We start from the raw sequence: 47992 nt of genomic DNA, 5'->3' as shown, positions 1-47992 counted from the left end.
GCGGCTGATCCGGTCCGACCGGGCCGCGCGGCAAGGAGATATATTGCCAGACCGGAGGGGCGCCGGGGGCGGGAATCTGGGCGTACACATTTCCTACACAATTTTGGATCCGACTAACGTTTGCCAGCCGTTAACTACCGCTCGCCGAGCATCTCTTTATATGAGGCAGTCTCATGGTTAAAGCGGATACGTCCCCCTAGCTAAAGCACAGCCAGCATCGAGCAACTCATCACGTTCTTCCACCGAGAACCCCTCGGCGTAGACGCGCACCACTGGTTCGGTCCCGCTAGGACGGACCAGCAGCCACGTATCATCCTCGAATGACAGACGCAAGCCGTCCATATGACTAACGTTTTGCGGCACCTTGCCACAAATCGACTTGGGGTTTACGCCCGGCAGCAGGGTTCGTAACGTTTCGGCATCTTCGGCCTCAAGGCGCAAATCGCGTCGACCGTAACTCGTCTTACCAAAACTGTCCTCGAGTTGGTCGACCAGAACGCCCAAAGGCGCGTCCGTCTTTGCCATAAGCTCACACAGAATCAGACAGGCGAGGATTCCATCGCGCTCGGGCATATGCGCGGCGATGCCGATACCACCGGCTTCTTCGCCGCCCATGAGGACGCCGCCCTTCTTCATCTCCGCCGCTATATATTTGAAACCGACTGGTTTGACGGTCACGCGGCAGCCAAGCGCCTCGGCAATGCGACGCACGAGCGTCGAGCATGAAAGATTGACGACGACGCGCCCCTCCAAATTACGAAATTGAACCAAGTCGCCTAAAACGAGCGCCATGATCTGATGCGGATGTATATATCTGCCGCGCTCGTCAACCGCGCCGATACGGTCGGCGTCGCCGTCGGTCACCAGGCCAGCGCAAGCTCCGTCCTCGATAACCATGCGCTCGCAAGTGTCCACCCAAGGCTCAACGGGGTCGGGGCAGATATCTTCTTGATCAGACGCCTGCCCGGCGTGAATCTCGTGCACCTCAACGCCAAGCTCGCGCAGCAAGTCGGCTAGATAGCCCTGGGCTGCGCCGCCCATGGGGTCGACAACCACGCGCAAGTGCGCGGCGCGGATGGCTTCGGCATCGACAAACGATGCCACCGCTTGCATATAGTCAGGAATGATATCCGCGGTGCGATATTGCCCCTCGATCCCCATTGGCTCGGGAGCCATGGTCTCTTCGAGCTCTTCGATGACATCCTGGTTGGCGGTCGAGCCGTCACCCATGCGAATCTTGAGGCACAGATAACCCTGCGGATGATGGGACCCCGTCACCATGAGCGCGCCGCACGCCTCACCGTCATAAGCCGCCGCCCACGTAAGGGCAGGGGTCGGAACAGGTCGCGAAGCGAGCACGGCGTCTAGCCCGTGCGCTGCTAGCACGCCCGCCGCAAGCTCAGCGAACTCGCGCGCCAGGGGCCGGGTGTCGAACCCTATATATACCGTTTTGCCCGGATTGGTCTTTTGCCACAACTCGCCGACGGCATCGGCGATACGGGCAACGTTATCGGCAGTGAAGTCCTCATCGACGCGAGCGCGCCAACCGTCAGTTCCAAAATGAATTATCGCGCACACGCGCAGACACCTCACAGTGTTTGGATCATGTTACGCATGGGGTATACCCGCAACATGCACTCGGCAACCTGCCGGCACCAGCATTCACCATTTGGGCAAATGCTGCCAAGGACATGCAGGCAATAAAAAACCGCCCCGTATGGAGCGGTTTTGCCCTTTATATATCGAGCGCCTCGGCCATTGCTGCCGTAGTGATTGCCGTGGTTCCACAGCAACTGCCCACCATTGCGGCACCGGCATGTCTCCATTCGATGCATGCGCGCGCGAAAGCTTCAGGGTTCTCGTGCCATACGGGGCCATCCTGAGTCTGGACCGGATCGCCTACGTTGGGACGCACCGTGACGGGAGTCGTCGCCGATGCAACCATCCTGGGCACCGCCGCATTCGCGGCCGCAAGCGAACAGCAATTAACACCAACCGAGTTTGCGCCGTGTTTTTCGGCGTACAAAACGGCTGCCTCGATGTTGAGGCCATCGCCCAGCAGGTCGCCTTTATCGTCAACGACAAAACTCACCAGAACAGGCATGCCGTCGGCGGCATCTCGGGCGCCGGCAAGCATGGGCTGCAGATTACGGATAGACGTCACCGTCTCGATCAGCAGACCGTCAACGCCGGCATTGAGCAAGGCGTGCGCCTGTTCGCGCGCAATGCCGCGGATTTCACGATACTCGGCAGAGTCCTCGGCAAACCACTCAATACCGATCGGGCCCATCGAGCCCAGCAGCAGCTGAGGGTGCGCCTGGCGAGCATCGTCGACGGCCCCGCGATTGACCTCCGCCACGGACGGCGCAATCTGGTCGTGCTTGAGGGCATAGCTTGATGCCTGAAAGGTGTTGGTAATGAGCACCTGCGCACCGGCGGCGACATACAAGCGATGGATACGAGAAACGGCCTGCGGCTCTGCCAGATTCCAAAACGCCGGTGGAATGTCTGCGGCGTCGTACTCACTCAACAGAACACTGCCCATGGGGCCCTGCGCCAACAAGGTCTCGCTCGACAAGCGGCGCGTAAGTTCCTCGGCACCAAAGCGATTGTAATAACTCGTATCCATATATATCCCGCTATTCCTCGACGCTGATTCCTTGCTTTTCGAGATAGGCGAGCCAGCGGTTCATCGTGTCCTCGGATAGCGCATGCTCCATCATGCAGGCCTCGGAATCGGCTCGCTCAAATTCGACACCGAGCTCCTGAACCAAAAACGTGCGGATGAGGCGATGACGGTACCAGATAGCCGTGCCAACCTCGCGGCCGCGATCGGTCAGGATTACCTTGCCATAGTGCGATTGCTCGACAAGCTCGGATGCCTTGAGCGCCGAAACCGCTTTATTGACCGATGCCTTGGAGACGCCAAGGCGCTGCGCGATGTCGACCGATCGCACGCCGTTGGTTTCCCCCTCTTCGCTTTCAATGCGAACCATGCACTCCAAGTAGTCTTCGTTCGCCACCGTCAGATGTAGTTCGCGCGAGCTATTTGTCGTATCCATGATCTTCCGTCCCTTCTGCATTCAATGGCTGATTCTACCCCATCCAAGCGTCGCGGTATGCCGTGGCATACCGTGCTAGAGTTCTTGTTGCACACGACGACCAAGATTGGAGCGGTCTTTATGGAAAACACCACCACAAACCCCGATGTCCTCGAGCGCTTTTTGCGCTACGTCCAGATCAACACGCAGTCCGAGGATGCAAACTGCGACCAGGTACCCTCGAGCGCCGTTCAGTTTGACCTTGCCAACGTGCTGGCTGAAGAGCTGCGCGAGCTTGGTGCGGAAGATGCCCACGTGACCGAGCACGCCTATGTCTGCGCGCATATCCCCGCAAGTGCGGGCGCTGAGGACAAGCCCGCCCTGGGCCTGATCGCCCATCTCGACACCACCGAAGTTGCACCGGGCGCCGGCGTGAAGCCGCACATCGTACACTACGAAGGCGGCGACCTGGTCTGCGGCACGGTTGACGGTAAGCCCGTTGCCATGAGTACCGCCAAGCTTCCCGCCCTGAATGACCTCGCGGGTGAGGACCTGGTCTGCAGCGATGGCACCACGCTGCTGGGCGCGGACGACAAGGCAGGCGTCGCCGAGATCATGTCACTTGTCGCGCGTATCGCTCAGGACCCTTCTCTGCCCCATCCCGCACTCGGCATTTGCTTCTGCCCTGACGAGGAGATCGGTCACGGAGCCGAGCTGTTGGATATCGATACCTTTGGCTGCAAGTACGCCTACACGGTCGACGGCGGCCCCATCGGCGAGCTGGAGTGGGAGTGCTTTAACGCCGCCGAGGCGACCATCCGCTTTGAGGGCCAGTCCATCCACCCGGGCGACGCCAAGGGCCGTATGGTCAACGCAGGCAATCTGTTCTGCGACTTCAACGCGTTGCTCCCCTACGTGCAGCGCCCGGAGTATACGGAAGGCTACGAGGGCTTTTATCACCTTGAGGGTGTATCTGCGACCGTCGATCACGCCACGGCGCGCTATATCGTCCGCGACCATGACGCCGCCAAGTTCCAGCAGAAACTCGACCTTATTGATGCCGCCGCCTCGATGCTCAACCAGCGTCTGGGTGAGGAGCGCGTAACGGTCGAGATTAAGCAGCAGTATCGAAATATGGCCGAAATCGTTCGTGACTATCCCGAGCTTATTGATGTTGCCAAGGAAGCCTACCTTGCCTGCGGCGTTGAGCCCCAAGTGCTGCCGATTCGCGGCGGCACCGACGGCGCGCAGCTGTCGTTCCGCGGTCTGCCCTGCCCCAACCTTTCCACCGGCGGCTATTGCTATCACGGCGTCAACGAATTCGTCCCGGTCAGTTCGCTCGTCAAGATGACCGACGTGCTCCAGGAGCTCGTCGCCCGTTTCGCATAAGCCTGGCTGCATAAGCCCAAAAGACGAATCGCCCCGTCCTCTACAGAGAACGGGGCGGTTTTTTTGCTGCAATGAGAACAGGTTGACGCGCGCCAGCCTCTTGAAGCAAGGAGTGTCCCAAACTGCCGGCACATAAGGAACGTCCCCAAGTGCCAAGTGACTACCCATGTGCCAAGTGTTACGCCGATGCTCTGGCGGGTTTGTTGACCTTCTGGTCATGCCCTGCCTTTTGAATGACAAATTGTCGCCTTGGGCGGCGCGCAGCGTCGAGCCGTTACGGCGTTTGGTAAAACGCCGTAACTTAGTAGTTGGCTTCGTAGCCGTTACCGTCGCCGGTGGGCTCTTCGTAGTAGTCCGAATCGCTCGAATCGCTTGAGTCATCGGAATTGTCAGAGCTGACCGATGAGGTTGCGGTACCGTTTGCGTAGTCGTCAGACGTATTGTTGTTCAGGTCGCCAATCGTAGAGCTGGAACCGTCGGAAAGACCCATGGTGTTGGGACCCTTGGGATCCTTGCCGGCATCGACACGCTCCATCATTTCCTTGAGCTCGTCCTCGTAGACAAAGACGTAGCTCACACCGTCGATCATGGTGCTGTCGTCGGCGTACGAGGGCAGGTTGGCCGAGTAGATACCGTCGACATCCATACCGCGCATGGCGTTGACCGTAGACACGATATCCTGAACGCTCATATCGGTTACGAGCATATCGGACAGCGAATTAACCAGGCCAAAGATCTTCGTGGCATCGAAGTTATTGAGAATCTGGTTGGCAAGGGCGCCAAGCACCTGACGCTGGTGGCGCATGCGCGTGTAATCGCCGTCGGCATAGATGTAGCGGCAGCGGGCATAGGTAAGGGCGGTAGCTCCGTCCATATGCTGCTGACCAGCGGTAATCTTAATATCCAGGTGCTCGGGGTCGTCAACATCATCGGTTGCGTTAATGTCGATACCGCCAACCGAATCAATCAGCGCCTGCATACCGTCGAAGCTGACCTCGGCATAGTGGGAAATCTGAACACCGCACAGCTCGTTGACCGCCTCGACCATGGCTTCGGCGCCGCCAACGGTATGGCAGGCGTTGATCTTCATGGTCTCGCCCTTGTACACGACCCTGGTATCGCGCGGAACGGAAATGAGCGTCGCCTGCTTTTGCGTGGGGTCGATGCGTGCCAAGATAATCGAGTCGGCACGATACGTATCCTCGCCCGGACGGCCGTCGGTGCCAAGAAGCAGCACGTAGAACGGATCCTTTGCCTCATCGGTGTCAACCAGAACCCGACGCAGATTGTCGGTAATGACATTAGAATCGCCGAGCTTGCCCATAATGGTGGCAAACCACAGGCCGGCAGCGGTAGTGGCGCTCAGCAGCACGCCAAACACGACAATGAGCGCGACGTGACGAATCGTGTGGCTACGACGGCGCTGGCGGGCGCGCTCGGAATAGCGAGCGACGTTGTCGCGGCTGTAGATCTTGGCCTGCGCACCAGTCGAGGGTCTTCGGGTGTTATCCGCCAGGGGCTTCTTGTTAAACATAGGCAACCTGCATTAGTAGATGACGGGATCGGGGACGGTGGCATGTTCGACATGCGCGCCAAGCGCCTGCAGCTTTTCGACAAACTGCTCGTAGCCACGTTTGATGTGATGGATGGCAGAGACCTCGGTAACGCCGTCGGCGATAAGACCGGCAACCACAAGCGCCGCGCCGCCACGAAGGTCGGGCGAGGTGACCTGTGCACCCGAGAAGCCCTTGACGCCATGAATCATGGCATGATGGCTCTCGATACGAATGTCGGCACCCATGCGCACCAGCTCAGAGGCAAACATAAAGCGATTCTCGAAGATGTTCTCGGTAATAACGGAACTGCCATCGGCGAGGGCGGAGAGCACCATAATTTGTGCCTGCATGTCGGTCGGGAAGCCGGGGAACGGAAGCGTCTGGATGTCGACCGGCTTGATGCGCTCGGCGCGATTCACGTGAACGCCGTCGTCGGTACGCTCGCAATCGATGCCCATGAGCTCCATCTTCTTGAGCACCATGCCCAGATGGATGGGGCAAAAACCCGTGACGTCGACACCGCGATCGTCAGCCATCAGCGCACCGGCGACGATAAAGGTGCCGGCCTCGATGCGGTCGCCCACCACGCGATGGGTAACGGGATGGAGCTCTTCCACGCCCTCGATGGTCACGACAGGCGTACCGGCGCCGACAATCTTGGCGCCCATTTCGTTGAGCATGTTGGCGAGATCGACGATCTCGGGCTCGCGGGCGGCATTGTCGATAACCGTGGTGCCCTGTGCGCGCACAGAGGCCATGATGAGGTTCTCGGTCGCACCGACACTGGCAAACTCGAGCGTGACGGTGGTGCCGCGCAGGCCCTGAGGCGCGCTGGCGTTGATGTAGCCGTGGGCGGTATCAAACTCTACGCCCAGGGCCTCAAGACCCAGAATGTGCATATCGATCTTGCGAGCACCCAGGTTGCAGCCGCCCGGCATGGCGATCTTGGCGCGATGGAAGCGACCCAGCAGGGGTCCCATGACGGCGGTGGAAGCACGCATCTTGGCAACGAGCTCGTAGGGGGCCTCCCAAGAATCGGCCTGAGAGGTATCGATCTCGAGCGTGTGCTCGTCGAGAACATCGATCGTAGCGCCCATGCCCTTGAGCACCTTGCCCATCACGTGGACATCGGAAATATCGGGCACGTTCTGCAGCGTCGTCTTGCCCGGCGCCAGAAGCGTTGCCGCCATGAGTTTGAGCGCGGAGTTCTTGGCACCCGAAACGGGCACGGAGCCTCCGATGGCATGGCCACCCTCAACGCGGATAATATCCAAGGTCTACCCTTTCAAAAAGCATGCCCGGGGTGGCTGGGCCATCCCGGGCATGATGTGTTCGCAAATGGTCGAACGTTAAATCGTTTGACTATTGGGCAAGCTTGAGCTTACACCATGCGATTTCATTATAGAGGTAGGCGCGGCGTGCATCATCCTCCGACAAATTACCCAGCTTCTCTTCAAAACCTTGAATATCAGCTTTAAGCTTGTCGGCATCGACGGTCGCCAGATCGCAAGCGCGCTCGGCGAGAACGGTCACGACATCGTCCGCAACCTGGGCATAGCCGCCGGCCACGGCAAACGTGTGGTCGACAGTGCCCATGGCCTTATCGGAAACGCGAACGTAACCGCGGTCGATCGTGCAGATCTCGCTGGAGTGAGCAGGCAGAACGCCAAACTCGCCATCCGTGGACGGAATCGACACAAACGCAGCGTCGCCCTCATAGGCGCAGCTCACGGGGCACACGATGCGGATACGCATAACCTACTTCTCCCCCATCTTGCGGGCGCGCTCGCGCACGTCCTCAATCGTGGAAGCATAGCGGAAAGCCTGCTCGGGCAGGTCATCGGCCTTGCCGTCGACAATCTCGGCGAAGGAGCGGACGGTATCCTCGACGCGGACGTAGACACCGGGGTTGCCGGTGAACTTCTCAGCGACGTGGAAGGACTGCGAGAGGAACTGCTGAATCTTACGAGCGCGGTTGACCGTAAGGCGCTGCTCCTCGGACAGCTCGTCCATACCCAGAATGGCGATGATGTCCTGAAGGTCGGAGTACTCCTGCAGGAGCTCCTGGACCTTGACGGCGACACGGTAGTGCTCCTCGCCGACGATCGAGGGATCGAGAGCGTCGGAGGAAGATGCGAGCGGGTCGATAGCCGGGAACAGGCCGAGCGACGAAATGCTACGCGAAAGAACCGTGGTTGCATCGAGGTGCGTAAACGTCGTGGCAGGCGCCGGGTCGGTCAGGTCGTCTGCGGGGACGTAGACAGCCTGGACGGAGGTAATGGAGCCCGTCTTGGTCGAGGTAATGCGCTCCTGGAGGTCGCCCATCTCGGTTGCCAGCGTGGGCTGGTAACCAACGGCGGACGGCATACGGCCCAGCAGTGCGGAAACCTCGGAACCTGCCTGGGAAAAGCGGAAGATGTTGTCGATGAACAGCAGAACGTCCTGGCCACGATCACGGAAATACTCAGCGGTGGTAAGGCCGGCCAGACCGATGCGCAGACGCGCTCCGGGCGGCTCGTTCATCTGACCATAGACCAAGCAGGTCTTGTCGATAACGCCAGACTCGCTCATCTCGAGGAACAGGTCGGTGCCCTCGCGGGTACGCTCGCCGACGCCGGTGAACACCGAGGTGCCGCCGTGCTCCTGGGCGAGGTTGTTGATGAGCTCCTGAATCAGAACGGTCTTGCCAACGCCGGCGCCGCCGAACAGGCCCGTCTTGCCGCCACGGATGTAGGGCTCAAGCAGGTCGACGGCCTTGATGCCGGTCTCGAAGATCTCGGTCTTGGTGGTGAGCTCGTCAAAGCGGGGCGCTGCATGGTGGATGGGGTAGAACTCCTCCACCTCGGGCATGGGCTTGCCGTCGACGGGCTTGCCCATGACGTTCCAAATGCGGCCGAGCGTCTTGGGACCAACGGGCATCTTCATGGGCTCACCGGTATCGGTGGCGATGAGGCCGCGCTGCAGGCCGTCGGTCGAGGACATGGCGACCGTGCGGACGACGCCGCCCGGAAGCTGGCTCTCGACCTCGAGGATCGTGCTCAGATGACCGATCGGGGTCTCGGCCTCGACCGTGAGCGCGTTGTAGATCGGGGGCACCGCACCGTCAAACTTGACGTCGACGACAGGGCCGATGATTCGCACGATGCGACCATCACCGGCAGTCGTCTTCTTGGTGGCTTCCTCGACCGCAAGCTTTACGGTGTTATTAGCCATTACTGTTCCTCCAATGCTGAGGCTCCGCCGACGATCTCGTTAATCTCGGTCGTGATCGAAGCCTGGCGCACGCGACTATACGTGCGGGTAAGGGTCGAGATGATCGCGGTGGCGTTTTCCGTCGCGGAGTGCATGGCCTTGCGGCGTGCACCCTGCTCGGCAGCCGCCGAATCGATCAGGGCCTGGTAGATGACCGTCAGGATATACGACGGTACAAGCTTGCCGAGAACATGCTCGGGAGAGGGCACGAACTCGAACGTGGACGAGATGCGCTTAGGGGCGTCGGTCTCGTTCTTACGCGGACCGTGGGCCATAGCGATCATCTCGGGGTCGAGCGGCAACAGATGCTCGACGCGAAGCTCCTGATCCACGCGGTTCTTTGCGTGGTGGTAGACAAGCTCGACACGGTCAAGCTCACCGGCACGATACGCATCGCAGATATGAGAGGAGATCATGCGGGCCTGATTGAAATCGGGCTCAGAGGAGTTGCCCTCAAAGTGCATGATGACGTTTGCGCGGTCGCGAAAATACGTGGCCGGCTTGCGCCCGCACGCGATGATCTCGCACTCGATGCCGTCGTTCGCCCAAGAAGCGGCGAGCTTTTCGGCCGTACGCTCCACTGTCGTATTGAAACCGCCGGCAAGGCCGCGGTCCGAGGCAATGACGACAATCAGGCCATGCTTGACGCTCTCATGCTTCTGCAGCATGGGATCGGTGCCCGAACAGGAGGCGTCGCCGGCGACCGTCAACATGACGTCGGTCAGCGCCTCCTTATAGGGCTCGGCCTGCTTGGAGCGATCGAGGGCACGACGGATCTTGGCCGTAGAGACCATCTCCATCGTGCGCGTGATCTGCTTGGTCGTGGTAACCGAGGAGATTCGCTTCTTAATGTCGCGAAGGTTGGCCATAGGGCTTAGTTCTCCTCTGATCCAGAAACATCCGAATGGTGCTTGGCCATGAACTGCTGCTTAAAGTCGCCGATGACGCGCAAGAGCTCAGCCTTGGTGTCATCATCGATCTTCTTGGCGCGAACCTTGTCGAGCAGTAAGCCAAAGCCATTGTCCATGTACTCGATGAGCTCGGCACGGAAAGGCAGCACGTCGGCGATCTCCAGGTCGTCCAGGAAGCCCTCGTTGCCAGCGAACAGCGCAACGATCTGCTCGCCAACCTCAAATGGTTTATAACGCGGCTGCTTCAGGAGCTCGGTCATGCGGGCACCATGGGTCAGCTGCTTCTGAGTAGCCTCGTCAAGGTCGGAGCCGAACTGCGTAAAGCCGGCGAGCTCCTGATACGAAGCGAGGTCCAGACGGAGGTTGCCGGCGACCTGCTTCATGGCCTTGGTCTGCGCGTCGCCACCAACGCGGGACACGGAAATGCCCACGTCGACTGCCGGGCGCTGACCCTGGAAGAAGAGCTCGGACTGCAGGTAGATCTGACCATCGGTAATGGAAATGACGTTGGTCGGAATGTAGGCCGAGACATCGCCGTCCTGGGTCTCGATGATCGGCAGGGCCGTCATGGAGCCGTAACCGTTCTTCTTGGACATCTTGACGGCGCGCTCGAGCAGACGAGAGTGCAGGTAGAAGATATCGCCAGGATAGGCCTCGCGTCCGGGCGGACGATGCAGCGTCAGCGACATCTGACGGTAGGCCACAGCCTGCTTGGACAGGTCGTCGTAGATGACGAGCACGTGACCGCCGGGGTTGGTCTCGCTGGCGGGCTTACCATCCTCGCCGTTGTACATAAAGAATTCGCCGATAGCGGCACCGGCCATAGGCGCGATGTACTGCATAGGGGCGGAATCGGCAGCGGTGGCCGAAACGATGATGGTGTAGTCGAGCGCACCGTGCTGAGCGAGGGTCTCGCGGATGTTGGCAACCGTGGAGGCCTTCTGGCCGATGGCGACATAGATGCAGACCATGCCCTTGCCGCGCTGATTGAGGATAGCGTCGATTGCGATGGCGGTCTTACCGGTCTTACGGTCGCCGATGATGAGCTCACGCTGACCGCGGCCAATAGGCACCATAGAGTCGATAGCGAGCAGACCGGTCTGAACCGGCTCGCACACCGGGGTACGGTCGATGACGCCGGGGGCCTTGAACTCGATGGGGCGACGGTGCGTGGCGACGATGTCGCCCAGGCCATCGATGGGCTGGCCGAGCGGATTGACGACGCGGCCAAGCATAGCACGGCTCACAGGGATATCCATAATGCGGCCAGTGGTGCGGCACTCGTCGCCTTCCTTGATGGAGTCGACGGCACCAAACAGAACGGCGCCGACCTCGTCACGGTCAAGGTTCTGGGCAAGGCCGAAGACGGTCTCACCGGTATCGGAGCTCTTGAACTCCAGAAGCTCGCCTGCCATGGCGCTCTTGAGGCCGGAGACGCGCGCGATGCCGTCGCCTACCTCGTCGACCGTTGAAACCTCATGCGTATCGACCGTCGCGGAGAGACTCGTGAGCTGCTCCTGCAGTTTCTTGGCGATATCCTGGGCATTGAGGGTTTCGGACATTAGGCTTCACCTCCGTACGAATTAGCAGAGTTTGCGAGGGTCTCCTGCGCGATGCGCAGCTGCGTCTTGACGGAAATGTCACGACGCTCGCCGCGGGCCTCGAGCACCAGGCCGCCCACGATAGACGGGTCGACCTGCTCGATAAGGAATACCTTGCGGCCGAAGTCCTGCTCGCATTTCTTAGTGATGGTTTGACGCAGCTCGTCGTCGAGCGGGATCGCCGTGGTGACGGTCACGCCCACTACATCCTCGTCTTCCTCGGCAACATACTTAAAGGCAGCTGCCACCTTGGGAAGAAGGTCGAGCTGGTCGCGCTTGGACATGGTATCGAGCACGGCGATGATCTCGGGGCTGGCAGAAGCCAAGCGCTCGATCATCTCGAGGTCCTCGAACACATGGTTCTCGGCCTTGGCGGCTTCCAGAAGGGAGCGCGCATAGGTCTCGAGCACCTTGTCCTGATAGCGGCTAGTCGGCATTCAGGCTACCTGCTTCCTGGATGTAGCGCTCGATGAGCTTCTTCTGCTCGGCCTCGTCCTCGAGTGCCTCGCCCACGATCTTGGTGGCGACGGCAACGGACAGGTCGGCGATGGAACTCGCGGCACCGGCGTAGATGGACTTGCGCTCGTCCTCGACAGTCGTATGGGCCTTGGCGATGATCTCCTCGGCCTCCTTGTGAGCAGCCTCGATGATACGGGCGCGCTCGGACTCGGCGTCCTTACGGGCCTCGAGAACGATGTCGGCAGCCTGACGACGGGCGTCGGTGACGATCGAGTCGGACTCAGCGCGCTTGGCGATAGCCTCCTGCTTGGTCTTCTCGGCCTCGTCGAGGCTCTCCTCGATCTTCTTGCCGCGCTCCTCCATGGTTTTCATGATGCTCGGCAGGGCGACCTTGGCCAGCACGATCCAGATAATCAGGAAGGCGATAAGCGCCGGGATGAACTCCGCCATCTTAGGGATGAGGATGTCCGCACCGGCAGCGCCGTCCTCGGCGAACGCGGAAACCGGCATGAGCAGCGCGGCCGCGGACGCGGAGAGTGCGATCGCGCTCTTCTGGGATGAAAGATTCATACTTGACGCTCCGTGCTATTTAACGATCAGCGCGACAACGAAGCCGATCAGAGCCAGAGCCTCGCCGAAGGCGGAGCCCATGATGAAGACGGTGAACACGCGGCCCTGGACCTCAGGCTGACGGGCCATAGCACCCGTAGCACCCAGAGCAGACAGGCCGATAGCAAGACCAGCGCCGATAACACCGAGACCGTAACCGATAACTCCCACGATTCCTCCTTTGTCGTGCGTGTCTTATTTCACGCAGGATAACCTTTTTATAACTGCCGGACTCCATGGGTACGGGCACCGGCGGTTTAACGAATTGCCTTACCTTTAAGACGCGAACGGAAGACTACTCCTCCTCCGCGACCTCCTCTGCCTCAGAGACATACACGGCGGTAAGGACCGTGAAGACGTAAGCCTGGATGGCGCCGACCACAAGCTCGATCGCATAGATCAGGATGAGGATAGCAAGCCAGGCCAGCGAAGGCAGGGCACCGACGGCGTGGGCCGCGGAAACCTGCTGGAGCAGCGGCTGCATGAACATGCTCGCCATGATGGCGAACGAGCCCATGACCACGTGTCCTGCGAACATGTTGCAGAACAGACGGACGGCGAGTGTGATGAGGCGCAGGAAGGTCGAGAAAAGCTCGACGACCCACACAAGCACGTTCATCGGGAAGCTCACGCCCTGCGGGGCGAGGCTCTTGATGTAGCCGATCACGCCGTGAGCCTTGCATCCGTAGTAGATGAAGTACACGAAGGCGAAGATGGCGAGCGCGGCGGTGGAACCGATTGCGCCGGTGCCGGGCTTCATTCCCGGGATCAGGCCGATCATGTTATTGATCAGGATGAACAGGAAAAGCGAGCACAGGAACGGGAAGTGCTTCTTCCAGTTCTCACCCACGACGCCCTTGCCGATATCGTTCTCGACGTACTCGATGATGTACTCGAAACCGTTGACGAAGAAGCCCTTGGGAACCAGGGTCTGCTTCTTCTTGAACACGGCCAGGACGATCAGGAGCACGATCGTGGAGACGATCAGCCAAAACGAGTACTGCGTGATGCCGCAGCTCAGATCGCCCACGACAGGGGTGGAGCTGAACTCGCTAACCAGATGATTAATCTCATCAGGCAGCTTTTCAAAAATTTCCACGACTTACCTTTCGACCTCATGAGGATCTCGCAGCGCCTTGGCGACGCGAACCGTGCAGGCGGCCATAAAGGCCACGAAGCCGATCGCCTCGCCCAGGAGGAACATGCGAAATGCCTCTCCGAACAACACAAACACAACCAAGGTAAAGACGAGCAGGGCGATTGCCGAGACCGCCAGACTCACCATGCCCTTGAGCATGTCCGCATTCTGCTTATCGTCAAGAACCGGCTTGAGCGTAAAAACAAAGGGAAGAAAGGCGACCGCGCCCGCGATGACGCCTGCAACGATAGCGAGCAGATCGGCTATCTGAAACACTGGCGTCCTCACTTTCCTTCTTTAACGCTTCCCAGAACAGTTCCCGCCAAACATTGGTGACTATTTTACGAGCCAATCGCTAAAGTACAACCGAAAAAGCATCGGTTAATACTCACCTGTTCGTTTTCTTAAGACCTTCTTTATGTCGCAGGTAGGTAATACGTTTTTCTCGAACCCCTCTGGGCTAAACGTCCGTTAACAGGAGTGCGCGTGGACGTCTTTTGCTCGCCCGCGCGCACCATTTCTTCGTATTTGTGACCGTAGCCGACAAGGCCCGACGACTAGAGCGTGCCGTAGATGCGGTCGCCGGCGTCGCCCAGGCCGGGAACGATGTAGGCTGCCTCGTTGAGATGATCGTCGATGGCGCACGTATAAATATGTACGCCGGAGTCCATTTCGGTCAGCGACTTGAGACCCTCGGGCGCGGCGACGATGCACAGCATGCGGATGTCCTTGACACCGCGCTCGCGCAGGTAGCTGATGGCCATCTCGGCCGAACCGCCCGTGGCGAGCATGGGGTCGACGACCAGGCAGGTGCGCTGGTCGATATCCTTGGGCATCTTGCAGTAATACTCGTGCGGCTCGTGGGTAACCTCGTCGCGCTCCATGCCGATGTGGCCCACGCGAGCGGAGGGCACCAGGTCGAGGATGCCGTCGACCATGCCAAGGCCCGCACGCAGGATGGGCACGATGGCGAGTTTCTTGCCGGCGAGCTGTTTGAACGTGGCGGTAGTGATGGGGGTCTCGACCTCGACGTCTTCCATAGGCAGGTCGCGCATGGCCTCGTAGCCGTCAAAAAGCGCGAGTTCGCGCACGAGCTGGCGGAACTGGTTGGTGCCGGTGTTTTTGTCGCGCAGGATCGACAACTTGTGCTGGACGAGCGGGTGATCGACAAGCGTCACACGGGACGCGTCGTAGGTGACGGTCATGGGTTGATTGCCCCTTTCGTTGCGGCCGCAAAACGGCCTTGCTGACAAGGCGCGCAGCAATGTTGCCGCCGAACGCCATGCATTAGTTTAGCGGTTTATTGTATCGAGCAGCCCATCGCAGCCCTACTGTGCGGTACTGAGCGAGCGCTTGACTGCATCACGCCAGCCCGCAAGGTTTTGCTCGCGGCGCTCGGCAGACATGTGGGGAAGGAAGGTCCTAACGATCTGGGCATTTTGCTCCAGCTCTTCTAGGTCTTCCCAATAGCCGACGGCAAGACCCGCCAAGTACGCGGCACCGATTGCCGTGGTCTCCACCGTCTCGCATTGCAGCACGGGGATATCCAGCAGGTCGGCCTGGAATTGCATGATGAACTCGTTGCGCGAGGCACCGCCATCGACAGACAGGCGCTCGATCGAAAGCCCCACGTCCTGCTCCATGGCGCGCAGCACGTCGTAGCTCTGATATGCCATGGATTCGCAGGCGGCACGTACGATGGTCGCACGGCTCGAGGCGCCGGTCAGACCGCACACGATACCGCGGGCATGCGGGTCCCACCAGGGAGCACCCAAACCCGCAAAGGCGGGAACGAAGTAGCATCCCTCGTTGTCGTTAATCGAAGCGGCGAGTTGTGCCGCCTCGCTCACGCTCGAGATGATGCCCATGTTGTTGCGAAGCCAGTTCATGGTGGAGCCGGCAGCGAAGATGGAGCCCTCGAGTGCATAGCTGATCTTCCCGTTCGCAGCGATACCGATGGTGGAGACCAGGCCGTTCTTGGATTCGACGATCTCGTCGCCGGTGTTCATGAGCATAAAGCAACCCGTGCCATAGGTGTTTTTGGTCTGGCCGGGACGGAAACAGCAGTGACCGAACAGCGACGCCTGCTGGTCGCCCGCCACGCCCATGATGGGCGGCGTGTTGGTCATGATGTCGCTCGCGACGCGGCCGTAGTCGCCCGAGCTCCAGCGAACCTCGGGCATCATGGAACGTGGAACGTCAAAGAGCGCCAGCAGGTCGTCGTCCCAATCGAGCGTATGGATATTAAAGAGCGCCGTGCGGCTGGCATTGGTGTAGTCGGTGGCAAAGACCTGGCCGCCGGTGAGGTTGTAGATGAGCCAGGTGTCGATGGTGCCAAACATGAGGTCGCCCGCCGCCGCGCTCTCGCGTGCGCCGTCGACGTTGTCGAGAATCCACTGCACCTTGGAGGCCGAGAAATACGGGTCGAGCGTGAGTCCCGTGCGGGAGCGCACCAACTCCTCGCAACCCTGTTCAACCAACGCGTCGATTGCCGGCGCGGTACGGCGGCACTGCCATACGATGGCGTTATAGATCGGCTGACCGCTCACGCGGTCCCAGACCACCGTGGTCTCGCGCTGGTTGGAGATGCCGATGGCGGCAATGCGGTCGGAGTGGATACCGCTCTTAAACTGGACTTCCATCATGACGGCGATTTGACTGGCGAGGACCGCCATGGGGTCTTGCTCTACCCAACCGGGACGCGGAAAACTGGTTTTGACGCTGCGACGCGCCTGCGCGACGATGCATCCGTACTCGTCGACGATGGTCGCAAGTACCGAGGTGGTGCCGCAGTCGAGCGCCATGATGTAGGAACCGCCAAAGTTAAACGAAGCATCTTCCATGCCCAGGCTGCCCAGATTCAACGACATCGCTTACACCTTTCTATTGCATCGGGTCGGACAGGACCCGTTCGATCTCTGATGCGGGAAGTGCGCCTTGGCGCAGGATCTGGAGCCCGCCGTGCTGGAACGACACGATGGTCGAGGCGTCGCGACACGGGGTCTCACCGGCGTCGACGGCAACATCGACCCCCTCCAGGATGCGACCCTCGACGGCGGCAAAGCTTGCCGGCGAGGGCGCGCCGTGCGTATTGGCGCTCGTGCAGGCAAGGGGACTGCCGCAGGCGCGGATGAGCGCCTGGACCACGGGAGAGGCCGAAGCGCGCAGGGCCACGGTGTCGTCGGCAGCGCGCATAAAGGTCGGCACGCAGGGGGCTGCCTTAATCACGATAGTCAGGGCTCCCGGCCAGCATCGTCGCGCGAGTACGCGGGCATCTTCCGGGATATCCACGCCATAGCGGTCGAGCGCTTCGACGCCATCGACCAGCCAAGCGACGGTTTGCGTGAGTTCACGTTGCTTGAGAGTGAAGATGCGGCGGTAGCCGGTACCGAGCGCAGGGACCGCGGCGCCATTGACGGTGGCTTGCGGGTCGCATGACCACGACGGGAACTCGTTTGTATCTTGGGGGACGGCATCGGAGAAGGCTTTAACTGCCACGGCGACACCGTAGACAGTCTCGGTCGGGATCAAGGCCAGGCCGCCGCGGCCGAGCACCTCGGCAGTGCGCTCGACGGCAAGCCGATGCGGCTCGCGCGCTCCCTCGTATACCCGATAGACCGTCTGCATGTGTATGCCAGCCCCTTACGCTCTGGTGCAAGTTTGTTTACTGTGGGGCATTCTCGCACGAAACGTTCAACCTATTTGTCCAGAGCGCATGTTGGTTTGGTGAGCGGCTCTAGTAGTCGGTGAAAGTGAGGGGATTATTGGACTGCGACGAACTTCTTTGGCCTGCCGGCATGGCGTTCTTGGGCGGCGTAGCGCTCGATGCTGTCTATCGTTATCATCCGACGGCCGTCGACGAGTTCAACATCGAGCTTTCCGGCTTTGACCAGCGCGGTGATCCGCGGAGCGGAGACTTTGAGGTCCAGCGCTGCGTCTTTAAATGTTCGGCACGCCGCTTCCCGAGCGTCCTCGTGGTCGATTTCGACTGAAAGGGCCACGACCTCGGCCGAGCGTTCGTACCCTGCCGGAGTCAAACCGTTGTTGAGGTCGTCGGCTAAAAACGCCATCAGCGCCTCGGTGGCATGGGCAATCGCTTCTTCGCGCGTATCGCCATCGGCAAAGGCGCCGGGAATCTGCGGGAAGCTGGCACAGTAACCGTCGTCTTCTTTTATGAGAACGCAATCATAGGTAAATCGATGCCTCATTTTGCCTCCAACTACCATCCAGCTTGGCGACGAATACTTGCCCACGTGCCCTTCTTTGGTCGATCACCACCAGAGCCGTTCACGGCGACAACACGGCCACCAGAAACATACTTAGCATGACTACCGACTTGCGCGACCTTCACGAATCCATCGTGCTTGAGTAGGGCAATGATTTCCCGAAAGGTAGGAGGTTGCATGGGCCGACCTCTGTCAGCCGTCCTAATTATAAACTACTTTATAATTTTTGCTAACCAGTTAATAAATATTACTGGCGCTGTTTGGGCTCGGTGACGATGGCCCGAACGATGCGGGGGCGATCGGTGAGATCGCGGACGACGCGCACATCCGAAAGGCCCGCCTGGCGGCAAAGTTCGGCCGCAGCGTCGAGCGCGCCCTCGTAGAGCTCGCAGGCAAAGAGGCCGCCGGCGCGCAACATGTAGGGCGCCGCGTTGAGCAGGCGGCGGAAGATATCGAGGCCGTCGGCGCCACCCTCGAGCGCCAGATCGGGCTCAAAGTCCTTGACCTCGTGCGGCAGCGAGCGCATGACATCGGTGGGGATGTAGGGCGGGTTGGAGACGAGTACGTCAAAGGTGCCCCACTCTTCACGGGGAATGGAGCTCACCAGGTTTGTGAGGCTGAAGGCGACCTCATCTGCCGTGAGCCCGAGCGCATCGCGGTTTTTGGTGGCCAGATCGATGGCGCGCAGCTCGATATCGGTAGCGGTGCAGGTAACGTGGCCGCGTCGCTCCCAGGCAAGCGAGAGCGAGATGCAGCCCGTGCCGCAGCCGACCTCGAGAACGCGGGCGATGCGGGGCTCGGTTGGAGCAGGCGCAGCGGCATCCTGAGCTGAAGCCATCTTCTGATCGGCACCCTCGATGGCGATGCCGTATTCGTCGAGCTCGGGCTCAGCAGCTTCCGCAGTCTCGGCTTCCGCTGCCTGCGCGGCGGCTTCCTCGGCCTCGCGGTCGGCCAGTTCCTCGGCATAGGCACGGCTACCCAGCACGTCGCTGCCTAGCGCCGCCTCATCGGCAGCCGTCAGGTTAGCGGCACGGCGCTCGGCGGTCGCGCGTTCGTCTGCCAGCGCGGCCTCGGCTTTGCGGGCCTGCTCGACCTCATCGTTCCAAGGCAGCTCAACACGCTGACGGGCAGCAGCCTCGGGGCTCAGCACCTCGGCATCCAGATAATTGAGGACTTCCTCGACGAGCATCTCGGTCTCGGGGCGCGGAATGAGCACACCGGGGGCGCACGCGACGTCGATCATGCGAAACTGCGTGCTGCCCGTGATGTATTGCAGCGGCTCGCCCTTAGCGCGGCGGACAACGGCCGCGTGCATGGTCTCGAGCTGGGCCGCGTTAAGCATCTCGTCCATGCGCATATATAAGTCGATGCGTGCCAAACCCGTGGCAGCGCACAGCAGCCACTCAGCAGAAAGACGGGGGTGCTCCTCGCCACGCTCGGCTAGGTACTCCTTGGTCCACTCAAGACAACGCTTGATGGTCCAGATCTCGTTTGCCATGGGGCCCTCCCCTCTTAAGCGCCGGGCGGCGCGCGAATGTCGGAGCAGATTGTACGCGAGGCCAGCGTTTGGCAAGGGACGATTGAAGGCGATTATCGACAATCAGCCCAGATTTTTACTTGGAACCTGTCCGAAGTGTTCATTCGTCGACGTCTAAATCTGCATCCGTCAAGTTTTTGGCAAGGTTGCCCCAAAACTGACCAATATCTAACCAAGAACTTGCCAAATCACTTGACGCGCGACGCATCAAAAAATGCACTGCAGCTTCTTGGACGATTTTTTGAGCAATATTTTCGGCAGAAGATGCACGCCGCAATTTCTTTGAGCAGGTAGCTGGCTTAATGGCCATCAAAGCCGATTGAATAACATCTCAAAGCAATGTGCCCAACCCAGTCATTGGGGACGTTCTTATACGACTAGCTATCGGGGACAGTCTTCGCAGCCAGCCGCGAAGGACCGTCCCCATCTGCCGGCCTTTAGGGACAGTCCCCAACTGCCGGCACAAAAGGAGCGTCCCCAACTGCCAGGTGCCGCAAGAATGTCCCTTTTGACTAGTCATTTAAGAACGTCCCCAATGACTACCTTGGAAACCCCGCAGGTTGAGCATACCGCATCCGGAGCAAGGCAACGCTGCAGGTAGAGGACGGACAGCGAGCGATGTCCAGGGCGAACAAGTTGGCATGAAAAAGGCAAGGCATAGACCTTCTGGTCATGCCTTGCCTTTTGAATGACAAATTGTCGCCCTGGGCGGCGCGCAGCGTCGGCTGGTCCGCCGTTCGGTAGAACGGCGGAACCTACACAGCTTGTGCCAGCTTCTCGGCTCGCTCGGCGGCGGCGAGCGCCTCGATGACGGTGCCGAGCTGATCGCCCAGAAGGACGCCGTTGTAGGTGGAGTTGAAACCGATGCGGTGATCGGTCACGCGGTCCTGGGGCTGGTTGTAGGTACGGATCTTCTCGGAACGGTTGCCGTGGCCGATCTGGCTCTGGCGCTCGGCACCGAGCTCTGCCTGCTGTTTCTCGAGCTCCATCTCGTACAGACGGGCACGTAGCATCTGCATGCAGACCTCGCGGTTCTGGATCTGGGAACGCTGCTCCTGCGACTGCACCACGGTGTTGGTGGGCAGGTGGGTGATGCGCACGGCGGAGTAGGTAGTGTTAACGCACTGACCGCCAGGGCCGGAGGCGCAGTAGGTGTCGATGCGCAGGTCGGACTGGTTGATCTGAACGTCGATCTCCTCGGCCTCGGGAAGCACGGCGACGGTCGCCGTGGAGGTCTGGATACGGCCCTGGGACTCGGTCTTGGGAACGCGCTGGACGCGGTGCACGCCGGACTCGAACTTCATGACGGAGTAGACGCGGTCGCCCTCGACCTTGAACTCGATGGACTTAAAGCCGCCGGCCTCGCTAGGGCTGGAGTCGAGCACGGTGGTCTTCCAGCCGCGCGACTCGCAGAAGCGCTGGTACATCTTGTACAGGTCGCCGGCGAAGATGGCGGCCTCGTCGCCACCGGCGGCGGAGCGGATCTCGACGATGGTGTTCTTGTCGTCGTTGGGGTCACTCGGGATGAGCATGTACTTGATGTCTTCCTCGAGCTGGGGAAGCTTCTCCTCGTTCTCGGAGATGTCCATCTGGAGCATCTCCTTCTCGTCCGCGTCGGTCGTGTCGCGGAGCATTTCCTTGGCAGCCTCGATGTCATCGAGCGCACCGATGTACTCGCGCGAGGCGGCGATGAGGTCGGACTGGTGCGCATACTCCTTGTTGAGACGCGTGAACTCCTTGATGTCGGAGGCGACGGCCGGGTCGGAAAGCTTCTTCTCGAGCTCCTCGTAGGCCTTAATGATCTTTTCGAGCTTGTCGCGCATGGCGGGACTCCTTTATGTGCGTGAAGGCGAAAATCGGCAGAGTTGATGGGGCGCGCGGCGCCACTGCGGGGGTAAGCCCAGCTAGAACATGTCGATCTTCAGATACATGCGCATCCCTTCGCGTATGAGGTACATAGTTGCGGTCTAACCCATACATGATAGCGTGCGCAGGCATACCTGCATATAACCCGCACGGAATGCGACAAAGGGTCAGTCTCTTTCCTTGAATACAACTTCATCCGAATGCCTCCCGCATTCATCCGCACATATACGGATAAATTTGGGAATCCGATACCCTGAGGGCCGGATCGGCCGGCCCCGGGAGATCGGAGGACGCCATGTCCGGAAAGGGCGGGAAGGGCGCCGCGAGGGCGGTCCCGAGGACCCACGGCAGGCTCAACCGGGTACGAGCGGGACACGGTCCAGAGGATGCTGAAGCGCAGGGTTCGCTCGGCCACTTCCTCGAGAGGTTCAAGGGCGTATCGACCCGCAGGCTCCACAGCTGCCTGATGTGGTTCAGATGGCTGCGCGAGGCCGCACGCGTCGGGGACAGGACGTCGCTCATGCGCGAGCAGCTCGACGACGGGCGCTACGAAAAGATCCGGAAGAAGATGATGGAGCCGGAGTACGAGTTCCATCTGGAGCCGGACGTGCAAACGGCGGGTTAACATAGCCTTTCACCAAAAAGGGCGAGCGGCCGCGCCCTGCGACCACCCGCCCTCAATCAAAGCCCTTCTCGGCCGCCGTAGCTACCGGTTCCGGCGCCGCAGGATAACGCCTGCGGCGATCAGCACCACCGCGCCGCCCGCGATGCCACCCAGGGCCATCGGCGACAAGCTGGTATCGCCCGTATACGGCAGACCCGGCTTCTCCTCCTTCGGCACCGGTGACTTGCTCGGCGGATTGGCGGGCGGCTCCGTCGGCGGGGTGGTCGGCGGCGTGTACGTGTTCTTGAACACCGGCGCCACGGCGCCGTCATAGGTTACCGTCGCCACCAGATGGCCCGCACCGTCGTCCGTCACCGTCACCGTTACCCGGTGCTCGGCCGCGTCGTACGTCACGTTCTTCTGACCGTCGTCCACCTCGGAGATGCTGTAGGCGTACGTTCCGGGCTTGTCGTACGAGATCGCCTCGAAGCCCACCGTGCCGTCCGCCGCGTTCTTTGCGGTCTGCAGCACCTTGCCGTCGGCATCCTTCAGCTGGAAGGAGAACTGCCCTTCCTTCAGGTCCTCGCCGCTCAGCACCTTGGAGGCCCCCAGCTTCACCTCAGTCGCGGCCGGCGCGTAGCTGTTGCTGAATGCCACCGCATCCGCAGCCTTGCCGCCCTTGCTGTAGGCAACCTGCGTCTCCAGCGCGTGCGTCTCCGCATTCTCCGTCACCGTCACCGTCGCGGTAAAGACCGTCGTGTCGTAGGTGACGCCGTTCGCCGTCGCCCCTGCCCGCTCGGACACGGTGTAGACGTACGTCCCCACCTTATCCAGCTGCAGCGGCGCGAAGCCGAACGTGCCGTCGGCGCCGTTCTGCACCGTCTGCACCACGTTACCGTCGGCGTCCTTCAGGTCGAAGGAGAACTCACCCTCGGCCAGGTCGCGGCCGGTCAGGGCCTTCGTTCCGGTAATCGTCGCCGTCGTTGCCGTCGGCGTGTAGGTGTTGGTGAAGGTCAGATCCGCGGCCGTCTTGTTCGCCGTCGCGGTCAGCTGGCCGCTGCCGTCGTCGGTCGCACTCACCGTCACATCCAACACCGCATCGCTGTAAGTGATGGTGCCATCTTGGCCCGCAACCTCCTTCACCTGGTACGCATGCGAACCAGTCGCGGTGTACGAGATGGCCTTGAAGGTAAACGCGTTACCCACGTTCGTGGTCCGGTCGATCTCCTGCCCGGTGGCCACGTCAATCAGCGCGAACGTGAACTCGCCATCGGCGGGCGTCCGCATGGTGGCCGGGTCGGCATTCTCAAGCACCTTGTTGCCAGAGATCTGGTAGGAGATCGCGCCCGGCTGGTAGCTGTTCGTAAACGCCATGGTGTTGGGGGTGACGCCGTTCTCGTTGGGGTCGCTCGACTTCACCGTGGAGCTCTCTACCACCAGCTTGCCGTCGTTGTTGTCCTTCACCACGTAGGTCAGGGTGTACGTCTTGCCGGTGTAGGTCACGCCCGGCACGCCCGGCGCGTCGTCCGTCGGCTGCACCTCGCGGACCGTGTAGATAAAGGTGCCCGCTTGGTCGAAGGTCAGCTCGTCGAAGGCAACCTTGCCGTCGGCGTCGTTCTTCTGGGTCTGAAGCACCTTGCCGTCGGGCCCCACCAGCTCGAACGCGAAGTCTCCCGCCTTCATCTGGTAGCTGCCGCCGTGCACGTCAACGCTCTTGGTGAGGGCGATCGCGCCGGAGACCGTCGCCTGCGCCTGGTAGGTGTTGGTGAAGGTGGGCTTCGTGGCGTCCTTGCCGTCGTAGGCAACGCTCGCCTGCAGCGTGCCGGCGTTATCCGCAACCGTCACTACGGCATGGTGCACCGCGTCGTCGTAGGTCACGTAGGCCAGGTCGCCCTTCCGCTCCACGATGGTGTACTCGTGCGTGCCCGGCTTCGCGTAGGAGAAGGCGCCGAAGTTAACGCTTCCGTTCGCGCCGTTGGTCGCGGTCTGAATGGGCTGCTTGCCCTTCAGCTGCTCAGCCGTCAGGTTGCCCTCGTACACATCGAAGGTGAATTCGCCGCGCTTGAGCGCGATCGGCGTGCCGTCATCCTTCTTCACGTAGCTCTTCTGCGCGCCCAGGGCCAGGACGGTCCCGGCCGGCTGGTAGGTGTTGGTGAAGGTCTCCAAGCCGGATGTGCTCGTCACGACCGCCTTCGCGTTCAGCGTGCCCGTCCCGTCGTCCTTGACCGTTACTTTATAGATGAGTGGATGGGCGTCGTAGACCATGCCCGGCTCCGTGCCCGGCTTCTCCGCGATGGTGTAGGTGAAGTCCTTGCTCGCAGCGCCGCCCAGGTTGGAGAGCGTGAACTTGCGCGTGAACTTCACCGTGCCATCGGCCTTGTTCGTCGTGGTGCCGAGCACCTTGCCGTCGGCGTCCTTCAGCTCGAACGTGTATTCGCCGCCCTTCAGCTTGGTGTCGTGCGTGAAGCCCGGCGCGACCGCAACGATCTTGGTCGCCGTCAGCTCCACGGATCCCTTTGCGGTGTAGGTGTTCGTGAAGGTGGGGGCGACCGTCTTGCCGTCATCGTAGGTGACGCTCGCCTCCAACTGGCCGGCGTTGTCCACGACCTTCACCACGGCGTGGTGAACCGCATCGTCGTAGACCACGTGGGACAGGTCGCCCTTCTGCTCCACGATAGTGTATTTGTACTCGCCGGCCTTGGTGTAGTTGATGGCCGGGAAGGTAACGGTGCCGTCCTCGCCGTTCTTAGCGGTCTGGATGGGCTGCTTGCCCTTCAGCTGCTCAGCCGTCAGATCACCCTCGTACAAGTCGAAGGTGAACTCGCCGCCCTTGAGCGTGGCCTGCGTGTTGTCGGACTTCACGTACGATTTCTTCGCCGTGAGTGTAGCCAAGGTCTCGGCAGGCTGATACTTGTTAGTGAAGGTCGGGGCATCATTCTTGTCGTCATAGGTGACAGTCGCCTTTGCCTTGTCACCGTCCGCCTTCACCGAGACGTGGACCTTCACCGCCGTGGAATCGTAGGTGATGGTCGAATCGCTGTCAGCGACCTCCTTGAGCGTGTAGTCGTACTCGCCTATGGTCAGACCGGTGAGGATGAGCTTAATCTTGCCGTCCTTGTCGTTCTGGACAGTCTGGATGGGATCAACCGTAGTCGTGTCGCCTTGATATAGGCCGAAAGTGAACGCACCAGCCGTCAGGTCCTTGCCCTTGAGGATCTTCGTCGCCTCGATAGTGGCGTCGGCCGTCGGCTTCGAGTTGGTGAAGGTCGGCACGGCCTTCTCGCCGTCGTAGGTGGCGGCCGCGCTCAGCGTGCCGTTCTTGTTATCGGTGACGCTAACGTGCACTTTCACCGTCTTGCCATCGTAAACGATAGTCGGGTCGGCGCCTTCGACCTCCTTGATGGTGTAGTCGTGCTCACCGGCCTCGGTGTAATAAATGGCCGGGAAGGTGATGTTGCCATTGGCATCGTTCTTTTCTTCGGCGACAACCTTATTGCCCTCCTTCACCTGGAATGAGAACTGCTGGTTCTCAAGGGTGCCGCCTGTAAAGTGCTTCTTCGCCGCCAGGGTTACGGAACCCTTTGCGTCGTAGGTGTTGTTGAAGGTGGCGAGGTTCACCTTGCCGTTCTTGACCTCAAGCGTCTCGCTCTTGTCATCGCCGCCCTTCTCTACCGTCACGCCTGTGACAGTCAGCTTGGCATTCTTGTCCTCAACCTTCACCGTGACGGTGTAGGTGGAATCGTCCATCGTCCAGCCGGCGTTCTGCACGCCGTCCGCCGCGGGATCATCATCAGCGTTGTGCACCTCGGTGAGCGTGAACGTGTACTCGCCCGCCTTGTTGAACGCCATATTCGAGAAGTCGACCGTCTGGCCCTTGTCCTTGATGATCTTGCCACTCGTGACCTTTGACTCAGCATGCTCATTGCTCGCCAGAGCATCCGAGACTGTGAGGGCACCGTCATCGATCTGCTTCTGCGTCTCCGGCGTGGCGGTCAGCGTGAACGAGAACGCCTTCTCCGTGCTCTCAACACCGGAGATCTTCTTCGTCACCTGCGGGGCCAGCTTATCGCTGGCAGTCGTCTTGTAGCTGTTCTCGAACGGAATGGTTAGCGTGGAGTCTTCCGGTGTTGAGGCCGCATTGATCGCCTTAGAAGCGACGACTTTCTCCTCGCCCGGTTTACTCGGATCAGGTGCGTACAGCGTCGACACCACACCGATCGTGCCATTATGATTGTCGAGCACCTCGATCTTCACTGTGTACTCGGTCTTGTCATAGGTGTAGCCAGCGGGAATGGCCGACGGCACGTCCTCAACAACCTTGTACCGATAGACATTGCCGCCGTGCGCGTTGTTGACATCATCTTGCGTGAACTTCAGGGCATCCGTGGGCAGCAGGCTCACGGTCTTGGTATCCCCGGGCTTCATCTCGGGAGTTTCGAAAGTCTTCGAGTTGCCGTCAATACCGAGCTTCGCGGCGGCCTGCGCGGCCGTCGTCATCGTGAACTCCGTACCGTCCTGCGCGAACGCCGTTGCGTCAAGCGGAGCCACCGTAAAGCTGAATCTACTGCTGGCGCCAGCCGTGCCGTTGAATGTCTTCTTGATCTGCAAGCCGGCTTTCGCGCTGTAATTAACCGGATCAACCTTGTACTCGTTCTTAAACGGAACCGTGGGCTTGCCGTCATCGGACTTCAGGCTCGAGACCGTCTGCACATAGTTGGTCTTGGTGTCAAGCTTCGAAACAGCATCAGCCGTCAGCGCATCAACGTTGTCGCCCTCGCCAACGAGCGCCGTCACGCCCGGGCCCTTCACGATGGTCGTCTCGGTGTAGAGCTGGCCTTTGTTGTCCGGATTCGGCTTCACCGCAATGAGCACGTAGGCATCGCCGGGGTACGCGGTGTCGAACGTGCAGCCATTACCGTCGGCCCCATGACGCTCGGTCACCTTGTACACGTACGTCTTGTTGTAGCTCAGTTGCGTGAACTTCAGCGAGGAGAGCTTGCCAGACATCGTGGCGGTCTGTGAGCCGTCTTTATTGGCCTTGCCTTTTGTGTTCGTAAACGCCCCGTCGCCATCGGCCGGAACCGGCGCCGTCACGCCGCCGTACGTCATCGCCTCGATCGCGAACGGGAACGCGCCGTTCTCCAGCGGCTGGCCAACCATGGTTTTCGTCACGTTGATGCCCGCGTAAGCGCCCGATGCCGCATAGATGTTGGTGAACGCGGCGGCGTCCGTCACCTGCCAGTCGGCATCCGTCGTCGCCTGCTTGTTGTCGTACGCAACCGACGCGGTCAGCTTACCGGTGTGCTTGCCGTTCTCGATATCGGTCACTGTGTACGTCACCGTGGACGTATGGCCGCCATACGCAATACCAGTCTTATCCGCGTCGGTCGGCTTCGTCTCGTTCACATTGAACGTATACGTGCCCGACTTGGTGAACACCAGGTCGCCCGCACCGAAGGTTGCAGAACGCGTCGCGTCACCGGCGCCTGCGATCTCAACCTTAGTCGTCAGATCGCCGGTCTCATCGGAGTCGGTAGCCTTCCTCTGGGTAACGACCTTGTTTTTAACCGCGTCCCTCGTCGCATCATCCGCCGGCGTCAGGGTGAAGTCGAACGCATCGCTCGTCTCCCACGCGCGCCCGGTGAACGTCTTTTGCACGTTAACCGGCGCCGACGTCGCCTGGGTCACCGTGTAGGTGTTCTTGAACGGGATGTATCCGTTGGCGTCCGTCAGCTGCGTGCCGTCGGCCTTCCAATACGTGACCGTGGAGGACAGGCACTCACCCGTCCCAGACTCGTTATCAACCTGCTGGTTCTTCACCAGCACGTAGTACACCGTATCGTCGTAGCCCATGCCACTGGACGTCGATGTATCGGAATCCTTGACCTCGGTCACCTTGTACACGTAGGTGAGGTTCTCGCTCTCCATCGTATAGGTGATCTGCGGGAACGCAGCGATACCGCCGTCATCGTTCTTCGCCGTGGTCGTGGTGGACGTGCACCCCTTAGGCATGGGGACCTTGCTGGCACCGACGCTGTAGGAGGTGGCGAGCTTGCCGAAATCGATGGCTCCACTCGGCACGGCATCATTCTTCATCCCGCCGAGTGCCTCGAGCTGGAACGTGAACTTATCCTTCACAAGCGGATTTGCACCGGACTGGTCGGCATACGTCTTCTGCACGTTGAAGGAGATGGTCTTCTCATCGGTGTTATAGGTGTTCGTGATCTTGGCGATTTTGTCAGCGACCTCGATCGGGTTGTCCTTTTGGCTCATACCGTCGTCGGTGTAGGTCTGCTCCATCTTGACTGCCGGCTGCGACAGCGTGCCGTCGCCGTTATCCCTCACCGTCACCGTGACACGGTAGGTAGCGCTCGAATACCCGAACCCGGGCAACCAGTCAGCGTCGTTTTGAGACGGCGTGGCCTCGGCAATGAGATAGGTGTAGGTGCCGGGCTTGGCGTACTCAATATTGCCGAAGTCGAACGTGTCCCCGTTCTTGACGGTCTTCACAACCTGCTTCATACCACTCACGGGCGCATCCTTGGCACCGGCGGGCATCGGCGTGCCCCTGTCCGCGCGCAGGTAAATCTTGAAGCTATCGCCATCCTTCCAGTCACGGCCCCGGAGCACCTTCTGCGCCCAGAACGCATTGGTGAGCGTCACCGGCGGCTTTACGCTGTAGGTGTTCGTGAATACCAGCTTGTTGGCGGCGGCCACCGTGCCGTCGGCGTTCTGCTTTGCGATCGTGCCGAAGATGCTGTCGCCCTCGCCGCTCAGGGCGTTGCCGCCCTGCTCGCGCTTGGTCAGCGTGAAGCCGGCCGGCATCTTGTCCGTACCGGTCAGCTCCTGCACCGTGTAGGCGTCGTGCTCGTCGAGACCGTACACGCGGATCGTCTGGCCGGCCGTGATGGTCTGCTCGCGGCCGTTCTCGAGGTCGAACATATCGCCGACCTGCTTCTCGCTTGCGGCCCCCGCGTTCTCAAACACTGCGGCCTTGTACGTCTTCCCCGCCGTCGTGGGCACGGTGAACTTGAAGGTGAACTTCGCGTCCTTATTGCCCGTCAGGCCATCGGGCACGTCAACCTTCTTCGTCACCTCGAGGCTCGCCTCGCGTTCGTTCGCCACGCGCACGCAGGTGGTGCCCGTGAACAGGGCATTCAGGTTCATGTCGCCCAGATCGGCGCGGGCGCCCTTCGCATTAGTGACACCAGGTTCATCCTGCGTGATGCCCATACGTATCCAGCCCGTCTCGGTCTCCAGGCGGTAGGGTTCGCCCGCCTTGGTGGGCCCATACTGGTAGATACGTCCGTTGGCGCCGTACTTGAGGTGTACCGTGTCGCCGGCACCGGCGGAATCGACATCGCTCCACGAAAGATTACCGCCATCGGTCACGCCATCCGATGTCTGCCGCATACCCTTGATCCACGTGAGTGTGTTGTCGATGTCGCCCTCTGCGCCAAACTGGCCCAGACTCTTCATAAGCGTGCCCGGCCCCACGAACGTCGAGACGCCGTCATCGGCCGTACCAGCATCGGCATGGACGCCGTAATCGTCCACAATCACCTTGGTGAGCGTGTCGTTAAGCAGGAAGCCCTTGGGCGCCGAGACCTCCTTTAGGAAGTAGGCGCCCTTCACGAGCGGCTTGTTGCCGTCGCTCGTACACGGGAATATGCCCGCCCCTTCGAGCTGGATCGGGTTGCTGACCTGCCCCGTCGTCAAGGTGTCGTAGGGGATCTGGTCGCCGTTGAGCACGACTTTGCCGTTCGCGTCTGCTGTCACCTGACCGTCCGTGTACAAGCCGAACTTCGCGCCGTCTACGGGGTTGCCCTCGGTATCGGTCTTCTGCACGAACAGGCGGTTCTGGATGTTCGTGACGAGCAAGCGCGTGGCGAACTGTCGCTTGAAGTTCGTGCCGTCTGCGATGTCGTCGCTGTACACGTGGACGGTGTTCTCGGGCGTCGCGTCGCCGATCGAGCTCGCCGTTGTGTGGTAGATGGCCACCGTGTACTCGGCATCCTTGCGGTCATTACCGCTCAGCAGGTAGTAGTACTTGGAGATGTCGCCGGGCAGATTTTGAATCTCTACCTGGTACTGGCCGCTCGTGTTGAGCGTGAAGGCGTGCAGGTCCTTCCTCGCCGCCTCGATAGCGCCGGCTTTGCTCGGCTCCTTGGCGAGGGTGTATCCCGCTCCCGTCGATGGATCGCCCGACACGGCGTACCAATTGTTCTGATCTTCGATACCCGTGCCTGCGCTTTTATCGCGCTTGAGCACCACAGCGAACAGTATGCCGGAGTCTAGCTTGACGGTCTTGTCGGACTTCGTCAGGTCATTTTTTGCCTTGTACACGGTCGACGGCGCGGTGATGGTCACCTTCGCGGCGGCGAACGCACCGGTCTTCCACACGACGCTGCCCGCGTCCATACCGCCGCGGTTGATGATGACGCCGCCCGCGCCGTTCTCAGCGCTCGCGGGCACGTACTCGAGCTGCATGCTACCACCCGTCGCCGCGAGACTCGAGCGGTATCCCTTGGGTACGCACGTCTCCTTCAGGAGGTAGTACTTGTTGTCGTGACCCTTGTTGTAGAGATCGTCGAAGTTGATGACGCCGTTGTCAACTTTGTTCGTGAGCGTTTGGTGGCCGGCCTCGTCCGTGGTGCCGGATCCGAGAAGCGCGTTCTCGTTATTGGTCGTATCTTTAAATTTCCCGTCTGTTTTGTACAGCGCGAACTCGGCACCCTGTACGAACTTGCCGTCCTGGTCGAACTTGATGATGTCGGACTCGGGCACCGTCACGAGGTTGAACTTGAGCTCCATGTTGGAGTCGGTGGCGCCGCGCTCCAGGTAGAAGAACTTGAGGGTGTGGTTGGTGCCGTCTTTGAAGGTGTTGCCGTCGAAGCCCGAAGTGCCCTTTTTCGCCGCCTGGTACTTGCTCAGCAGCGTGCCGTCGCTTTTGTCGTTCACCTTAATGTCGCCCGTATGAAAGTTGATATTCAGACTCGCACGGCTGTGAATACCGCCGATATCACCCACGAGGACATCATCGATGAACACCCAGACGTCATCATCGCCGGCGAACTCGAAGGTCATGTCCTTCTTATCGTTCGTCAGGCCGCCGTTGGGCTGCACGAATCGCGTGGACATTGAGAGGCCGAAGTGGTGGTTGACGTGGTTACCGGCGTTGTCTGCCGTGATGCCATTTTGGACGAGCCGGCCGCTTTCCTCCTTGAACACCTTGTCTGCCGCATCGAACGGGAAGAACTGACCCCGATGGGACGAATCGCCCACTTTGTCAATGCCCCAGGTGTCATAGACGTCGAAGGCATTCTTGTCAGCGTTGTAGGCTGCGTAGTTTTCGGAGCTGTCATAGACGTAGTAGCCGTCCTGAACCTTGAGGAGGCCCGTCACGCCAAAATGGGACGTCTTGCCGGTCTGGGCAGAGGAATCGAACAGATAGCGGAGGGAGTCGCCGCCATAGGTACCGGAAAGCTGCGGGTAGCCGTCTGAAAGCGTGTTGCTGACAATGCCGGGCTGCGGGTTCGTGTTGCCCGTCCAATGGTTGAGCGGTGCATCACCCTGGCCATCGTTAAACTGGAACCGGTGGCTTGCGTTGATGCCGCCGTTGCCGGAAACCGACAGATGGTTATCCGGATTCACCCAGTAATCAAACAGGTTAATTGTTGTCCCCGAAGGCGAAGTCGTCGGAACCGTGTGGTCGGAGATCGCCGCCTCGGCACGAAGCGGCAGGAAGAAGCTCGCCGTCAGCGCGACGGCGAGGGCCAGAACAATCGCATATGGCGAGACCGGGCGCAGCCCGCGACGACGGCCATAAGACATGACGGACCACCGCTCGCGCGGCCGATGTCCACCAAGAAGTTCCCTGCTGGGACCCCCCCCCCCCCGGGGGTAACCATATTCATGAGTAGAGACGTCGCCTCTCTGAGCTCCTGCATAATTTCCCTCCCCGTCACACGGCGACCCGCCTGGGCACCCCCCCCCGGGGGGACGAGGCAGTCTGGCACATGCCCGCAGTCGTTCAAGGAATACCAACCCCAGCATATGTCTCTTAAGATATCTTAGTCTTATTCTATGACAGTTTTTGTCTCATTACCGATGAAATCGGCTCAGTCCCTTTGTCGCATGCTAGAGCGTGTGGAGCAGGGCGATGAGGAAGCGGATGCCTTGGAGGTAGGCGCGACGGGTGATGCGCTCGTTGGTGCCGTGGACGCCGCGGTCGCACTCGTCATCGTCGACCACAAAGGCCGAGAAGCGAATGCACTCCGGGCAAATGCGCTGGTAGTTGGCAGCGTCGGTCGCGCCAATCACGGTCGAGGGCACAATTGCCACTGGCTCGAATGATCCGTTTTCCTCCGTCCCCTTTGGATCACGGAAATAGCGGGCGGCGATGGAGCGAACCGCCTCGAGGCCGGGACCACCGATGCGCGGGGACGGCGAGGGCTCGGAGCTGCCGGGGCCAAGTTCGACCTCCACGCGCTCGGCAAGACCCGCCGTGGCAACGGCGTCGCGGCAACGGGCAACGACATCGGCCACGCACGTGCCCTCGAGCATGCGGAAGTTAATGTTTGCCCACATATCCTGCGGCATCACGTTAGCACCGGTGCTACCGCCCTCAATTTGGGTCGGTGCACAAGTGGTGGTCACGAGCGGATAGAGCTTCTTGCTGGCGAGGCACTCGCGCACGATGGCGTCCTTGTTGGCGGCAATTTCATCGGCCGTGTAGAGCCCCAACTCGACGAGCTGGGCGGCAAGCAAGTCGGTCACACGCGTCGGCCATTCGATATCGCAAATTGCGGCGATGGCGCGGCTCAGCACCTCGAGTGACGTGCCGCCGTAGGGGTTGGAAGAATGCCCACCCGCGCTCTTTGTCTTGAGCACAATGTCGGCATAACCTTTCTCAGCCAAGTCGGCGTGCATGAGCCAACCCTCGCCCGCGCTGTACTCGGCAGCCGGAGCGATGCGGTAATCGCCCTCATCGATCAGGTACTCAAGCTCAATGCCGCGCTCCTCGAGCACGCGACCGATCGCCCCCGCGCCGCACTGCGTAGTTTCCTCGTCCTGGCCAAAGACCAGGAGCAGCGTGCGCTCGTGCTCCCAGCCGTGCGCCAGCGCATACTCAACCGCCTCGAGAATGCCTGCGACCTGGTCCTTCATGTCGACAGCGCCGCGACCCCAGATGTAGGTATCGTCCACGTGCCCGCTAAAGGGGGCGTGCGTCCAGTCGGCCTCGGTACCCGGCACCACGGGGACCACGTCCATGTGGCCCATGAACATAACGGGCTTGAGAGCGGGGTCGGAGCCGGCAAGCGTCACCAACAGCGAATGGCCGATGAGCTCGACCTCGCCCGCCGCAAACACGCGCGGCCAGGCCTGCTGCATATAGGCGCGCAGGTCGTCGAAGGGCTGCCAGTCCACCGCCTCGGCATCCATGCTCGAGATGGTCGGAAACGACAGCACGCGACCCAAGCGCTCGCTCGCGCCAGCTTCGTCCAAATCGGCATAATCATCCTCATGCGCAAAGAAGCGCCAAACCTCGGCCATGACATCCTTTCGATTGTGGTGACGAGGGCCGCCCCACCGGAGCGGCCCTGCCACATAAGCGTTTGCGATCGGTTATTTGTCCTCAAGATAGCGCGAGAGGAACTCGCGGGTGCGCTGGTGTTTGGGGTTGCCGAAGAGCTCGGCCGGTGCCGCATCCTCGAGCACCACGCCCTGGTCCATAAAGACCACGCGGTCGGACACCGTGCGGGCAAAGGCCATTTCGTGCGTGACGACGACCATGGTCATGCCGTCGGCAGCGAGCTTGCGCATGACCTCGAGCACCTCTCCCACGATCTCGGGGTCGAGTGCGGAGGTCGGCTCGTCGAACAGCATGATCTGCGGATTCATGCACAGGGCACGGGCGATGGCCACGCGCTGTTTTTGACCACCGGACAGGCGGCCCACGGCGGCGTGCGCGAACTTTTCGAGCCCCACGCTCGCCAGATGCTCCATCGCGACTTTCTCGGCCTCGGTCTCGCTCATCTTTTTGAGCGTAACGGGCGCGAGCGTGCAGTTGTCGAGCACATCCATGTTGTTGAAAAGGTTAAAGCCCTGGAACACCATGCCGATGTCCTCGCGAAGCTTGTTGATGTTGCAGCGCTCGGCCGTGAGGTCCTGGCCATGGAACCAGATATGGCCCGCGTCCGGGGTCTCGAGCAGGTTGAAGCAGCGCAGGAAGGTCGACTTACCCGAACCCGAGGCGCCGATGATGGTGACGACCTCGCCGGGATTAACGGACAGGTCGATGCCCTTGAGCACCTCGAGCGAGCCGAAGCTCTTGCGCAGGCCCTCGACGCGGATAAGCGGCTCATTTGTCTGTGCGGCGGCCGCAACGCCGGTAGTGGCGGTATCTGCCATGATGATTCTCCTCGTCTTGAGCCTAGTTGGAGCTGGGCAGCGTTGCCGGGGCCTCGGCGCCGAGCTTTTTGCCAAAGGCCTCGAGCAGGCGGCTCGCCACGAGCGTCAGGATCAGGTAGACCACAAGCGCCACGCAGTAGACCTCCATCTGGCGGTAGTACACGCCGGCGACGGTAGTGGTGGCGTACATGAGGTCGAACACGCCGATGACCGAGAGCACCGACGAGTCCTTGATGTTGATGATGAGCTCGTTGGTGAGCGCCGGGATCGCGTTTTTAATGCCCTGGGGAAACACAACTTTGCGCATGGCCTGCCACTGCGACAGACCCAGCGAGCGCGCCGCCTCGGCCTGACCGGGGTCGATCGACTCGATGCCGCCGCGCAGGACCTCCATCATATAGGCGGTGGAGTTGAGCGAGATGGTGACGAGGCCGGCGGTGAAGGTACTCCAGATCTGGTTGGCCTGGGCAGTCTCGAAGCCCATGCCGCGCAAAACGGTGAAGCCCGCGTAATAGATGAGCAGGCCCTGGACCATCATGGGCGTGCCGCGCACGATGGTGGAGTAGACGGTCGTAAAGCCGCGGCCGATGCTCTTAAAGAAGCGCACCAGGTCGTTATCCACGCGATCGAACGTCTGAATACGCAGGAACACAAAGAGCAGTGCCAGGAAAAAGGCGATGGCGGTGCCGAAGGTGGCAAGCGCGATGGTGATCTCGATACCGCGGATAAAGAAGTCGCCGCTCTTGTAGGTCATGTAGACCAAGCTCGACAGAAAGTCGCTGGGGTTGGAGTCCGAGACAATGCTCACCTGCACCAGGTCGATAAACGACATGACGCAACGGTCGATAAAGAAGATCGCCGCGATGGCAACCACGACATAGCTGCCCAGGCGCGCGCCGCGGCGGCAACGCTCGGATGCAAACGGCGACTTTTGGCGATAGTCATTCCAATGCATGAGCTTGGTGACGAGCGCTGCCGCCGATACGACAATCCAAGCCCACAGAATCGCCCAGAGGCAGTCCTGGAACACACCCGTGGGCGCCAAGAAGCTCAGCGGCGTGGGGTTGCGCTGGCTAAACGCCAGGCCGAGCGCCGCGATAACGCTCGTGCCCAGGTACACATAACGGTGGTCGGCTTTGATAAAGGAGGCCAGACGATTGATGGTTTTCATGCTGCCTCCCTATGCCGGCTGACGGTCGAGGCACGCGTCCCACATTTGGTCGCGCTCCTCCTGGCTGACACCCTTGAGTGTCTTGTCGATGAGCTTAAGCAGTTTGTCCGATCCCTTGCGGCAGCCGACGTTTGCAGCGACCTCCTGCTTAAAGCCCTCGCCCTCGGCAAAATGAATGGGGACAATGCCCGGGTTTTGGGCCATATAGCCCTTCTCGTTCTCGGTGTTGTAGGTCACGGCGTCGCAGGTGCCCTGTAGCAGGTTCGAAAACACCGTGGGCACCGAATCGACCGGATTCTTGTGGACGACGCCCGGGATCTCGTCGATGACGGTATCGAGCATCGTGTCCTTTTGGCCGAGCACCGTGGCGCCACTAAAGTCGCTGAGCTTGGTCGCATTTTGGTAGGGCGAGCCCTCTTTTACGAACAGGCCAAAGTAGCCAATGAAGTACGGGTCGGAAAAGCCGACGGACTCCTCGCGCTCGGGCGTGGCGCTCATGCCGGCGATGATGAGGTCGATCTGGCCGTTGTTGAGCGAATCGATGAGACCCGAAAAGCTCTGTTTGACGGCAACGGGCTCGCCGCCGAGGGCCTTGCAGACGATCTTGGCGATCTGCACATCGTAGCCATCGGCGTAAGCGCCCTGCACGTTGTCGATGGGGATGGTGTACTCGCTGGCCTCGGAGACCTGCCAGTTGTATGGGGCGTAGGCCGCCTCCATGCCGATGCGGATCTTGTCCTTGCCGATCACAGAATCGGACAGGTCTTCGCGACCGCCGCCCGTGGTGGGCTGGACCACCTTGAGCGTGGACGGGCGCTGGCAGCCGACAAGCGCGCCGGCGACGACGGAAGCGCTCGCAGCGAGGGCGCTACCCAGGAAGACGCGACGACTGCACACCGGCTGGGTCTGCGCGTCGCGCTGATGGGGAGAATGCATAATCTGCCTTCCCTGTTGAATCGTATGCTGACGACTTAACAGGATATACGCCAGCGACCAGCAGCGCAGCACAAGCTCGAAAAATTAATAGACACACGGTAGTCATTGGGAACGTCGATGTTTTGGCAATGCCAGCGAGCGCCGCCCAGAGCGAACAAGTTGGCATGAAAAAGGCAAGGCATAGACCTTCTGGTCATGCCTTGCCTTTTGAATGACAAATTGTCGCTCTGGGTGGCGCGCAGCGTCGACCGGCCCGCCGTTCGCTAGAACGGCGGAACCTCTAGAGCAGGGTAACGCTAAAGGAGCGCTCGTCGGTGGCGCCGGGGGCCACGACGATGGTGTTGACCTTGTGCTCAAAGACGTCGTCCTCGGTGTCCATGGTGGTGTGACCGGTCCAAGGCTCGAGCGCCACAAACGGGGCGTCGTTGGCGGCAGACCACACGCCGATGTACTTAAAGCCCTCAAAGTCGATCTTGACGCCGTGACCAGACTTGCAACCGCGCAGCGTGAGCGTGGAGCCCGGGGTATCGGTGAACATGATGGCGTCGTTATCGAAGCTGCGGTGCGTGATGGGCAGCACGTCCGAGTTATCGGGGGCCTTGTAGCTGCCCTCGAACGTCATAAGGCCATCGGGCGTGATGACGGGGGCCTCGTTAGTCCAGGCCTCGGTAAACGCCAGCTCGTAATCCTCGAACGCCTCGTCCTCGGCACCGGGGGCGGGCACGTTAAATGCAGGGTGGCCGCCCACCGAGAACGGCAGGTCCACGTCGCCGGTGTTCGTAACGGCAAAGGTCTGCGTGAGCGTGGCGTCGCCGGTTAGGGCATAGGTCATGCTGAGCTTAAAGTGGAAGGGGAAAGCCTTGAGCGACTCGGGCGTGTCGGTGATCTCGTAGGTGACGGACGAGCCGTCCTCGGAGACCTCGACCAGCTTGTGCTCGACGATGCGCGCGAGTCCGTGGCGCGGCATCTCGCAGGTACCGGCCGCAGACGTCGCAGTGTTGTTGCGCAGCGAGCCCACGATGGGGAACAGAATGGGCGCGTGCTTGCCCCAAAAGGCCGGGTCGCCCTGCCACAGATACTCGTTGCCGTTGAGGGCAAGACTCGTGAGCTGGGCACCCATGGAATCGATGGCCGCGGTGAGGCCGCCGCGCTTGATGGTAGTGACGGTGGACATGCTACTTCCTCCAAAAATAAACAACAGTATCGAGGGCTATTGTCCCACTCTTGGCGGCGGGGTTGAGCGTCAGGCGCAGTTATTGAGCAATAGCGTAAAGGTCAAACCCGCCCTGCGGCGTGCTATCGACCGTATCGGGCGCCTGTGAATTAAAGCTCACCGGAACCATGCGCTTTGAGGCGCGGTAACGCGTGCCGTCGGTGGCGACGGGCGGCTCATCGACCGTGAGCTCGTAGTCGCCGGGCTTGAGCTCGATACCGTCACCTTCGGAATTGACGTATTGATACTCGTCGATTGCTTGTCCCTTGAGCGTGCGACCCACGATATGGACGAGCATCTGGCTGTCGCCGCGGGCGGTGTCCCATGTCGCACCGTCCTTAACCTCGACCGACACATGCACCGAGCGCGTGCGGCTGAGCGATTGCTCGACAGACATCTCGACCTTGGCGGCGTCTTGGCGCTGCTGCTCGACATGACCCCAGATGCTGCCGATCGCCGAGCAAGCGATGACGCCGGCCATAAAGGCGATGAGAATGGGGCCGAGCGGAGAGCGACGGCCCGCGTCTTCCTCGCGAGCCAGGTTGGGGCGATGGGTGGGGGCGGGCGCCTGGGCACCCTGCGCGGGCACGTCGAGTATGCTGAAGGATGCCGTGCTGCCGGGGTCGATGGTATGGCGCGGCTGTGGGGTCTTTGCCGGCGAGATCGACATATCAGCCGGCTCGCCGAGCGTGGCCGTGGCATCGGCCTTCGCCTCGTCGGCCTCGGCCTGGGCCCAAGCCTGTTCAAAGGTTAGGGGTTCGGCGGCATCGGAAGCGGCTTCAGGCTCGACACCGGCATCGTTGCCGGTCTCGTCCTCGTCGCTCGACACGTCACACGGCGCGGGCTCGTCCCACTCTTCGTCCGGAGCCTCGCCCTCGCTATACCACCATTCAAAGTTATCGATATCCATACGGGGCGCCCCCTTGGCCTCGCAAATAAACACTTGCTAGCCTTATACCCCCAGATGACACGGGAGCTCGCCGGCACAGATAGGAAAAGCGTCACAACATTCGAGGCTTTTCCTCGTTTTCGAGATTTTCATCGAATGTTGTGATGGTTTGGGCGGCAGCCATGCCGCGAATGTGACAAAGGGACTGTCCCTTTGTCACATCTGGAGGGTAACGGGGATTTGGATGCAGCAAAAGTCCTCTTGGTGGGACTCGTCGTAGCTCGTGGTATCGAGGTAGCAAAAGTCGAAAGCGTTGCCAACGGGCTGGAGCGCGTGCTCGTCCATGCAGGCAACGATGGCGCGGATGCCCTCGGGCTCGTACGGCATACCCCAGCGGCTCATGCACAGGTATGTGCCCTCGGGCAGCACTTCGATGCCGATCTCTGCCAGCTCGGCGGGATCGCTCGGCAGCAGTTCCTCGACACCGCGCGGCAGCACGGCAAAGGAGCCCGCGCCGGCGATAGGGTCGTCGGAATGCAGCGCCTCACGACGCAGCATGGCACCCCAGCCGCGCATAGGGCGCGTGCCCGTCAACGCACGCATGCGCAGGATGGCCCGCATGAGCGTGGGGTGAAGCATCGAGCGGCCGCGCTCGATATCGCCTGGAAACTCCTCAAAGACCACGAAGCGGCGCTCGAACTGCTTGAGCTCCGGCTTGCCCTCGCGCTCGCGCCAGTAAACTGCCTCGTCGTAAAAGCTCAGACGCTCCTGCACGCTCGCACGCTCGGCTTTGAGCCCGGCAATCTGCTCGTCGAGCGCCTGCACCCGCGAGCGCAGGTGGTCGGTCATCTCGCTAATGTCGAACGTCGAGGCTAGGCGGTCGATCTCATCGAGTTCGAGCCCTAGGTCGCGCAGCATGCAGATCAGACGCATGAGCGGGATCTGCGTGGGCGAATAGAAACGGTAGCCTTTTTCGTTAACCACGGCGGGCTTAAACAGGCCGATCTTGTCGTAGTAGATGAGCGTTTGGCGCGAAACGTTAAACAAACTCGCCATCTCGCTAATCGCATACATGCCCGTCTGCATAGGTCCTCCCGACACATCCTTTTTGCGCACAAAGCCCGCCGCCCACAGGGGCAGCGGGCTCAAACACTACTCGTATCCTACCCTAAAGACGCCTATGACCAGCGCTTATAGTTTGCGCATGACACGCCGACGGCCTCGAGCGCCTTGGCGGCGATGTGGTGCACCGCGTCATCGAGCGTGGCGGGGCCGTTGTAAAACGTGAGCATGGGCGGCATGAGCATGACGCCCGGTACGCGCGCAAGGCGCGCCATGTTGTCGACATGAATGGCGCTGAAGGGCGTCTCGCGCACCATGAGCACCAGGCGGCGCTGCTCTTTCATCTGCACGTCGGCCGCACGCAGCAACAGATTGTCGCTGTAGCCGCTCGCGATGCCGGCGAGCGTCTTCATGGAGCACGGGGCCACGATCATGCCGTCGACCGGATAGGTGCCGCTTGCGATGGCGGCGCCGATGTTCTTGTTGTCGTAGACCACATCGGCATGCGTGGCAAACTCGTCGAGCGTCATGCCGAGCTCCTGCTCGATGGTGATCTCTCCCCCGCGCGTGACGACAAGCGCCGACTCGGCACCTGCCTGGCGCAGGCATTTGAGGCACTCAAGACCCAGCGCGGCACCGCTGGCGCCAGACACGCCAACGACAATGCGACGGGGACGGATCACAGGATCAGACATAGCGACTCCTTACAACAAAATGGCAGCTATAGGTCAGGCAATGTCAGCGAGTGCGCGTCTGGCGAGGCAAGGTGCCCCGAAACAAGAAGGCATAGGGCTTATGCCCATGCCTTCGCAGTTGAGGGGCAGATTGCCCGCCAGGCGCGGGCGCAGCGTCGAGTGGTCCGACGTTCGGTAGAACGCCGGAACCTTAGAAAGCAATCTCCTTGGCCCACTTGTCCTTGTCGATCTCCATGAACTGCGAGCGAATGAAATTCTTCTTGAGGTCGAACGGAACCGTGCAGTCGAAGATGGCCTTGCAGGCGATGCCGTGCTCGCGAATCGTGGGGTCGAACGCGGGGTCGTTGGACGGGTCGAGCACGTGGCAGTGGCAGCCGGGGATGGTGATGAGGTCGACGTCGGCCTGGAAGCGCGTGGTCATGGCCCACATCACGTCGCTCATATCAAAGATGTCAACATCCTCGTCAACCAAGATCACATGCTTGAGCTCGGAGAATGCCGAGAAGGCGAGCATGGCGGCGTTGCGCTGACGGCCCTCGTCATTTTTGCTCGACTTCTTAAACTGCATGATGGCAACGAACTTGCCGCCGCCGCAGGGTGCAGCGTGGACGTTGAGCAGGCGGCCCGGGATAGCGGTCTCGACCATCTTGTAGATGGAAGCCTCGGTGGGGATACCGGCCATGGACACGTGCTCGTGCGAAGGGCCGATGCAGCTCTCCATAATGGGGTTGACACGCGTGGTGACGGCGGTGATCTTGATCACCGGGCAGACCTTGGCGCCGCCGGTGTAGCCGGGGAACTCGGGCATGGCGTAGCCGTGGCCGTTGACGTCCTCGTTGATGGTCTCGTCGTGCATGAGGTAGCCCTCGAGCACGTACTCGGCATTGGCGATGCACTTCTGCGGAACGGTGACGCAGTCGGCAAGCTCGACAGCGTGGCCGCGCAGGGCGCCGGCAATTTGCAGCTCGTTGAAGCCGAGCGGTGTGGTGGGAGCCTCAAAACCGCAGCACATGTACACGGCGGGGTCCAAACCGATGGAGATGGAGATGGGCATGTCTTCGCCGCGCTGGCAGTACTCGTCAAAGAACGCGCCCAGGTGACGGCTGCCGGGGGTAATCCACATGGCAAGCTTATCCTTGTCGACGCAGGAGAAGCGGTGGATGGTCACGTCGGACTGGGAGCCGTCGGGGCTCGTGCCGTAGGCGAGGCCCATGGTGATGTAGGGGCCGCCGTCGACGGGCGTGTTGGTAGGAGCGGGAACGATCTTGCGCAGGTCAAAGCCCTCGTCGGTCGCCTTGTACACGACCTCCTGACAGTCGACGTGCGCACCCTCGGCGATCTGCTCGGGCGCGATCAGGTTCTCGAAGCGCTTGCCGATCTCGAGGCCCAGGTGCTCCTCGTCCAGGTCGAGCAGGGCGGCAACGCGCTTGCGGCTGGCAAGCATGCCGATGCAGACTTTGGCATCGTCAAAGCCCTTGACGTTGTTGAAGACCATCGCCGGACCCTCTTTGGTCGGGCGCATAACGGTGCCGCCGGCGCCGACGTGACGGTAGACGCCCGAGACCTCGGCATCGGGATCGACCTGAGTGTCGGTCTCGAGCAGCTGGCCCGGCATCTCGCGCAAAAAGTCGAGCGCGGAGCGCAGGTCGTGGATCTGGGAAGCATCGGTAGTGGACATAGCATGCTCCTTTCGGGAGAGTGCCCGGCGGCGAGGATGCCGCCGGGCTTGGTAACGTAATGGGGCCGCAGCGCTCATAGATGGGGCGCTCGGGCACTCGCAGTTCAAGCACTCGGCTAATTACAGCCAAGCACTCGACTGCTTACATCAGGCCAAAGAGGTGGAACCAGGCGGCCTCGACCAGCACGACGATAAAGACGACCGCGGTGAGGGGAATGCCCATGCGCATGGCCTCTTTGGAGGTGTAGCCGCCGGCGTCCTTGCCCTCGCCGACAAGGATCGGCAGGTTGTGGAACGGCAGGATGTAGTGGATGTTGATGGACGTGAAGACGATGAGCGCCACGGCAAGCGGGCTTACGCTGGAGCCGGCCGCGAAGCTGATGAACGCCGGCACGCACACACCGAGCACGGCCATGACCGAGCCCATGAACATGTGGATGATCATGGAGAGCGCGGCGACGAGCAGGGCGAACAGGAAGATGTTCTCGGGCACGGAGCTGGGAAGCACGACGTCGGCGATCCAGGCGTTCATGCCGGTGGCGCCGCCCACGGAACCCACGGCCATGGCGGCCGTCAGGAACATGAGGGACTTGATGTCGACAGCGTTCCAGCTGGCAGGAGTGAGGACCTCGCCGATGATGGGCATGGCGAGTGCGACGCCAATGGCCAGGGTGACCCAGCCGATATAGTCGCCCGAGACGGTGAGCCACAGCGCGATGGCGATGACAAGCCACACGATGGTGCGGATCTCCTTGACGGAGAGCTTGCCGAGCGCGGCCTGCTTGGCCACGATCTGCTCGCGATCGTAAACGAGCTCCTTGCTGGGCTTAAAGAAGAAGAGGCCCAGGAACAGGGTGCACAGCAGCGCGACCAGCATGGGCACGCTCATGTACAGGAACCAGTCGACGAAGGACGGGCTCATGCCGCCGGCCTCGGCGCTGTACTGCGCGACGAGCGGGTTGAGTGTGGAGTCGCCCGTCAGGAAGAACATGGAGCCCGGGGCAGCAGCGGCAAACACGAGGAAGCCGAGCTTACCCTTGTCGTCGTCACCGTAGCCGGCGGACTCGGCGATGACCGAGACGACGGCGAGGATGAGGAAGGCGCGGGGGAACGGATGCGGGATCAGCAGCGACAGCACAAAGGTGAGCGCGAAGATCGAGATGATGAGCGACTTGGCGTCGCGCACGAACTTGAGCATAAACGCATAGGCGATGCGCTCGCCCAGGCCCGACTCCTTGACCGCGCTGGCGATGAGGTAGGCACCAATGACGAGCCACATGGTGGCTTTGGTCCACGAGCTAAACGTGGAGGCGACCGTCGCCGAGATGCTCGCGGCGCCCGTGTCGTCCACGCACACCTTGAATAGAACGAGCAGCGCGCAATAAAGCAGGCCCACAAAGCCCGGCTGCGCCACACCGCATGCCCAGAACACCACCGTGGCGAGCGTCAGTGCCAGACAGGTCTGACCGCCGACCGTGAGCTCGACCGTCGAGCTCAGCTCCGCCAAAGGAAGAAACTTCACCAGCAAAAAGACAACGATACCCAGCACAAAGCCAATTTCGCGCTTGGTGATCTTAAACGCCTTCTTTTCCGCTTCCATCTCCCCACCTTTCTTGTTGGGGGCGCTCCGGATTCGCAACCACGTTGCCGCTTAAAAAGGGGCGCCCGTTATCGGACGCCCCTTACGTTGCGCTGTGTTGTGGCAATACAGTCAAGCGGGATTTTTGGATGAGAAGCGATCCTCTGGGCAAAAACCGTCACAATCTTCGACGCTTTTCCTCGATTTCGAGATTTTCATCGAATGTTGTGACGGTTTGGATATGGCAAAGGGACTGTACCTTTGTTACATAGCGAGGGCCGTACGGATGGATGGGTCGCTGAGTGCCTCGCGGAGCCAGGGGGCCAGCTGCTCGGGGTGACCCTGCAGGTAGCCTTTGAGCTCGGACGGGGCCACGCGACGCACCTCCGAGATCTCCTCTTGGTTGATATGCAGCTCGCCCGGCTCAACATGGGCTGCGAACACCTCGCACCATTCGCACTCGCAGCGGCCGTCGCCGTGATCCTCGCGATACACCACGTGACCGAGGTGCTTGAGCTGGTCGGGCTCGCGCGCAATGCCAAGCTCTTCGTTGATGCGACGCGCCGTGGCGGCCGCGACGTCTTCCCCGGGGAGCGGATGGCCGGCGCAGCTATCGGCCAGCACCCCGCCCCACAGGCGCTTGAGCGGACTGCGGCGGCAGAGCAGCAGGCGCGCGTCCTCGCCCTGGCCCTCGACCAGAAGCGTCAGAAATGCCTGATGCAGGATGCCCTCGCCGGCATGTGCCTCGATGCGATCGACAGGGCCAAGCGCCTCGCCGGTCGCGGCATCGACCGCCACGACCTCGGCGCCTGCACCGCCCTCATCCCAGCCGGCGCGCAGGATGCGCGCGGCGGCCTCCTCGAGCGCGGCGATGAGCTCCTTGGTGGTAGCGAGCACGCGCTGCAGATCGTCCGCAGTCGCATGCTCCACATGAAAGCCCGTGCTTGCAACTACCGGCACGCCAAAGCGCGTGGCCAGCGCCGCCGCGATATCGTGCGCCGGGATCTCATCTCGATGGCACGGAACGGCCAGGATGCTCACGGTCGCCGTGCGACCGGGCTCAGGGCGCGGAATGGCCTGCGCCGTGGCGCCCAGATGCGCGTACTCCGGCGAGCAGGCGTACACCACCATGCCGCGCGGCGTCACCGTCAACTGGGCCTCGAGCGCAAACTTGCCCTCGCCCACTGCAACCTTTGTCGTGTGCATACCCATGGGATCTCCTGTCGCCCGCGATGTACCTGAGACCATCTTCGCCTGTATTGCGACTATACAGGCAAGCGCAGCCTGCGACAAAGGGGGCAGGCACCTGACACATTCTGTTAGAGTTGCAGGGATTGAATCCCGCTTATTCATGCGACATTGGAGTGACAACCTTGACCGCCGCAACCACGCCTAAAAGTAAGTCAACCGCCGCCGCGCTCTCCCCCGCGCGCACCAAGCTCTGCCTGGCGCTGCTCGTGCTGTTGGGCTTCTCGCTCGGCTGCTCGGAGTTCGTGGTCATCGGCATCGAAAGCGACTTGGCAACGGAACTCGGCGTATCACTTGCCACTGCGGGCCAGCTCATCAGCGTGTTCGCGCTCGTCTACGCTATCGCCACGCCGGTGCTCGCGCTCAGCACGGGGCGATTCCGCCGCTACCAGCTGCTCGTGTGCTACAGCATCGTTTTTGTGCTCGGCAACCTGGTCATGGCGTTGGCGCCCAACTTCCAGGTGCTGTTTATCTCGCGCATTGTCCTGGGCTCCGTCTCGGGCGCACTGCTCGCCGTGGGTGTGACGTACATCCCCGAGCTGCTGTCCCCACAGCAAACCTCACTTGCCATCTCGGTGGTATATGGTGCGTTTTCCGTGGCAATGGTCTTTGTGACCTCGATCGGCAAGTTCGTGGCCGACACGCTCGACTGGCACGTGGCCATGTACGGCACGCTGACCTTTGCCGTTCTGATCTGCGGAGCGCTCGTGGCGTTTATGCCGCGCGCTGGGCAAACCGATGAGCCTGCCACCTTTCGCGAGCAGGCGGGTCTGCTGCGCGAGCCGAGCATCATCACCGGCATGCTCATCTTTTTGTTTGGCGTAGGCTCGGTCTATGTGTTCTACGGCTACGTGACGCCTTATCTTGAGCAGGTGCTGGGTATGGGAACCGTTCAGGCGAGCACCACGCTTATGGCCTACGGCGTGTTCTGCCTGGTCTCGAACATCTTGGGCGGATGGATCGACGCGCGTTTTGGCATGAAGGCGCTGCTTGTGACGTTTGTGCTGCAGGCCGCGGCGTTATTCGGGCTGTTTGCCGTGGGCGGCACCATGCCGCTCGCGCTGGTCTTTGTCTTTAGCTTGGCGCTGCTCATGTACCTGTTCTCGGTGTCATGCATCACGCACTTTATGGACGTGGCACGCAGCCGCCATCCCAAGTCGATGGTGCTCGCGAGTTCGGTTGAGCCCATGGCGTTTAACGTCGGCATTTCGTTTGGCACCGCGGTAGGCGGCGCCGTTGTGAGCAGCGCTGGCATTGCGTACGTGGGTGCCGTGGGCGCCGCGTTCTCGCTTGTGGCCTGGGCGCTTACGCTGGTGACGATTAAGTTGGCTCGCTGGGAGCGTCGTCGCGGGTAGCGCAATTGCAGCCAAAAGCCGCAGCACCGCCCACCATCTTTTGACCGCCTGGCGTTCGCTCCCGCAGCCATGCAACACGTCGCCCAAGTCAGCATCTTTCCCGGCGCTATTTAACCACGCAAAACGCATCCTGTTAAGATTACCGCTATCGTTTTTCGCAATCTGAAAATCGGTAGAATCGCAGGTAAAGCTTTCGTAGTCTGAAGTGGTCAATCCACACGAAAGGGGTTTACCACATGGACAAGAAAGCAGTTGTAATCGCCGGGGCCGGCAGCACCCACACTCCCGGCATCATCCAGAGCCTATTGCAGAAGAAAAACGAATTGCCGCTGCGCAAACTCGCCCTGTACGACATCGACGAGAAGCGCATGCATCTCGTCTACGACATCATGAAGCAGTTCATCGAGCAGGAAGCTCCTGACATTGAAGTTGTCGTGACGACCGATCCCGAAAAGGCATTCACCGATGTCGACTTCGTCTTCGCACAAATCCGCCAGGGTGGCCTTCAGATGCGTCGCCAGGACGAGCGCATCCCTCTCAAGTACGGTTGTGTAGGACAGGAAACCTGCGGCGCCGGCGGTTCGATCTCCTATGGCATCAGGTCCATCCCCGGCGTCTTCGACCTCGTACGCTACGCCAAGAAATACAGTCCAGACGCCTGGATCCTCAACTATTCCAACCCCGCCGCAGTTGTCGCCGAGGCCACACGTCGCGAGTTTAACAACGACCATATCCTTAACATCTGCGATATGCCCACGGCTATCTTGCTCTCGTACTCTAAGATGCTCGGACTTCCCAGCTGGCGCGATATCGACCCCATGTATTTTGGACTCAATCACTTTGGCTGGTTTACCAAAATCTACGACAAGCAGGGACGCGATCGTCTGCCGGAGCTCCGTCAGATGATTCTCGAGCACGGCATGGCCGTGAGCGACAAGCATCACAAGGACAAGGACTGGATGCACACCTGGGGTCAATACGTCAAGATTGTGAAGGACTATCCCGAGTATCTGCCCAACAGCTACCTGCAGTACTACCTGTACTCCAAAGACATGGCAGATGACATGGACCCCAACTGGACGCGCGCCGACAACGTCATCAACGGACGCGAGAAGGAGATGTTTGCCGAGCACGACAAGTACCTGGCAGATCCCGCCAATTACAAGAGCCCCGTACAGAGCTTCACGGTCTTTGGCGACTTTATCGTCGACGCAGCCGCCTCTATCGCCTACAACAAGTGCGAACGTTATCTCGTAATCGTCGAGAATAACGGCGCCATCCCCAATCTGCCCGATGACGCCATGGTCGAGGTCCCCGCCTACCTGCGCTCTTGGGGCCCCGAACCCATCAGCCAGCCTGCTATCCCCACCTTTTACAAGGGGCTTATCGAAGAGCAGAATGCCAGCGAGAAGCTCGCCGTCGACGCATATTACGAGCATTCCTACCAGAAGGCACTCGAAGCCATCGCGATCAACAAGACCGTCCCTTCAACTACCGTCGCGCGCCAAATCCTCGACGACCTGATCGAAGCGAACGGCGATTATTGGCCGACCCTGTCCTAAC

At 60.9% G+C, this 47992-nt stretch carries 38 protein-coding genes; 4 read left to right on the top strand and 34 right to left on the bottom strand.

What is annotated here, in order from left to right; genetic code table 11:
- Positions 1-177: 177 nt before the first annotated feature.
- The 3 genes from DWZ22_RS07800 to DWZ22_RS07790 all read right to left on the bottom strand — a co-directional run bounded on the left by DWZ22_RS07800 (position 178) and on the right by DWZ22_RS07790 (position 3062).
- Positions 178-1578: a phosphoglucomutase/phosphomannomutase family protein gene (locus DWZ22_RS07800; protein ID WP_118405836.1), complete on the bottom strand. Its 1401-nt coding sequence runs from the start codon at positions 1576-1578 to the stop codon at positions 178-180.
- Positions 1579-1735: 157 nt separating this feature from the next.
- On the bottom strand, positions 1736-2629 hold the full coding sequence (locus tag DWZ22_RS07795) for a homocysteine S-methyltransferase family protein (RefSeq protein WP_118227144.1): 894 nt from the start codon (positions 2627-2629) through the stop codon (positions 1736-1738).
- Between the two features lie 10 nt (positions 2630-2639).
- Entirely contained in the window at positions 2640-3062 is a 423-nt protein-coding gene (locus DWZ22_RS07790) for a metal-dependent transcriptional regulator (protein ID WP_117564991.1), read from the bottom strand.
- 120 nt (positions 3063-3182) lie between these two features.
- On the opposite strand from DWZ22_RS07790, the gene pepT reads away from it, so the two are divergent.
- Positions 3183-4430: a peptidase T gene (gene pepT / locus DWZ22_RS07785; protein WP_118227150.1), complete on the top strand. Its 1248-nt coding sequence runs from the start codon at positions 3183-3185 to the stop codon at positions 4428-4430.
- Between the two features lie 301 nt (positions 4431-4731).
- On the opposite strand, the gene DWZ22_RS07780 is transcribed toward pepT, so the two are convergent.
- The 19 genes from DWZ22_RS07780 to prfA all read right to left on the bottom strand — a co-directional run bounded on the left by DWZ22_RS07780 (position 4732) and on the right by prfA (position 21542).
- Entirely contained in the window at positions 4732-5964 is a 1233-nt protein-coding gene (locus DWZ22_RS07780) for an LCP family protein (protein WP_117743861.1), read from the bottom strand.
- A 12-nt stretch (positions 5965-5976) separates the two neighbouring features.
- Complete coding sequence (gene murA, locus DWZ22_RS07775) at positions 5977-7260, bottom strand: UDP-N-acetylglucosamine 1-carboxyvinyltransferase (RefSeq protein WP_117734918.1); 1284 nt, start codon at positions 7258-7260, stop codon at positions 5977-5979.
- A gap of 88 nt (positions 7261-7348) precedes the next feature.
- Positions 7349-7741 (bottom strand): ATP synthase F1 subunit epsilon, encoded by a 393-nt coding sequence (atpC, locus tag DWZ22_RS07770; protein WP_006235718.1) that lies wholly within the window; start codon positions 7739-7741, stop codon positions 7349-7351.
- Between the two features lie 3 nt (positions 7742-7744).
- Entirely contained in the window at positions 7745-9199 is a 1455-nt protein-coding gene (atpD, locus tag DWZ22_RS07765) for a F0F1 ATP synthase subunit beta (RefSeq protein ID WP_006235717.1), read from the bottom strand.
- Positions 9199-10107, bottom strand: a complete 909-nt coding sequence (atpG, locus tag DWZ22_RS07760) for an ATP synthase F1 subunit gamma (RefSeq protein WP_117743860.1) — start codon at positions 10105-10107, stop codon at positions 9199-9201. Before atpG ends, atpD begins: the two co-directional genes overlap by 1 nt.
- Positions 10108-10112: 5 nt before the next feature.
- The gene (atpA, locus tag DWZ22_RS07755) at positions 10113-11711 is read right to left on the bottom strand and encodes a F0F1 ATP synthase subunit alpha (RefSeq protein ID WP_117843238.1); all 1599 of its coding nucleotides are present in this window, start codon (positions 11709-11711) and stop codon (positions 10113-10115) included.
- Positions 11711-12187, bottom strand: coding sequence for a FoF1 ATP synthase subunit delta (locus DWZ22_RS07750; RefSeq protein WP_006235713.1), 477 nt, complete (start codon positions 12185-12187; stop codon positions 11711-11713). The genes atpA and DWZ22_RS07750 overlap by 1 nt, the downstream gene beginning before the upstream one ends.
- Positions 12177-12779, bottom strand: a complete 603-nt coding sequence (atpF, locus tag DWZ22_RS07745; RefSeq protein WP_118405835.1) for a F0F1 ATP synthase subunit B — start codon at positions 12777-12779, stop codon at positions 12177-12179. The genes DWZ22_RS07750 and atpF overlap by 11 nt, the downstream gene beginning before the upstream one ends.
- Positions 12780-12794: 15 nt before the next feature.
- Entirely contained in the window at positions 12795-12989 is a 195-nt protein-coding gene (locus tag DWZ22_RS07740; RefSeq protein ID WP_022094262.1) for an ATP synthase subunit C, read from the bottom strand.
- Between the two features lie 124 nt (positions 12990-13113).
- Entirely contained in the window at positions 13114-13917 is an 804-nt protein-coding gene (atpB, locus tag DWZ22_RS07735; RefSeq protein WP_022094263.1) for a F0F1 ATP synthase subunit A, read from the bottom strand.
- A 3-nt stretch (positions 13918-13920) separates the two neighbouring features.
- On the bottom strand, positions 13921-14232 hold the full coding sequence (locus tag DWZ22_RS07730) for a hypothetical protein (protein ID WP_117734915.1): 312 nt from the start codon (positions 14230-14232) through the stop codon (positions 13921-13923).
- A gap of 281 nt (positions 14233-14513) precedes the next feature.
- Positions 14514-15161: a uracil phosphoribosyltransferase gene (gene upp / locus DWZ22_RS07725; RefSeq protein ID WP_118405834.1), complete on the bottom strand. Its 648-nt coding sequence runs from the start codon at positions 15159-15161 to the stop codon at positions 14514-14516.
- 123 nt (positions 15162-15284) lie between these two features.
- Positions 15285-16826: a glycerol kinase GlpK gene (gene glpK, locus DWZ22_RS07720; RefSeq protein WP_118405833.1), complete on the bottom strand. Its 1542-nt coding sequence runs from the start codon at positions 16824-16826 to the stop codon at positions 15285-15287.
- Between the two features lie 13 nt (positions 16827-16839).
- Positions 16840-17583, bottom strand: a complete 744-nt coding sequence (locus DWZ22_RS07715; protein WP_118405832.1) for an L-threonylcarbamoyladenylate synthase — start codon at positions 17581-17583, stop codon at positions 16840-16842.
- 134 nt (positions 17584-17717) lie between these two features.
- The gene (locus tag DWZ22_RS07710) at positions 17718-18209 is read right to left on the bottom strand and encodes a type II toxin-antitoxin system HicB family antitoxin (protein ID WP_117743856.1); all 492 of its coding nucleotides are present in this window, start codon (positions 18207-18209) and stop codon (positions 17718-17720) included.
- A complete protein-coding gene (locus DWZ22_RS10695) occupies positions 18176-18361 on the bottom strand; it encodes a type II toxin-antitoxin system HicA family toxin (RefSeq protein WP_117843243.1) in 186 nt (61 codons plus the stop codon). Before DWZ22_RS10695 ends, DWZ22_RS07710 begins: the two co-directional genes overlap by 34 nt.
- A gap of 68 nt (positions 18362-18429) precedes the next feature.
- Positions 18430-19680, bottom strand: a complete 1251-nt coding sequence (locus tag DWZ22_RS07700; protein WP_118405831.1) for a HemK/PrmC family methyltransferase — start codon at positions 19678-19680, stop codon at positions 18430-18432.
- 139 nt (positions 19681-19819) lie between these two features.
- Positions 19820-20029, bottom strand: coding sequence for a hypothetical protein (locus DWZ22_RS10485; RefSeq protein ID WP_158559636.1), 210 nt, complete (start codon positions 20027-20029; stop codon positions 19820-19822).
- A 445-nt stretch (positions 20030-20474) separates the two neighbouring features.
- Entirely contained in the window at positions 20475-21542 is a 1068-nt protein-coding gene (gene prfA / locus DWZ22_RS07695; RefSeq protein WP_006235697.1) for a peptide chain release factor 1, read from the bottom strand.
- Between the two features lie 338 nt (positions 21543-21880).
- Between prfA and DWZ22_RS07690 the strand changes: the two genes are divergently transcribed.
- Entirely contained in the window at positions 21881-22210 is a 330-nt protein-coding gene (locus tag DWZ22_RS07690; RefSeq protein WP_117793865.1) for a hypothetical protein, read from the top strand.
- 81 nt (positions 22211-22291) lie between these two features.
- On the opposite strand, the gene DWZ22_RS07685 is transcribed toward DWZ22_RS07690, so the two are convergent.
- The 12 genes from DWZ22_RS07685 to idi all read right to left on the bottom strand — a co-directional run bounded on the left by DWZ22_RS07685 (position 22292) and on the right by idi (position 45038).
- A complete protein-coding gene (locus DWZ22_RS07685) occupies positions 22292-32023 on the bottom strand; it encodes a Spy0128 family protein (RefSeq protein WP_158573315.1) in 9732 nt (3243 codons plus the stop codon).
- A 306-nt stretch (positions 32024-32329) separates the two neighbouring features.
- Entirely contained in the window at positions 32330-33745 is a 1416-nt protein-coding gene (locus tag DWZ22_RS07680; RefSeq protein ID WP_118405829.1) for a M20/M25/M40 family metallo-hydrolase, read from the bottom strand.
- 72 nt (positions 33746-33817) lie between these two features.
- Complete coding sequence (locus DWZ22_RS07675; RefSeq protein WP_117793868.1) at positions 33818-34603, bottom strand: amino acid ABC transporter ATP-binding protein; 786 nt, start codon at positions 34601-34603, stop codon at positions 33818-33820.
- A 22-nt stretch (positions 34604-34625) separates the two neighbouring features.
- Positions 34626-35774, bottom strand: a complete 1149-nt coding sequence (locus tag DWZ22_RS07670; protein WP_117807931.1) for an amino acid ABC transporter permease — start codon at positions 35772-35774, stop codon at positions 34626-34628.
- Between the two features lie 9 nt (positions 35775-35783).
- Complete coding sequence (locus DWZ22_RS07665) at positions 35784-36710, bottom strand: transporter substrate-binding domain-containing protein (protein ID WP_118405828.1); 927 nt, start codon at positions 36708-36710, stop codon at positions 35784-35786.
- 280 nt (positions 36711-36990) lie between these two features.
- Entirely contained in the window at positions 36991-37884 is an 894-nt protein-coding gene (locus tag DWZ22_RS07660; protein WP_118405827.1) for an aldose 1-epimerase family protein, read from the bottom strand.
- Positions 37885-37963: 79 nt separating this feature from the next.
- On the bottom strand, positions 37964-38833 hold the full coding sequence (locus DWZ22_RS07655; protein ID WP_117757474.1) for a hypothetical protein: 870 nt from the start codon (positions 38831-38833) through the stop codon (positions 37964-37966).
- 195 nt (positions 38834-39028) lie between these two features.
- Positions 39029-39898, bottom strand: coding sequence for a MerR family transcriptional regulator (locus tag DWZ22_RS07650; RefSeq protein ID WP_117655373.1), 870 nt, complete (start codon positions 39896-39898; stop codon positions 39029-39031).
- Positions 39899-39990: 92 nt separating this feature from the next.
- Complete coding sequence (locus tag DWZ22_RS07645) at positions 39991-40569, bottom strand: UbiX family flavin prenyltransferase (RefSeq protein ID WP_117655372.1); 579 nt, start codon at positions 40567-40569, stop codon at positions 39991-39993.
- Positions 40570-40759: 190 nt separating this feature from the next.
- Positions 40760-42247 (bottom strand): UbiD family decarboxylase, encoded by a 1488-nt coding sequence (locus DWZ22_RS07640; RefSeq protein ID WP_118081653.1) that lies wholly within the window; start codon positions 42245-42247, stop codon positions 40760-40762.
- Between the two features lie 142 nt (positions 42248-42389).
- Entirely contained in the window at positions 42390-43847 is a 1458-nt protein-coding gene (locus DWZ22_RS07635) for an SLC13 family permease (protein ID WP_199574414.1), read from the bottom strand.
- Between the two features lie 243 nt (positions 43848-44090).
- Positions 44091-45038, bottom strand: a complete 948-nt coding sequence (gene idi, locus DWZ22_RS07630) for an isopentenyl-diphosphate Delta-isomerase (RefSeq protein ID WP_158566082.1) — start codon at positions 45036-45038, stop codon at positions 44091-44093.
- A 152-nt stretch (positions 45039-45190) separates the two neighbouring features.
- On the opposite strand from idi, the gene DWZ22_RS07625 reads away from it, so the two are divergent.
- Both DWZ22_RS07625 and DWZ22_RS07620 read left to right on the top strand, forming a co-directional pair.
- Positions 45191-46429, top strand: coding sequence for an MFS transporter (locus tag DWZ22_RS07625; RefSeq protein ID WP_233546472.1), 1239 nt, complete (start codon positions 45191-45193; stop codon positions 46427-46429).
- A gap of 236 nt (positions 46430-46665) precedes the next feature.
- Positions 46666-47991, top strand: coding sequence for a 6-phospho-alpha-glucosidase (locus DWZ22_RS07620; RefSeq protein WP_117763852.1), 1326 nt, complete (start codon positions 46666-46668; stop codon positions 47989-47991).
- The last annotated feature ends 1 nt before the right edge of the window (position 47992 follow it).

Source organism: Collinsella sp. AF31-11 (genome assembly GCF_003475605.1).
Lineage (GTDB): Bacteria > Actinomycetota > Coriobacteriia > Coriobacteriales > Coriobacteriaceae > Collinsella.
This window is presented reverse-complemented; position numbering and strand designations above follow the sequence as displayed.

Bases quoted from the DNA above. Each gene is read 5' to 3' on its own strand.
- DWZ22_RS07795 (WP_118227144.1), bottom strand. From the start codon at position 2,629: ATGGATACGAGTTATTACAATCGCTTTGGTGCCGAGGAACTTACGCGC.
- DWZ22_RS07790 (WP_117564991.1), bottom strand. From the start codon at position 3,062: ATGGATACGACAAATAGCTCGCGCGAACTACATCTGACGGTGGCGAAC.
- pepT (WP_118227150.1), top strand. From the start codon at position 3,183: ATGGAAAACACCACCACAAACCCCGATGTCCTCGAGCGCTTTTTGCGC.
- DWZ22_RS07780 (WP_117743861.1), bottom strand. From the start codon at position 5,964: ATGTTTAACAAGAAGCCCCTGGCGGATAACACCCGAAGACCCTCGACT.
- atpC (WP_006235718.1), bottom strand. From the start codon at position 7,741: ATGCGTATCCGCATCGTGTGCCCCGTGAGCTGCGCCTATGAGGGCGAC.
- atpD (WP_006235717.1), bottom strand. From the start codon at position 9,199: ATGGCTAATAACACCGTAAAGCTTGCGGTCGAGGAAGCCACCAAGAAG.
- atpG (WP_117743860.1), bottom strand. From the start codon at position 10,107: ATGGCCAACCTTCGCGACATTAAGAAGCGAATCTCCTCGGTTACCACG.
- atpA (WP_117843238.1), bottom strand. From the start codon at position 11,711: ATGTCCGAAACCCTCAATGCCCAGGATATCGCCAAGAAACTGCAGGAG.
- DWZ22_RS07750 (WP_006235713.1), bottom strand. From the start codon at position 12,187: ATGCCGACTAGCCGCTATCAGGACAAGGTGCTCGAGACCTATGCGCGC.
- atpF (WP_118405835.1), bottom strand. From the start codon at position 12,779: ATGAATCTTTCATCCCAGAAGAGCGCGATCGCACTCTCCGCGTCCGCG.
- upp (WP_118405834.1), bottom strand. From the start codon at position 15,161: ATGACCGTCACCTACGACGCGTCCCGTGTGACGCTTGTCGATCACCCG.
- glpK (WP_118405833.1), bottom strand. From the start codon at position 16,826: ATGTCGTTGAATCTGGGCAGCCTGGGCATGGAAGATGCTTCGTTTAAC.
- DWZ22_RS07715 (WP_118405832.1), bottom strand. From the start codon at position 17,583: ATGCAGACGGTCTATCGGGTATACGAGGGAGCGCGCGAGCCGCATCGG.
- DWZ22_RS10695 (WP_117843243.1), bottom strand. From the start codon at position 18,361: ATGCAACCTCCTACCTTTCGGGAAATCATTGCCCTACTCAAGCACGAT.
- DWZ22_RS07700 (WP_118405831.1), bottom strand. From the start codon at position 19,680: ATGGCAAACGAGATCTGGACCATCAAGCGTTGTCTTGAGTGGACCAAG.
- DWZ22_RS10485 (WP_158559636.1), bottom strand. From the start codon at position 20,029: ATGGCCATTAAGCCAGCTACCTGCTCAAAGAAATTGCGGCGTGCATCT.
- prfA (WP_006235697.1), bottom strand. From the start codon at position 21,542: ATGCGCGACAAGCTCGAAAAGATCATTAAGGCCTACGAGGAGCTCGAG.
- DWZ22_RS07690 (WP_117793865.1), top strand. From the start codon at position 21,881: ATGTCCGGAAAGGGCGGGAAGGGCGCCGCGAGGGCGGTCCCGAGGACC.
- DWZ22_RS07685 (WP_158573315.1), bottom strand. From the start codon at position 32,023: ATGTCTTATGGCCGTCGTCGCGGGCTGCGCCCGGTCTCGCCATATGCG.
- DWZ22_RS07680 (WP_118405829.1), bottom strand. From the start codon at position 33,745: ATGGCCGAGGTTTGGCGCTTCTTTGCGCATGAGGATGATTATGCCGAT.
- DWZ22_RS07675 (WP_117793868.1), bottom strand. From the start codon at position 34,603: ATGGCAGATACCGCCACTACCGGCGTTGCGGCCGCCGCACAGACAAAT.
- DWZ22_RS07670 (WP_117807931.1), bottom strand. From the start codon at position 35,774: ATGAAAACCATCAATCGTCTGGCCTCCTTTATCAAAGCCGACCACCGT.
- DWZ22_RS07665 (WP_118405828.1), bottom strand. From the start codon at position 36,710: ATGCATTCTCCCCATCAGCGCGACGCGCAGACCCAGCCGGTGTGCAGT.
- DWZ22_RS07660 (WP_118405827.1), bottom strand. From the start codon at position 37,884: ATGTCCACCGTCACTACCATCAAGCGCGGCGGCCTCACCGCGGCCATC.
- DWZ22_RS07655 (WP_117757474.1), bottom strand. From the start codon at position 38,833: ATGGATATCGATAACTTTGAATGGTGGTATAGCGAGGGCGAGGCTCCG.
- DWZ22_RS07650 (WP_117655373.1), bottom strand. From the start codon at position 39,898: ATGCAGACGGGCATGTATGCGATTAGCGAGATGGCGAGTTTGTTTAAC.
- DWZ22_RS07645 (WP_117655372.1), bottom strand. From the start codon at position 40,569: ATGTCTGATCCTGTGATCCGTCCCCGTCGCATTGTCGTTGGCGTGTCT.
- DWZ22_RS07640 (WP_118081653.1), bottom strand. From the start codon at position 42,247: ATGTCCACTACCGATGCTTCCCAGATCCACGACCTGCGCTCCGCGCTC.
- DWZ22_RS07635 (WP_199574414.1), bottom strand. From the start codon at position 43,847: ATGGAAGCGGAAAAGAAGGCGTTTAAGATCACCAAGCGCGAAATTGGC.
- idi (WP_158566082.1), bottom strand. From the start codon at position 45,038: ATGGGTATGCACACGACAAAGGTTGCAGTGGGCGAGGGCAAGTTTGCG.
- DWZ22_RS07620 (WP_117763852.1), top strand. From the start codon at position 46,666: ATGGACAAGAAAGCAGTTGTAATCGCCGGGGCCGGCAGCACCCACACT.